This window comes from Chitinophaga tropicalis, from assembly GCF_009758205.1.
Classification (GTDB): domain Bacteria; phylum Bacteroidota; class Bacteroidia; order Chitinophagales; family Chitinophagaceae; genus Chitinophaga; species Chitinophaga tropicalis.
Genome location: NZ_WRXN01000005.1, coordinates 115,343 through 173,013, shown reverse-complemented (window position 1 = coordinate 173,013; position 57,671 = coordinate 115,343). Strand labels below are relative to the sequence as shown.

The 57,671-nt window shown below is 45.5% G+C and carries 46 protein-coding genes and 2 tRNA genes (1 of these 48 cut by a window edge); 20 read left to right on the top strand and 28 right to left on the bottom strand.

Annotation, left to right across the window (positions count from 1 at the left end; all coding sequences use genetic code 11):
• Positions 1 to 121: 121 nt before the first annotated feature.
• Together GO493_RS13275 and GO493_RS13270 are read left to right on the top strand one after the other, a co-directional pair.
• Positions 122 to 520: a toxin-antitoxin system YwqK family antitoxin gene (locus tag GO493_RS13275; protein ID WP_157306664.1), complete on the top strand. Its 399-nt coding sequence runs from the start codon at positions 122 to 124 to the stop codon at positions 518 to 520.
• Between the two features lie 56 nt (positions 521 to 576).
• A complete protein-coding gene (locus GO493_RS13270; RefSeq protein ID WP_232538834.1) occupies positions 577 to 3,090 on the top strand; it encodes a M14 metallopeptidase family protein in 2,514 nt (837 codons plus the stop codon).
• Positions 3,091 to 3,172: 82 nt separating this feature from the next.
• On the opposite strand, the gene GO493_RS13265 is transcribed toward GO493_RS13270, so the two are convergent.
• The 10 genes from GO493_RS13265 to GO493_RS13220 form a co-directional block, all read right to left on the bottom strand.
• Positions 3,173 to 3,769, bottom strand: a complete 597-nt coding sequence (locus tag GO493_RS13265) for a redoxin domain-containing protein (protein ID WP_157306663.1) — start codon at positions 3,767 to 3,769, stop codon at positions 3,173 to 3,175.
• A gap of 128 nt (positions 3,770 to 3,897) precedes the next feature.
• Positions 3,898 to 4,848, bottom strand: coding sequence for a YihY/virulence factor BrkB family protein (locus GO493_RS13260; RefSeq protein WP_157306662.1), 951 nt, complete (start codon positions 4,846 to 4,848; stop codon positions 3,898 to 3,900).
• A 15-nt stretch (positions 4,849 to 4,863) separates the two neighbouring features.
• A complete protein-coding gene (gene mltG, locus GO493_RS13255; RefSeq protein ID WP_157306661.1) occupies positions 4,864 to 5,922 on the bottom strand; it encodes an endolytic transglycosylase MltG in 1,059 nt (352 codons plus the stop codon).
• A 66-nt stretch (positions 5,923 to 5,988) separates the two neighbouring features.
• Entirely contained in the window at positions 5,989 to 6,333 is a 345-nt protein-coding gene (gene secG / locus GO493_RS13250; protein ID WP_157306660.1) for a preprotein translocase subunit SecG, read from the bottom strand.
• Between the two features lie 10 nt (positions 6,334 to 6,343).
• Positions 6,344 to 7,480 (bottom strand): hypothetical protein, encoded by a 1,137-nt coding sequence (locus GO493_RS13245; protein ID WP_157306659.1) that lies wholly within the window; start codon positions 7,478 to 7,480, stop codon positions 6,344 to 6,346.
• A gap of 49 nt (positions 7,481 to 7,529) precedes the next feature.
• A complete protein-coding gene (locus GO493_RS13240; protein ID WP_157306658.1) occupies positions 7,530 to 8,042 on the bottom strand; it encodes an LptE family protein in 513 nt (170 codons plus the stop codon).
• Between the two features lie 8 nt (positions 8,043 to 8,050).
• Positions 8,051 to 9,304 carry a sigma-54 interaction domain-containing protein gene (locus tag GO493_RS13235; RefSeq protein ID WP_157306657.1) on the bottom strand — a complete coding sequence of 418 codons (1,254 nt, stop codon included), beginning with the start codon at positions 9,302 to 9,304 and terminating at the stop codon, positions 8,051 to 8,053.
• A gap of 62 nt (positions 9,305 to 9,366) precedes the next feature.
• On the bottom strand, positions 9,367 to 10,788 hold the full coding sequence (gene miaB, locus GO493_RS13230; RefSeq protein ID WP_157306656.1) for a tRNA (N6-isopentenyl adenosine(37)-C2)-methylthiotransferase MiaB: 1,422 nt from the start codon (positions 10,786 to 10,788) through the stop codon (positions 9,367 to 9,369).
• 87 nt (positions 10,789 to 10,875) lie between these two features.
• Positions 10,876 to 11,502, bottom strand: coding sequence for a response regulator (locus GO493_RS13225; RefSeq protein ID WP_157306655.1), 627 nt, complete (start codon positions 11,500 to 11,502; stop codon positions 10,876 to 10,878).
• Positions 11,465 to 12,262: a sensor histidine kinase gene (locus tag GO493_RS13220; RefSeq protein ID WP_157306654.1), complete on the bottom strand. Its 798-nt coding sequence runs from the start codon at positions 12,260 to 12,262 to the stop codon at positions 11,465 to 11,467. Before GO493_RS13220 ends, GO493_RS13225 begins: the two co-directional genes overlap by 38 nt.
• 655 nt (positions 12,263 to 12,917) lie before the next feature.
• Here GO493_RS13220 and GO493_RS13215 point away from each other — a divergent pair.
• Entirely contained in the window at positions 12,918 to 13,409 is a 492-nt protein-coding gene (locus GO493_RS13215; RefSeq protein WP_157306653.1) for a lysozyme, read from the top strand.
• Positions 13,410 to 13,490: 81 nt separating this feature from the next.
• Here GO493_RS13215 and GO493_RS13210 read toward each other — a convergent pair whose 3' ends face one another.
• A complete protein-coding gene (locus tag GO493_RS13210) occupies positions 13,491 to 14,684 on the bottom strand; it encodes a glycosyltransferase family 87 protein (protein WP_157306652.1) in 1,194 nt (397 codons plus the stop codon).
• Between the two features lie 311 nt (positions 14,685 to 14,995).
• Between GO493_RS13210 and GO493_RS13205 the strand changes: the two genes are divergently transcribed.
• The 3 genes from GO493_RS13205 to GO493_RS13195 all read left to right on the top strand — a co-directional run bounded on the left by GO493_RS13205 (position 14,996) and on the right by GO493_RS13195 (position 22,612).
• Positions 14,996 to 16,009: an acyltransferase family protein gene (locus GO493_RS13205; RefSeq protein WP_157306651.1), complete on the top strand. Its 1,014-nt coding sequence runs from the start codon at positions 14,996 to 14,998 to the stop codon at positions 16,007 to 16,009.
• A gap of 563 nt (positions 16,010 to 16,572) precedes the next feature.
• Positions 16,573 to 19,653: a carbohydrate-binding protein gene (locus tag GO493_RS13200; protein WP_157306650.1), complete on the top strand. Its 3,081-nt coding sequence runs from the start codon at positions 16,573 to 16,575 to the stop codon at positions 19,651 to 19,653.
• A gap of 172 nt (positions 19,654 to 19,825) precedes the next feature.
• On the top strand, positions 19,826 to 22,612 hold the full coding sequence (locus tag GO493_RS13195; protein WP_157306649.1) for a pre-peptidase C-terminal domain-containing protein: 2,787 nt from the start codon (positions 19,826 to 19,828) through the stop codon (positions 22,610 to 22,612).
• 72 nt (positions 22,613 to 22,684) lie between these two features.
• On the opposite strand, the gene GO493_RS13190 is transcribed toward GO493_RS13195, so the two are convergent.
• The 6 genes from GO493_RS13190 to GO493_RS13165 are packed head-to-tail and all read right to left on the bottom strand — an operon-like array spanning position 22,685 to position 32,226.
• Complete coding sequence (locus tag GO493_RS13190; protein ID WP_157306648.1) at positions 22,685 to 23,800, bottom strand: hypothetical protein; 1,116 nt, start codon at positions 23,798 to 23,800, stop codon at positions 22,685 to 22,687.
• Positions 23,801 to 23,819: 19 nt separating this feature from the next.
• A complete protein-coding gene (locus tag GO493_RS13185; protein ID WP_157306647.1) occupies positions 23,820 to 27,713 on the bottom strand; it encodes a PAAR-like protein in 3,894 nt (1,297 codons plus the stop codon).
• 7 nt (positions 27,714 to 27,720) lie between these two features.
• Complete coding sequence (locus GO493_RS13180) at positions 27,721 to 28,482, bottom strand: hypothetical protein (protein ID WP_157306646.1); 762 nt, start codon at positions 28,480 to 28,482, stop codon at positions 27,721 to 27,723.
• A complete protein-coding gene (locus GO493_RS13175; RefSeq protein ID WP_157306645.1) occupies positions 28,482 to 28,973 on the bottom strand; it encodes a hypothetical protein in 492 nt (163 codons plus the stop codon). The genes GO493_RS13180 and GO493_RS13175 overlap by 1 nt, the downstream gene beginning before the upstream one ends.
• Positions 28,970 to 30,364, bottom strand: coding sequence for a DUF3289 family protein (locus GO493_RS13170; protein ID WP_157306644.1), 1,395 nt, complete (start codon positions 30,362 to 30,364; stop codon positions 28,970 to 28,972). Before GO493_RS13170 ends, GO493_RS13175 begins: the two co-directional genes overlap by 4 nt.
• A 14-nt stretch (positions 30,365 to 30,378) precedes the next feature.
• On the bottom strand, positions 30,379 to 32,226 hold the full coding sequence (locus GO493_RS13165) for a type VI secretion system Vgr family protein (RefSeq protein ID WP_157306643.1): 1,848 nt from the start codon (positions 32,224 to 32,226) through the stop codon (positions 30,379 to 30,381).
• Positions 32,227 to 32,421: 195 nt separating this feature from the next.
• Here GO493_RS13165 and GO493_RS13160 point away from each other — a divergent pair, with 195 nt between their 5' ends.
• The 5 genes from GO493_RS13160 to GO493_RS13140 all read left to right on the top strand — a co-directional run bounded on the left by GO493_RS13160 (position 32,422) and on the right by GO493_RS13140 (position 37,039).
• On the top strand, positions 32,422 to 33,987 hold the full coding sequence (locus GO493_RS13160; protein WP_198315703.1) for a WG repeat-containing protein: 1,566 nt from the start codon (positions 32,422 to 32,424) through the stop codon (positions 33,985 to 33,987).
• Positions 33,984 to 34,931 carry a WG repeat-containing protein gene (locus GO493_RS13155; RefSeq protein WP_157306641.1) on the top strand — a complete coding sequence of 316 codons (948 nt, stop codon included), beginning with the start codon at positions 33,984 to 33,986 and terminating at the stop codon, positions 34,929 to 34,931. Before GO493_RS13160 ends, GO493_RS13155 begins: the two co-directional genes overlap by 4 nt.
• 180 nt (positions 34,932 to 35,111) lie before the next feature.
• The gene (locus GO493_RS13150) at positions 35,112 to 35,492 is read left to right on the top strand and encodes a hypothetical protein (RefSeq protein WP_157306640.1); all 381 of its coding nucleotides are present in this window, start codon (positions 35,112 to 35,114) and stop codon (positions 35,490 to 35,492) included.
• 46 nt (positions 35,493 to 35,538) lie between these two features.
• The gene (locus tag GO493_RS13145) at positions 35,539 to 36,399 is read left to right on the top strand and encodes a helix-turn-helix domain-containing protein (RefSeq protein ID WP_157306639.1); all 861 of its coding nucleotides are present in this window, start codon (positions 35,539 to 35,541) and stop codon (positions 36,397 to 36,399) included.
• Positions 36,400 to 36,550: 151 nt separating this feature from the next.
• Positions 36,551 to 37,039 (top strand): hypothetical protein, encoded by a 489-nt coding sequence (locus tag GO493_RS13140; protein WP_157306638.1) that lies wholly within the window; start codon positions 36,551 to 36,553, stop codon positions 37,037 to 37,039.
• Between the two features lie 138 nt (positions 37,040 to 37,177).
• On the opposite strand, the gene GO493_RS13135 is transcribed toward GO493_RS13140, so the two are convergent.
• From GO493_RS13135 to GO493_RS13120, 4 genes are all read right to left on the bottom strand, one after another.
• Positions 37,178 to 37,250, bottom strand: a tRNA-Gly gene (locus GO493_RS13135).
• A 43-nt stretch (positions 37,251 to 37,293) separates the two neighbouring features.
• Positions 37,294 to 37,803, bottom strand: a complete 510-nt coding sequence (locus GO493_RS13130; protein WP_157306637.1) for a hypothetical protein — start codon at positions 37,801 to 37,803, stop codon at positions 37,294 to 37,296.
• Positions 37,804 to 37,837: 34 nt separating this feature from the next.
• Complete coding sequence (locus GO493_RS13125; protein ID WP_157306636.1) at positions 37,838 to 38,617, bottom strand: (Fe-S)-binding protein; 780 nt, start codon at positions 38,615 to 38,617, stop codon at positions 37,838 to 37,840.
• Between the two features lie 28 nt (positions 38,618 to 38,645).
• Complete coding sequence (locus tag GO493_RS13120) at positions 38,646 to 39,968, bottom strand: (Fe-S)-binding protein (RefSeq protein ID WP_157306635.1); 1,323 nt, start codon at positions 39,966 to 39,968, stop codon at positions 38,646 to 38,648.
• Between the two features lie 175 nt (positions 39,969 to 40,143).
• On the opposite strand from GO493_RS13120, the gene GO493_RS13115 reads away from it, so the two are divergent.
• Positions 40,144 to 40,641: a phosphoribosyltransferase family protein gene (locus GO493_RS13115; protein WP_157306634.1), complete on the top strand. Its 498-nt coding sequence runs from the start codon at positions 40,144 to 40,146 to the stop codon at positions 40,639 to 40,641.
• A gap of 53 nt (positions 40,642 to 40,694) precedes the next feature.
• On the opposite strand, the gene GO493_RS13110 is transcribed toward GO493_RS13115, so the two are convergent.
• A complete protein-coding gene (locus tag GO493_RS13110; protein ID WP_157306633.1) occupies positions 40,695 to 42,419 on the bottom strand; it encodes a phospho-sugar mutase in 1,725 nt (574 codons plus the stop codon).
• Between the two features lie 273 nt (positions 42,420 to 42,692).
• On the opposite strand from GO493_RS13110, the gene GO493_RS13105 reads away from it, so the two are divergent.
• On the top strand, positions 42,693 to 43,349 hold the full coding sequence (locus GO493_RS13105; RefSeq protein ID WP_157306632.1) for a protein-L-isoaspartate(D-aspartate) O-methyltransferase: 657 nt from the start codon (positions 42,693 to 42,695) through the stop codon (positions 43,347 to 43,349).
• Here the strand turns inward: GO493_RS13105 and GO493_RS13100 are convergent.
• Entirely contained in the window at positions 43,344 to 45,821 is a 2,478-nt protein-coding gene (locus tag GO493_RS13100; RefSeq protein ID WP_157306631.1) for a TonB-dependent receptor, read from the bottom strand. The genes GO493_RS13105 and GO493_RS13100 overlap by 6 nt on opposite strands.
• Before the next feature lie 75 nt (positions 45,822 to 45,896).
• Complete coding sequence (locus GO493_RS13095; RefSeq protein ID WP_157306630.1) at positions 45,897 to 46,433, bottom strand: hypothetical protein; 537 nt, start codon at positions 46,431 to 46,433, stop codon at positions 45,897 to 45,899.
• 94 nt (positions 46,434 to 46,527) lie between these two features.
• On the opposite strand from GO493_RS13095, the gene GO493_RS13090 reads away from it, so the two are divergent.
• Positions 46,528 to 46,601, top strand: a tRNA-His gene (locus GO493_RS13090).
• A 189-nt stretch (positions 46,602 to 46,790) separates the two neighbouring features.
• Here the strand turns inward: GO493_RS13090 and GO493_RS13085 are convergent.
• Positions 46,791 to 47,264 (bottom strand): group II truncated hemoglobin, encoded by a 474-nt coding sequence (locus GO493_RS13085; protein WP_157306629.1) that lies wholly within the window; start codon positions 47,262 to 47,264, stop codon positions 46,791 to 46,793.
• 70 nt (positions 47,265 to 47,334) lie between these two features.
• On the opposite strand from GO493_RS13085, the gene GO493_RS13080 reads away from it, so the two are divergent.
• Complete coding sequence (locus tag GO493_RS13080; protein WP_157306628.1) at positions 47,335 to 47,700, top strand: winged helix-turn-helix transcriptional regulator; 366 nt, start codon at positions 47,335 to 47,337, stop codon at positions 47,698 to 47,700.
• Positions 47,701 to 47,731: 31 nt separating this feature from the next.
• Here the strand turns inward: GO493_RS13080 and GO493_RS13075 are convergent, their stop codons facing one another.
• Positions 47,732 to 50,149 (bottom strand): ABC transporter permease, encoded by a 2,418-nt coding sequence (locus GO493_RS13075; protein WP_157306627.1) that lies wholly within the window; start codon positions 50,147 to 50,149, stop codon positions 47,732 to 47,734.
• A 225-nt stretch (positions 50,150 to 50,374) separates the two neighbouring features.
• Here GO493_RS13075 and GO493_RS13070 point away from each other — a divergent pair, with 225 nt between their 5' ends.
• Positions 50,375 to 51,259, top strand: coding sequence for a DUF4349 domain-containing protein (locus tag GO493_RS13070; protein WP_157306626.1), 885 nt, complete (start codon positions 50,375 to 50,377; stop codon positions 51,257 to 51,259).
• 44 nt (positions 51,260 to 51,303) lie between these two features.
• On the top strand, positions 51,304 to 51,987 hold the full coding sequence (locus tag GO493_RS13065; RefSeq protein ID WP_157306625.1) for a Dph6-related ATP pyrophosphatase: 684 nt from the start codon (positions 51,304 to 51,306) through the stop codon (positions 51,985 to 51,987).
• Positions 51,988 to 52,020: 33 nt separating this feature from the next.
• On the opposite strand, the gene GO493_RS13060 is transcribed toward GO493_RS13065, so the two are convergent.
• Positions 52,021 to 53,259: a M57 family metalloprotease gene (locus GO493_RS13060; protein WP_157306624.1), complete on the bottom strand. Its 1,239-nt coding sequence runs from the start codon at positions 53,257 to 53,259 to the stop codon at positions 52,021 to 52,023.
• Between the two features lie 237 nt (positions 53,260 to 53,496).
• On the opposite strand from GO493_RS13060, the gene GO493_RS13055 reads away from it, so the two are divergent.
• Positions 53,497 to 54,861, top strand: a complete 1,365-nt coding sequence (locus GO493_RS13055; RefSeq protein ID WP_157306623.1) for a family 43 glycosylhydrolase — start codon at positions 53,497 to 53,499, stop codon at positions 54,859 to 54,861.
• Between the two features lie 168 nt (positions 54,862 to 55,029).
• Here the strand turns inward: GO493_RS13055 and GO493_RS13050 are convergent, their stop codons facing one another.
• Entirely contained in the window at positions 55,030 to 56,019 is a 990-nt protein-coding gene (locus GO493_RS13050) for a fatty acid desaturase (protein WP_157306622.1), read from the bottom strand.
• Between the two features lie 375 nt (positions 56,020 to 56,394).
• Here GO493_RS13050 and GO493_RS13045 point away from each other — a divergent pair, with 375 nt between their 5' ends.
• Positions 56,395 to 56,859, top strand: coding sequence for an NUDIX domain-containing protein (locus GO493_RS13045; protein WP_157306621.1), 465 nt, complete (start codon positions 56,395 to 56,397; stop codon positions 56,857 to 56,859).
• A protein-coding gene (locus GO493_RS13040) for a glycoside hydrolase family 28 protein (RefSeq protein WP_232538833.1) crosses the window boundary here: on the top strand, positions 56,804 to 57,671 show its 5' portion. It continues 737 nt past the right edge of the window; 868 of the gene's 1,605 nt are visible here — the first part of the coding sequence; it begins with the start codon at positions 56,804 to 56,806; the stop codon falls past the right edge of the window. The genes GO493_RS13045 and GO493_RS13040 overlap by 56 nt, the downstream gene beginning before the upstream one ends.

Below are 57,671 nucleotides of genomic sequence, written 5' to 3'. Positions count from 1 at the left end.
ACTCATTTTTTGAGCAGTTTATTCAAGTTGATGCGCCGCTAAAGCGATTTAGATTTGATATTATTGAATTATTTACTATATTGGATAGAGCATTCAAGGGTAAACCCGGTGAACGTATTCTATGAGTAGATCAATCAGTCATTTTTCAGGGCTTTTCCTGTTCATTATCACAGGCATATGCGGCTGCATCCAGGATGAGCAGAGCAAGCTGCTATTGCGGCAGGTGATGAGGGAGGAGAACGGGCGTGTCCAGAAGCGGGTATACCGGCTGGCTGATAATCCATCTGTGGAACGCATAGAAGTCTATTATGACAACGGGAAACTGAAAGAAGTATATTATCGTAAAGATGGTCAGCTGGAAGGAGAACGTACCTTGTTCTTCGAGAATGGTATGGTATCAGAGACCGGCAGCTGGCATAATGATAACAGGGTAGGAGAGTTCAGGTACTACCGGGTTGACGGAAAGCTGGATTGCGTACAGCATTACGGCTTGTTAGGAAGCATGGAAGAGGCGCGTTAACTGATATCGTGCATGTCTCTGCGTTAATTATTATCTTAGAGGTATAATTCTCACAAATGATGCGCAAATTGTTGTGGCTGGCCGTTTGGATGATCCCTGTTTTACCTGGTTTTTCACAATCCCCGCCTACGCCCGATCAGTTTTTAGGATACGCCTTAGGAACACAATTCACTCCCTGGTACAAAGTACTGGAATACTTCAGGGCAGTAGCGGCTGTTACCCCTAATATGCAGCTGAAGCAATATGGAACTACTTACGAAGGCCGGCCGCTTATGCTGGCAACCATCACATCTCCGGAAAATTTCAATAAGTTAGAACAGGTCCGTCAGCATAACCTGCAACTGGCATCCGGCAACGGTAAAGCGGAAGCAGGAGATCCTGTTATTGTATGGCTAAGCTATAACGTACATGGTAACGAAGCCGTATCTACAGAGGCCGCCATGGCTACAGTATACCGGCTGGCAGACAAAAATAACAGCATTGAACAGCAATGGCTGAAAAATACAGTGGTCATCATCGATCCCTGCCTGAACCCTGATGGAAGAGAACGTTACGTAAACTTCTTCAACCAGGTACATACAAAAGTGACCGATCCGCTGTTGTTTGCAAGAGAACACAATGAGCCCTGGCCCGGTGGCAGAAGTAACCACTATTATTTTGACCTTAACAGGGACTGGGCCTGGCAGACACAGGTCGAATCCCTGCAGCGGATATCCCAGTACAACAACTGGATGCCACAGGTACACGTGGATTTCCATGAGCAATCTATCGACGCCCCCTATTACTTTGCCCCCGCAGCAGAGCCCTTCCATGATATCATAAAACCCTGGCAGCGCAATATGCAGGTGCTGATAGGAAAGAATAATGCAAGATATTTTGATAAAGAAGGCTGGCTCTACTTCACCAGGGAATTCTTTGACATGTTCTACCCCAGCTACGGAGACACCTATCCTACCTACAACGGCGCCATAGGTATGACCTATGAACAGGGCGGCAGCGGCCGCGCAGGCCTGGCAGCGCTGAAGCAGGACGGAGATACGCTGACGCTGGTGCAACGTATTGCACATCACCTTACTACCGGCCTTTCTACCATCGAAGTAGCTTCCCAGGAGGCAGATGACCTGCTTAATTCCTTTGCCGGTTATTTCCGGGATGCGGTCCGTACTCCTGACGGCCCTTATCGCGCGTATGTGATCAAAGGCGCCGGGAACACCGAAAAGCTAGCTACTCTAGGCAGTTTGCTTGGCCGTAATGGTATCAGGTATGGTTATGGCGCACAGGTGGCAAAAGCCGCAGGCTTCAATTATTTTACAGGTAAAACGGAAAACTTTACAATAGATAAGGAAGATATGGTGATCAGCGCCCTGCAACCCCGGTCTAATATGCTGAAAGTATTGTTTGAACCGGATTCCCGGCTAACAGATTCCATTACCTACGATATCACCGCCTGGTCATTACCTTATGCCTACGGCTTACAGACCTACGCATTGAAACAACCGCTGGAGCCGCTGAAAGATAGCGTGGGACTGGGCAACACCTACCTGGCGGCAGAAAGGCCCTATGCCTATCTTGCCCGGTGGAACAGCGCAAAGGATGTGAAATTCCTGGCAGCACTGCTGCAACAGAAGATTCGCGTACGGTATGCAGAAGGATCGTTCACGGCAGGAGGGAAGACATTTTCACCAGGAACCCTCATCATTACCCGTGCAGGAAACGAGAGCATAGGTGCACAGTTTGATAATAAGGTAATAGCGCTGGCTAATACTTTTAAAACCGGCCTGGATGCGGTGAGTACCGGTTTTGTAGAGAAAGGAGTGGACTTCGGCTCAGAAAAGGTGAAGTTTATCCGGTGCCCGCGTGTAGCAGTTGTAATGGGCGATGGTATCTCCTCCCTGGCTGCAGGCGAGGTATGGCATTTCTTTGAGCAACAGATCGGGTATCCGTTAACGGTAGTAGATGAAGAACAGCTGGGACGTATTAACTGGAAAATGCTGGACGTGCTTATATTGCCGGACGGCAATTACAAATACCTGAATGATAAGGAAAATGCTGGCCGGTTGAAAGACTGGATCTCCGGGGGAGGAAAGCTGATAGCTATGCAGGACGCACTGGCGCAGGTGGCATCGCTGGACTGGGGCATAAAGCTGAAGAAAACAGACGAAGAACGGGAAGAGAAGAAGGACGAGTATACATTACTAAAACCTTACGCCAACAGGGAAAGAGAAGGAGCTAAACAGCTGATACCGGGAGCTATCTATAAAGTACAGCTGGACAATACGCACCCTCTGGCTTTTGGGTTCCCGGAAGTCTATTATACATTGAAACAGGATAGCAAGATCTATGATTACCTCGATGAAGGCGGATGGAATGTAGGAGTGCTGAAAAAAGATAATTACCTGAGCGGGTTTGTTGGCACAGAAACCAGGAAACGCCTGAAAGATGGTGTGTTGTTTGGAGTGAAGGAAATAGGGCAGGGGCAGGTGATACTGATGGCAGACGATCCGTTGTTCAGGAGTTTCTGGGAGAATGGGAAATTGCTGTTTGGGAATGCGTTGTTTATGGTGCAGTGATAATATGGAAAATAACTTTCAAAAAAAGCGCTTTACTTTTAGTAAAGCGCTTTTTTTGGATGGGAGGCCTGTTTAAGACTGTCTAAAATCTCTTGATGTTACATCCCAGCGCTGTAGTAGCAGCTACCCGCGCGGCTTTCCCCGCCAGCATATCAGTAATAGCATTTTCAAGATGTTTAAGCTTTACAGCATCTGCATTTCCGGGACTGTCATCTATAGCGCCTTTGTATACAAGTTTTCCCTGTTGATTGAAAAGGTAGCATTCAGGCATATGATTAGCGTCAAAAGCTTCAGCCAGTTCTGCTTTTTTATCTGCCACATAATACCAGTTAAATTGCTGCTCATCTGCATATGATTTCATACCAGCCAGTATGCTTTTTTCATCAGCTCCCAGGTTGGTATTTACCAGCACTACGCCGATATTGCTGCTGAGCGCATGTTCACAGATGCTTTTGGTGCGCCCCTGGTTACGCTGTATATATGGACAGTTGTTGCCGGAGAACATAACCAGTAATCCATTGGTTTTCTTTGCTTTGTTAAGGGTAATATCCTGACCCGAACAATCGCGTAATACAAGATCTGCTTTCGGAACAGGTGCACCTATCTCCAGCGGGAAGGGCGGATGCATAGCAAGTAGCAGACCGCTTAAAAGTGACAGACAGTAATATAGCTTTTTCATAAATATAGGTTTCAGGTTAACGACAAGAACGCATGATTTCACTAATAGACCCGGGGCGAAGATACGAATATATGTTGTTTTTATGCAATTTAACAGCAGCTGGCCGTGCCGCTGCGAGAAGAAAGTTGCTACCTGGCAGGCAGGTTATGATTATCAGCCGTTTCTTTCAATATTCTGATACTGGCGTTCAATTCAAATCCTACCAGCAGGATAAAAGAATAAAAATAAACAGACAACATCAGGATCAGGATAGTACCAACAGAACCATAGATCTTGTTATAATTCGCGAAGTTATTGACGAAGAAAGAGAAGAGGATAGTTACTACTATCATCATGACAGTAGCAAAGATGGAACCCGCTGTAATAAACTTCCATTTCTTCACTGTAGCCGGTACAAAACGGTATATCACAGACAACATTGAAAAGAACAGCAGAACGATAAGCAGCCAGCGGGTTACAACAGCAATAGAGAGTATACGCTTATCCGTAATACCCATGTAATCGAATATAAAGCTTAACACCCTGCCCTGCGCAATAATGAGAATAACGGTCAGCAGTAGCAGGAATACCAGTATAGCAGTAAGTTTGAGCGCCATCAGCCTTTTCTGCCACCATTTCCTTCTACGAAACCCCGGTAGTTTCTTGTTGAAAGAACGTACCAGTCCCATTACCGCATTGGAGGAAGCAAAAAAGCCCATGAGAAAAGCAACGGAAAGCAGGCCATTGCGGTGCGTGTACAGGAAGTCATGGATCATGTCCCGTACAATGATGTAGGTATTGTAGTTAGGAGTTACATCTTCCGCTAATTCATACAGGGTGGCTTCTACATTTTTCATAGGGATATAGGGTACCAGTGTGAAGAGGAAGATGAAAAAGGGTGGAATAGCCAGCAGGAAGTTAAACGAGATAGCTGCCGCCCTTTCTCCAAGACTTTTATTACGCGTTTCCCTCAGAAAGAATTTAAGAACATCATACAGGGGCAATCCTTCAAAGCCTGGTAATACGAGCGTTTTGCTCCTGTTTACCAGTGCCCGGAATGGTTTGGATTCCAGTATAATCCTTTCTGGTTTAAACGGCATGTATTGATCAGTTGATTATATTCCTCTTGCGTTCAGTGCTGCCTGGTAAGCCCTGGCATTCTTCATGTGGTCAGCATAATTAGCTGCAAATGCATGATAGCCGGAAAAATCTGACTTCGCACAGAAATAAATATAGTCGGTCTCCGGGGTATTAAGCACAGCTTCCAGCGTTTTGATGGAAGGAGTGCAGATAGGTCCCGGCGGAAGACCGGAGTTCCTGTAGGTGTTATAAGGCGATTCAAAGAGCAGGTGAGCTTCCCTGATACGTCTGAGCCCGAAGTCCTGTAATGCGAATTTCACGGTAGGATCTGCCTGCAAACGCATGCCTTTACGGAACCTGTTCAGGTATACGCTGGAAATGAGCGGTTTCTCGTCATTTTTGTTGCTCTCCTCTTCCACAATAGAAGCAAGGATAGTGACCTGGTTGATGGAAAGGCCCAGCCGGCGGGCAGCTTCCTTGCGCTCTTCCGTCCAGAACTTCATCCTTTCTTTCTCCATTTTCCTGAAAGCATTCTCTGCCGTAGTGTTCCAGTAGAACTGGTAACTGTTAGGTACAAATGCACACATCACAGTGTTGGTATCCAGGCCAAACTGGCGGAGATATATCTGGTCGTTCATCAGAGCACGGAGGTTATTGGAATCTGCTTCAAGGTTACTGCAGATCTTGCGGACCATATCCTGTTTGGTCCTTATTTTGGTGATCACCAGGTTGACGGGCGTCTGCCGGCCGGAGCGAAGCAGTTTAATAATGTCAAAGTTGCTCATGCCCGGGTTGATCTTGTATTTGCCGGCCTGTACCCGTTTAGGGTATCCCAGCTCCCTCGCTACCCAGTCAAAGCTTTTGCGGTTACGGATGATCTCCTGTTCTTCCAGCCCGTTAAGTACATCGGCATAAGTGCTGCCCGTATGCACATAGAAGAACTTATTATCTGAAAAGGTTTTGGTATTGGGACCGAACACGCGGTAACACAGGTATACAAAGAGACCGGCAACCAGCGCGGCTGCAGTTACGAGGATACGTTTGAGCCAGATGTTTCTGAATGACTGTTTCTTAGCTTTGCTTCTTTTTGCCATAGGATGGTATCTAATAAAAAACCCCGCTTTTAACAGCGAGGTTCTGAAATAGCTTTCAAGACTGCATTATGGTTTAGGTGCAGGAGCTGGCGCAGGAGTTGTTGGTGCAGGCGCTGCCGGAGTTGTTGACGCCGGAGCCGTTGCATGTGTTTCCATGATCGCCTTTTTGGTTTCCTGAGGTACACCTTTGCTGATAAACATAGAAGAGGTCAGGCAAAGTACAGCAATGATCGCAGACAGGACCCAGGTACCTTTTTCAAGTACGTCTGTAGTCTGGCGGACACCCATCACCTGGTTACCAAACCCACCCAGCGTACCGGATAAACCACCACCTTTGGGGTTCTGTACCAGTACAAAAAAGCCTAACAATATGCAGGCCAGGATGATTAAAATGCCGAAAATCAATAACATAATATATCCGTTAATTTTTTTCTGTTAGTAACTGAAGTTCTTTGATCTTTTGCGCAAAATAAGCGCTTTTGTTGGGATTAAGCAAACTTAATTTTTGGTATATATGTATGGCTGTCTGATACTGGTGCTGACGCGCCCAGATCTCTGCCAGGGTCTCAGAAACGATGTCATCATTAAGGGTGATGGATTCCATTGCCATCTTCTCTACCGTTTCCGAAACTCCGGGGTCAATATCCTCATAGCTGCGGTGCAGCTGCTGATGATACCATTCCCTGCCCGCCTTTTCCGCGAAGCTGCGTTTCATATCCTTCAGCCAGGATGTGAAGCTCTTCATTTCTGCTTCTCCTCTTTCACTCATATGTTCTGCATTTTCAGGTTCCTTCAATCGCTTGTAAGCGAAATAGTCATCGGTATAGAGTGGTTGGAAGGTAAGCGTATTGTCGGCTTCCGGTATTTCAAGCGGGAAAATCTTAATAGGGTCTGCATCCTCCGTCTCAGCGGCAGACGCAGCAGTTTCCTGTTCAGTAACAGGTACAGTAGCAGCCACAACTTCCTGTGGCGCCGTTACTTGTTCAGTAACAGTTGCAGCCGTTGCTACAACTTCCTGTGACGCAGCCTGTTCAGTAACAACAGGAGCTGCTGAAATTTGTTCATCAGTAACAGGTACAGCTGCCACCGGTGTGGAAACAGCAGGAATTTCAACCGGCGCCGGCGTTGTTTCTGCGGGCTGGTGAAAGGTGTATGTAGTTTGTTGCGCTGCAGGCACTACGGTGATCGATGCCGGTGTTTCTTGTACCGGCGCTGCTACTGATGTGGTCTCTGTCACTTTCTCTTCTGCTGTTATTATAGTATTGGTCTCTTCTGCCGGAACAGGAACAGGGGCCGGTACGGCCACCGCTTCTGCCAGGCTTTTTTCGTCTGTTGTTACAAAGCGGAAGAAATAGTGCATATTAGTGCTATACTGCTGGGCCTTTTTTACCCCCGGCGCCAGCAGGTTGCGTTGCGTGCTGTACTGTTTACGGGCCAGCAGAAGGCGGGCAGCCGTAAAATAGGGATATGCAGATACCAGCCGGTCTATAGCGGATTCATCAACCTGCTTAATATCAGGTTGTTGGAAAATATGCTGGATGATCCTGTTTGCGGTCATATTCTGCTAAAGTATGAAAAAAAATTAAATACGAAACTTTTTGTAATACTTACCAGTTAGCAAACGCTTTGTTGAAAATATCGTCCACGATCTGGGGGAGAATATTGTTTTCCAGCAGGCCATTTTCTACAGCGCTGGGCAACTGTGACGCATTGAAATCGGCCGAGCGGGTAAATGCCTGTGTATAACCCTTTTTATCGCCTATCCTTTTTACAAAAGTGATATTAATAGTAACCGTAAGCCTGGATGTAGCAGCCTTGTCCACATTGGTAACAGCAGCATTACTGAAAGAGTATCCTGTGATATTACCTTTAAACTCATAATCAGCCCCGTCTTCATTTATCTGCACCAGCTTGGTCTGCGACTGTACTTTATTACGGAGCCTTTCCGTAAGGTTCTGGCTCAGGGTAGGGTTGTTGATGGGCGCCCTGTTCTCAATAAAACGCACATTCACCGTTTTTGCGCCCTGGTCTATACTGGCGCCGGTAGCCGAATACTTAACAGAGCAGCCTCCAAAAGCCAGCAGCAGTCCCAGCGCGGCAATCCCTTTGAGTAATTTCATAATAGCTTCTATTCGTTAATGTTGTATTCTTTCAGTTTCCTGTACAGGGTCCTTTCGGAAATACCCAGGTCCAGCGCGGCATCTTTCCTTTTACCTTTATGCTTTTTAAGGGCTTTTACGATCAGCTCCTTCTCCTTGTCGGCTATAGAAAGCGTTTCCTCTACTTCTTCATGGTGGTCTATCTTATGTGTATCCTGAAGGATGATAGGCTGCGGCGAAGAAATAGTGGTAGGGCCGGGAGCAGTGGCCACTTCCGGTTGCGGATGGAAGCTGTGCAGCACAGGTCCCTCCTGGAAGGAATTACTGTGGTGTGTGGCAAGGCTTGGATTCTGAAGAATATCAAAGAACATTTTTTTCAGTTCCGTCACATCCTTCTTCATGTCAAAGAAAAGCTTGTAAAGGATATCCCTCTCACTGGCAAAATCACCATTGGACTTAGCTTGCGGCGCTGCCAGCATAGGCAGGCGGGAAGGTTCCGGTACCTCCGGCAGAAAGCGCCTTAGTTCAACAGCCGTAACCAGTTTATCATTGGAAAGCACTGATATCTGTTCAGCCATGTTCTTCAGCTCACGCACATTACCTCTCCAAGGGTAATTGACCAGCATCTCACGTGCCTCATCGTCCAGCTGGATGGAAGTTGCTTTATAACGTTCGGCAAAATCCAGGCAGAATTTACGGAAAAGCAGGGGAATATCCTCTTTCCTGTCCCTCAGAGAGGGCACCCTGATAGGTACAGTATTAAGACGGTAGTAAAGGTCCTCACGGAACTTTCCCTGCTGGGTATGGTCCAGCAGATCACGGTTGGTAGCCGTGATAACACGCACATCCGTTTTCTGCACTTTGGAAGAACCAACACGTATAAACTCGCCTGTTTCCAGTACACGAAGCAGACGGGCCTGGGTACCAAGAGGCATTTCACCGATCTCGTCCAGGAAAATGGTGCCGCCATTGACGGTCTCAAAATAACCTTTACGGCTGTCTACAGCTCCTGTGAAAGAGCCTTTTTCATGTCCGAAGAGCTCCGAGTCGATAGTCCCTTCAGGAATAGCGCCGCAGTTAACGGCAATGAACGGGTTGTGTTTACGGGCACTGAGTGAATGGATGATATTGGAGAATACTTCTTTACCTACGCCGCTTTCACCCACGATCAGCACAGTAAGATCTGTATTAGACACCTGTGCCGCTACCTGCAAGGCATAATTCAATGCAGGCGAGTTTCCTATAATGCCAAACCTGTTTTTAATGGACTGTATGTTATCCATATCCTCAATTTACCCTTTTGCCGGCGGGGACAAAAGGTGTTGTGATCCAATTAATTTATCTTCTAAGCTTTCCCTGTCGCAGTGCCTAATAATGTTCCGGCGGTACAGTCGTCAACCTTTACCCATACATATTCTCCCTTACGGTGATCCTCTTTGGGGAAGATCAATACCTTGTTCTGGTCGGTCCTGCCAAAAAGATGTTCTTCAGAACGCTTGGAGGTACCTTCTACCAGTACTTTAAAGGTTTTTCCCACATCCCGCTGCATGCTTTGGAGTGAATGACCACGATGCAGTTCTACTACTTCTGCCAGCCTGCGCTTTTTCACCTCTTCAGGCACATCGTCCTGGTAGCGGCGGGCAGCCAGTGTGCCCGGGCGTTCAGAGTAGAAGAACATATAAGCCAGGTCATACCTGGCGTATTCCATAACGCTGAGCGTATCCTGGTGGTCTTCTTCCGTCTCTGTGCAGAAGCCGGTTATCACGTCTGTAGAAAGGGCGCAGTCCGGCAGTATTTCGCGGATACGGTCAACTTTCTTTATATACCATTCCCTGGTGTATGTACGGTTCATAAGCTGAAGTATACGGGTGCTGCCACTTTGAACAGGCAGGTGTATATACTTGCAGATATTCTCATACCTGGCCATGGTAAAGAGCACATCATCCGTGATATCTTTTGGATGGGAAGTACTGAAGCGTACTCTCAGGAGAGGGCTGATCTGCGCTACTTTTTCCAGCAACCGGGCAAAAGTGATCTCTTCAGCGGCATTGACCGGGTTCACCCAGTAGTAAGAGTCAACATTCTGGCCCAGCAGTGTTACTTCGCGATAGCCCCTGTTGAAAAGGTCTGTTGCTTCCTGTATAATTGACGCCACATCCCTGCTGCGCTCGCGGCCCCGGGTAAAGGGTACAACGCAGAAGGAACACATGTTATTGCAACCGCGCATGATGGATACAAAGGCTGTCACACCATTGCTGTCCAGTCGTACGGGATTAATGTCTCCATAAGTCTCTTCCCGGCTAAGCAGCACATTCACTGTCTTCTGGCCGGTTTCAGCTTCTTCTATAAGAGCAGGCAGGGTACGGTAAGCATCAGGGCCTACAACCATGTCCACCAGCTTTTCCTCTTCTATCAGTTTGGATTTCAGCCTTTCTGCCATACAGCCCAGCACCCCTACCAGGAGCTCCGGGTTACGCTGTTTTATTTTACGGAACTCTGTCAGGCGTTTGCGTACGGTCGCTTCCGCTTTTTCCCGGATAGAACAGGTATTCAGCAGCACAAGGCTGGCCTCTTCCACATTGCGGGTCGGTCCAAAACCTTCTTCTTTAAGGATCGAAGCTACAATCTCACTGTCGTTGAAGTTCATCTGGCAACCGTAGCTCTCTATGTAGAATTTTTTAGTATAAGTCCGGGTTTCCTCTGCCACGGGTGCGTATGCCTCACCCTGGCGACTTTCGTCATGCACTTTTGTAACCTGTTCCAACATCCTATGCAAGTAATTTTAGGAAAGCAAAACTAAGCAATAAAATTCGAAAATGACAGAATGGCATGGAAGGTTGTTGCTACCGGTATACTAGAGGCCGTTTTCAAGTAAAAAGCGGGTAAGAGCTACAGGAGATCTGAGCCGGAGTTTCTGCATAATATTCTTACGATGGGTTTCTATAGTATAAATACTAAGAAACAGGCTATCAGCTATCTGCTGATTGGTGTACTGGCGGTTAATCAATTGCAGTATCTCCGTCTCCCGGCGGGTAAGATTGTATGGCTTCAGAACAGAAGTATTGTTCCCGGCCGGTGTATGGCCAGCCGGAAAGCAGGATTGACCGGCAGCTACCAGCTCTATCGTCCTTATAAGCTCCGTTTTGCTGCAGTTCTTTGCCAGGTAACCATTTGCGCCGTTAACCCTCGCCTGGTCAATAAGGTGAATATCCCGGTAACTCGATAGCACCACGATCCGTATATCAGGGTAAAATTGCCTGATCTGACGTGTAGCTTCCAGTCCGTTGATAAAAGGCATATTAATATCCAGCATTACCACATCCGGCCGGACGCCAGGAAGCAGTTCCATCAGCATATGCCCGTCCCTGGCAGAGCCCACTATCCGGATATGTGGCTCTCCGCTGAGAAGCGAACAGATACCGTCTGTAAAGAGGACATGGTCGTCAGCCAGAACGATGCTGATCAGGGCAGGAATATTCATATTGCGGAGTTATTGGGACCTGTATAATAAAGGTAGTGCCGGTTTTTCCCGTATCTATATGCACCTTGCCTCCCAGGGCTGCAGTACGGGCGTATACATTCCGTAAACCAATGCCCTGGCAAAGGGTGGTGGACGGGAAGCCAACGCCATCATCCTCTACCAGTACTTCCAGGTAAGAAGGATAATAAAGCAACTGCACAGTAGCGGCAGAAGCATGGGCATGCCGGATAATGTTGTTGGTAAGCTCCATGATGATCCTGTACAGGACCAGCTCCTGCCGGGAATTGAAATATGGCTTATAGGTATTGGAACAGAAATGGAAAAGAACACCGGAAGAATCGAGCGAGTGAAAAAGGGATTCCAGTATATCCGTCAGGGGAGTATCGTCAAACAGGGGAGGAATAAGATTATGCGTAGCTCTCCTTACATTCTGGCTGGTCTGATCTATCAGTTGCAGCAGGGTAGAGGTCTTTTGCTCATATAACGTATCCGAATAATGCAGATGCTGCAGGTTAACGCGGATAGCGGCAAGATTACCACCTATTTCATCATGTATGTCTTCCGCTATACGCTTTCGCTCTGCTTCCTGTATATCCAGTTCCTGGCTATACATCAGGGCCTGTTGCCGGCGAAGCTGCAACATAAGGGCTGCATACTTTTTCCGGAAATTATTCAGACGTAAAAACAAAACAGCAATAAGTGCCATCAGACACCAGGTACAGATGAGGGGCGCAGCTTGCACGAACAGATTATTGCTCATAGTACAGAGAATAAGGGGTCAGACCAAAATGAACACAAGTAATTGGGGGTAGTAAATGATTGTCCCTGTTTATATTTATAATACAAGTCTACTAAAAAAGAGTTACAAAAAACTTAAAAAAAGAAAAATATTCTTCTTGTCTCTCAAAAAAGGAGTTTTGCCGAAGATGAACCCTGTTTTTCTGAAAATAGTTATCAATGATTGAAAATCAATTTCTTATTCTGATTGCTCAGCACAATGATTTTTACCGGAATTCCCTCCTTTTCAACCTGGTTCATGAATGCTTTCTGTGCAGATACTTCCCCTCAACTCCACCTTTCAAGTATGTTTCAAGTATGTTTCAAGCATGTTTCAAGCATGTCTTAAGCATGTTTAGTGTATGTATTGCGGTACCACTTTAGCGCCACGGTATAGTCCTGATATAGGTTTACACTTCTGTCAGATGATCCTGTTTGAAGTTTACAATTTGGTGTTAATAGAATGTTCTTCTGCTGGTATTAAGATTTTCATCCTCCTTTGTGAACCATGTTCATGAATGTTTTTTGAGCAATCTTTTCAACTTCTACTCAAAAATTTAAACTGATAAACCATAAAGTGAAAATTAATGTATATCGTTAATTTTTAATATCTTTAGTCCCAACAGCATTTTAACCTTATGGAACTTAGCGAAAAAGGTCAGAAACTGATCAAACATTTTGAACAATGCCGCCTCACTTCCTACCAGGACAGCAAAGGCGTCTGGACTATAGGATGGGGCAATACATACTATGAAAACGACAAACCGGTTAAAAAAGGCGAAACCATCACCCAGGCAAGAGCTGACGAACTCTTTAGCGCAATCACAAAAGGCTTCGTGGCAGACGTGAACAAACTGACCAAAGGCATTAAGCTGAAACAACAACAGTTTGACAGCCTGGTATCTTTTGCATACAACGCCGGAAGCGATATGAATAATAATGGTATCGCAGAAGGATTGGGAGATAGCACCCTGCTGAAAGTAGTGAAACAGAACCCTAAAGATCCCGTTGTTGTAGTCGAATTCCTGAAATGGAACGTATCCGGAGGTAAGGTCCTGGAGGGACTGACCAGGAGAAGAAAAGCGGAAGCCTATATGTATATGACCGGCGAATTGGAGTTCTTCGAATAACAATATCTGGCACACATAAAAAAAGTCGCATTCATCTCAGATGAATGCGACTTTTTTTATGTGTGCCAGCCGGTAAAAGATTTAAGCAAGTGATCGGTTAACCGTCCTGCCAGATGCCAGATCATAGATCAGTTTAAACCAGATGATAGAACAGAATACCGCTTTTACTGCATACGGCTCTACATACAGCCTTGCTATGCGGTAAGGAGTAATAACATCTGTAGAAGAAAAAGAAGTAAATACCAGCGCCAGTAACAGCAACACCAGGTTGGCAGTGGTTTGCTGCGGCTGAACAAAATACCAGATCGCAATACCTGTCATTGCTATTATATAGGTAGGAGATTCCCCTTTATGATTGAAGATCACTACCCAGATCAATACAGAAGCCAGTATATTCAGTCTGAAAACCGGTTTAGCCCAGTCAGCAAAACGCAGCAGCGGAAGGCAGAACAAGGCTGCCCCTATCAGCACAAAGAGCTGTTTATGCATATTCAGCTCAAACCACGTATACAACCATCCGTAGAAAGACACACCAGTAGAGTTGCCATGGTCCGCGGTAAGCAGGTTCCCCCAGCTTTTATAAAGAAATATCAGCTGGTCCGGAGAGATCACCACCAAGGGAAGCAAACCGGTTACTATAGTCCAGAAAACAGCAGCAACGGCTACCCGCCAGCGGGAAGGATAAAGCAGGCAGAGCGCAAATGCCACAATACCGAATATCTTGATATAGAATGTCAGCACTATCATCAGGGCAGCCCACCAGGGCTTGTCCGTTTCCAGGAAATGCCAGGCCAGGATCAGCATACCTGTAATAAGGATATTTGTCTGTGAACTGGTAAGAGAGATCAGGGTCTCTATCACCAGGAAAAAAAGTAATGTGTTCTGCCTCTTCTTTTCCAGTGGCAGGTGACGTATAGCCAGTACAAAAACGATCATATTCAGCAAACTGAACAGGATCAGCCCCGGGAGGTCCGGCATCCACGCAAAAAGTCCCATGAAAAGAGAAAAGGTCGGGCTGTATTTATAAAGATCATAATGCTCTGCCGGGAAAAGCTGGTAAATATCCTGGTTATGGATCAGGTGAAAAAATGAGTGTTTGAAAATTACGTAATTATTATACCTGGTATACTGTGTCATATCCTGCGAAGTGCACCAGGAAACGCCACCGATCACAGCTGCCATCAGTAAAAAGAATATGTAAATGTACCGGGTGGGTATAGACGTAATACCTGCAATTCGGGATAAGAATTTGGAAGGAGTACTTTGGTTCGTCATAGGTTATCAGGAAATAAGAAATTTCTGCAATGATATGAAAATCATATCTTTTTTTGAGAAAATTTGTGATATATCGTCTCAGTTTGGCCCTGCGGACCACCGCCTTTTCTGGTAAAAAGCTCACATTGATATACTGTTATCCCCGCCCTTAGAGCATTTTTTTTCAAAAATTACTTTTTTAAGTAGAAAGCGGAAGACTATTTTACCCCATATTTGATCTTTATGTTAAAAATTTTCAGGAAAGCCATATTGTTGTTAACCAATTGACAGCAAAAAGAGGCCGACCATATCTCTTAGAATTTTATATAACCATGGAGACTAAAAGGAAAGTAGAAAGCCTTAGCCTTTTAAGAGGCCTTGCTGTACTGCTCGTTTGTCTTTGTCATTTCGGACTTCCTTTCGCAGAAAATAATGCGCTTGCAGGAATGTTTGATAGCTTTCATGAATATGGCAAATACGGTGTACAGGTATTTTTCGTTATATCCGGTTTCGTTATTCCGCTGAGCATGGACAAAGCAGGATACCAGATCAGGTATTATGGCAAATTCCTGTTCAAGAGAGCTGCGCGCCTGCACCCGCCTTACCTGGCTGCACTGGTCATTACCCTGCTGGTAGTGGCATTGTCGAATAAGGTGAAGCATGAGCCTTTCCCGGAAAATCCGCTGACCATTTTCCAGAGCCTTTTTTACATCCATGCCCCCGATAATAATCCCGTGTTCTGGACATTGAAGATAGAAGCAGAGTATTACCTGTTCATAGGACTGTTCTTTATCATCCTGCAACGTTATACACGGGTTACCCTGGCATTAAGTCTGCCGCTGTTCATGTTACTGAGCCAGCTGCCCGTTGCAGGCTATATTGAGCTGTTCCAGCACATGATGTACTTTATGATAGGTATTATCGGTTACATCATCTATATGAAAGAAGGCTCCGGTTCCAGCCTGTTCGAAATGTTCTGTATAGCTGCCGCCGGTATATTTGCGTTCATCATGGATGGGCCGGCCCCTGCCATAGCCGGACTATTTACCGTATCATTTATACTGTTCTATAAAGGAAAAGGATTTAAACCACTTGATTTTATGGGAGAGATCTCCTATTCTGTATACCTCCTGCATTTCCCGATAGGCGTGAAATTCATTAACCTGCTGATCAGGCATGTGCCACCCAATACTGCGATCATACTTTTTACTGTAACACTTCTCCTGGTAACTGGAATAGGCGTCGTATTCTGGAAATACGTTGAAAAGCCGTTCGGCGATATGTCCAATAGAATTAAGTACGGTGAAAGCAAAAAAGTGTCGTCCGGCCTGACAATGGGTAGTTAAATCAGTTGTTTCGAATATAAATCCTCCCGGTCCTCTGAAGTGTTTACAGCATTTCAGAGGACTTTTTTTATTTCCGTTTATTTATTTCCATGGACCATCATAAGTAAAACTGATGCAGGCAATAAGGAAAGTGAACAGGATAAAGGATAGTGCCCACAACCAATGGGTCTGTATTAGTAGATTCTGGCGTTTCTGCGTCATAGCGGGTTGTAAAATGTTTCTGTTAGCAAGAATAATATTATTAAATGAGGATTTAGTTAATAGGATGTTAACAGGATTGAGAAAAAACACTGTCAGATATACCCGGCAGAAATGAGCCATTCCCCTGCGGAAACATACATTCTGTAGCTGCAGGTTAAACGGAATGAGAACAGTATGCCAGGCCGTTAATCCATCATCTCCAACCTTTTAGTTACTATCGGATATTCCATGCGGCCCCTTCGCCTTCTCCCGCATATCCCGTATGGAACTTATATCGTAAATTTCAATCCTCAACTTTAGCTGTAGCCATATTCTTTTAAGAGATCTCAGGATAACCGAATACCTAAAAACCATGTTTCATAATGAGAAGAATTCTAAAGTTTCACGTAGCCTTGCTGGCAGCGGGCTTAATCCTATGTAGTGCTGTAGGGTCCTATGCACAATTACCTCCCGGGTTTACACAAAAAAGATTAACGGGCGATGACATCAATGAAGCTACCGCCATGGTACATGCTCCCGATGGCAGGATCTTCATTGCAGAACGCTCCGGTAATGTAAAAGTGTACCAGAACGGTACAGTATCTACAGTACACTCCGTAGTTACCACCACAGCATCCGAACAGGGATTGCTGGGTATCACACTGCATCCGCAGTTTGCCTCTAACGGGAAGTGTTATATCTTTTACACCGATCCGCAAATGACAGTGCACTACCTGGACGTGATCGTCATCAATGCTGCCAGTCAGGTAACATCCAGCCAGAGGGTCATGCAGTTCGATCCTATCATCAACGGCTTTCATAATGGCGGTGCATTACTGTTTAAAGACGGACTGCTGTACGTAGCCATCGGTGAAAGTAATTCCTCCTCCGAATCACCCAAATCAGATACCTACAGAGGTAAGATATTACGGTTAACGGAAGATGGACAGCCTGCACCAGGCAACCCTTATTACAGTGAAGCCGGCGCATCCAGGCAGAAAAGAAGCATATGGGCCATGGGTATGAGAAACCCCTGGAAAATGAGCCTGGACCCTGTCTCGCAGAAGATCTTCGTGATAGATGTAGGCGGGAACTATGAAGAGATCAACGACGTAACCAATCCCGATCCGGCAAAGAATTATAATTACGGATGGGACCAGAACGGCCGCTCAGGGCCTGAACAGCCGGCTACCACTATACAGGCGGCGTTTTACTATCCCCATACCAACTGGGGATGCGCTATCACCTCAGGTATGTTCTTCAATCCCGCTGTTACCAGTTACCCGGCAGAATATAAGAACCGCTTTTTCTTTTCTGACTGGTGCGCCCAATGGTACAGGTCTGTAGACATCAGCAACCTGACTCCCTCTTCCTCCTACACAGAATTCTCTGGCAGCGCTTTTGGCAATGTACTGGGTACCAGTGTAGGCATTGACGGTAATATCTATTACATTAAATACTTCACCAGGGGCAGTCTGTGGAGAATAGAATACAGCAATAACGAAGCCCCCTCCATCGTAAATCAGCCGGTAAGTACAACTGTTGTAGCAGGAGATCCCGTTACTTTCTCTGTAAGCGCATCCGGCGCCACACCCTTCACCTTCCGCTGGCAGAAAGATGGTGTGGATATAGCCGGCGCTACATCAAACACCTATTCGATTGCACAGGCCATACCGGCCGATTCCGGCATCTATCGCTGCATTGTTACCAACGCCATAGGCTCTGTTACCAGCGCCGGCGCAACGTTGACAGTACAACCCTTTAATGCAAGACCAGTACCGCATATCCTTACGCCTTCCGGCTCCCTTACATGGAATGTACTCGATACCATACATTATTCCGGAGAGGCTACTGATGCAGAAGACGGAGTACTACCCGCATCCGCTTATCACTGGGAAGTCCGCTTCTTCCATAAAGACAATCCCACCAGCGAACACTGGCATCCCGGACCTGTAGTGCCGGCCGGAACAAAGACAGGCAGTTTTATTGCAGACAATGGTGGTGAATCATCTCCCAATATCTGGTTCAGGATCCTGCTGACAGTAACAGATTCCAAAGGACGTACCGGGGTTGATTCTGTTGACGTACAACCTAACAAAGTAGTATTGACAGCGGCGGCAAATGTCCCGGGGCTGAAACTGGTATTGGGTACAGAAGCAGTATCGCCATTCTCCAAAACCATGGTGGTAAACTCCCTCACTACATTACAGGCAATCACTCCCCAGCTGCTGAGAGATACTTCATTCGGATTTGTATCATGGGCACACGGGGGCAATGCCTTGCAACAGTTCAGAGTACCCGCTACAAATACCACCTATACTGCCACATATAAAGTAGATACATCCCTGCAACAGCCATTTACCGGAGTACCCATTACCTTACCCGGCAAAGTTGAAATAGAAGACTTTGACAAAGGCGGAGAAGGCATCGCATACCATGATACCGGCGCAGGCAACTCCGGCAATCAATACCGTGTTAATGAAAATGTAGACCTCGAAGGATGCTCCGAAGGAGGATTTAATATCGGTTACGTAGCCGCAGGCGAATGGCTGGAGTACACTGTAAATGTAACAACCCCGGGCGTTTATACTGTCGGAGTAAGGGTCGCTACGCCTTATGCCGATAAGAAATTCCATATAGAACTGGACGGACAGGATATCTCCGGTACACTGAATGTACCACTGACCGGCGGCTTCCAGGCATGGCAAACCATAAGCTTTACCACCCCTGTACTGACTGCCGGCGTGAAAGTACTACGCGTATCCCTGGACGCGACAGATTTCAATATCAACTACCTCACCTTCAGCAACGGCACCGAAGGCCCTGTAGGTAAAACGATCCCCGGGCTCATACAGGCAGAGGACTATGATGATATGAACGGTATCGGAAAAGAAGGCACAGCAGATACCGGCGGAGGAGAGAATATAGGATGGGTACAGGCGGGCGACTGGCTCGACTATCACGTAAATGTAAGTGCTGCCGGTACCTATACCGTATCATTCCGCGTGGCCAGCGCTCCCGGTGGCGGACCGCTTGAACTGAGATCAGGTAATAACATCCTGGCATCAGTGCCCGTGAATGCTACCGGAGGATGGCAGTCATGGACTACATTGACCACCGATGCAGACCTCCCGGCAGGCCCGCAGGTATTGCGCATTTATGCCGCCGGCGCAGATTTTAACCTGAACTGGTTTGATGTACGTACCGCCGGTGCTGCATCGAAATTAATGCAGAATACGAATGCAGCAGTTATCATTTATCCAAACCCTGTAACAGATGTATTGACAATTAAGAACGCGAAGAATGACGGCGTATACAGGATCACAAATATCTCCAATGCACGGACCATCACAAGAAAATCCGTCAACGGAGTTATTAACGTAAGCAATCTCACCCCCGGAATTTATATAATAGAGTTTTATAACAAAGGGAAGATTGAACAGAGAAAATTCATCAAGATGTAAAGAGAAAAGGGAGACCTGCACAAGGTCTCCCTTTCTTATAAAATGGACATGATATACGGCAGCAGTACTGCCGGTTAATTTAGCAGGGCATACCAACTGAGGCACCGTGTTTTAATAACCCTAATGTTTCCCATCCATCCCAGGATATCTTTTAAACCCTAAAACCCTAATTATGAGAAAACCGTTATTCTTACTGTTATGGCTGCTGTTAGCATGCCATATATCCAACGCCCAGGTGAGCAGAGGCGGAAAACCCTATAGTTATTCAGCAGATCTGACAGAGAAGATCACTACTCAGACCATTCCTTCATTATCGCAGGAAAATTTAAGAAAAGAAGATGAACAGCGTGAAAAACAGGGCTTGCCATTACGCGTAGGTATTATATTCCCTACAAAGTATTCCCTGGACAATACAGGCACCTGGAGCACCTTATCCAATGGCGACCGCATATGGCGCTTAAAGATCGATGCACAGGGAGCCCTGGCTACCTCCCTGTATTACCAGGATTTCCATTTGCCTGAAGGCGCTACATTGTTTGTGTATAATGAAGATCATACACAGCTGATAGGTAGCTATACAAGTGCCAATAACCAGGAAGGCGGTTTGTTCGCCACCGAAATACTCAAAGGCAACGCTTGTATTGTTGAGTATTATGAACCCGGTTCCGCAAGAGGTAAAGGCCATTTTACCATCAGCGGCGTAAACAACATTTACAGTGACAAAATCCCTGAAGGCAGGAAAGACCAGCAGAAAGACTTTGGAGATGCCGGTAGCTGTAATGTGAATGTGAACTGCCCTGAAGGAGCTAACTGGCAGAACCAGAAACGGGCCGTGGCCAGGATCTTACTGAGACTGGGCAGTTCCGCTTACCTCTGTACCGGCGCCCTGGTAAATAATGCGCGCAGCGACTGTAAGCCTTATTTCCTGACTGCCAATCACTGCGGGTCTGATGCTTCTTCCTCAGATTTCAGTCAGTGGATCTTCTATTTCAACTACGAAGCGCCCTCCTGTGCTAATCCTGCCAATGAGCCGGTAAGCAACACCATCACCGGTTGTGTACAGCGTGCAAGATCTGGCGATACCGGGGAAGCTGATGGATCAGACTTCCAGCTGCTGCAGTTCACTTCCTCTATCCCCGCTTCTTACAATGTGTATTATGCAGGCTGGAATGCCAATGACGTGGCCAGTCCCAGCGGTGTGACCATCCACCATCCTGCCGGCGATATCAAGAAGATCTCCACTTACACTTCTCCGCTTACAAACGACAACTTCAATACAACCGGCCCTCCCTATACTCACTGGAAAGCCGTATGGGTACAGACACAAACCAACTGGAGCGTGACTGAAGGCGGGTCTTCCGGTTCTCCCTTATTTAACAGTAACGGACAGATAGTAGGACAACTTTCCGGCGGCCCTTCCAGCTGCACCGCATCTGCTGCCAACAAGAATGATGAATACGGCAAGATGTCTTACAACTGGACCTCCAATGGTACCGACATCCTGCATCAGCTGAAGCCCTGGCTGGACCCGGACAATACTGGTATTCTGTCCCTGGCGGGTACCAACTACCCCTGTGGCGGCGATACCACCACCCCCTCCTGTACAGACCTTTATGAGCCTAATAATACATTGGGCACAGCCTATACTATCACAACAGATACAGATATCAGAGGTACTATCACTACCACCTCTGACTCTGATTATTTCAGGATAGTACTGGGAGATACTACCTTACTGGCCATTACCCTGGATAACCTGGGCGCCAATTTCAATTTCCGCCTGTTGTCTTCCACAGGTGCTCAGCTGGCCGCTTCAGCAAATACCGGTACCACGCCGGATTCTGTTCTTACCACAGTAGCGCCGGGTACATACTATGTACAGGTGTATGGTAACAACGGTGCTGTATATGACAGTACCTGTTACAGGCTTTTTGCACATGCAACCATCGTAGGTGGATGCAGCGATCAGCTGGAAAGTAACAATACGCTGGCCACTGCGGCAACTATCGCTGCAGGGGCTACACTACCCGCATTGATCGCATCTGCCAGCGATGTAGACTATTATCGCATCACTACTACAGGTACCAATACTATCACTGTAAGCCTCTCTAATCTGCCGGCCGACTATGATGTACGGTTATTGTCTTCTACTGGCAGCCAGCTGGGAGCTTCATCAAATGGTGGCACCAATGCAGAGACTATCACCTACAGTGGTGCAGCTGCTGGTACCTATTACGTGTACATATTTGGTTACAACGGTGCCTTCAATGCTTCCAAATGTTACCACCTGCTGGTTACAACAACACCTTCCGTAGCATGTACAAACTCTTTCGAGCCTAATGCTACACAGGCTACTGCCGCTGCTATCAGCGTAAATACAGAGATTAATTCACAGATCGCCTCTTCTACAGATGTAGACTGGTTTAAGTTCTCAAACACCAGTGCACAGCCACATATTGAGGTATTACTCAGCAACCTCCCGGGCGACTATGACGTATACCTGTATGATTCTGCCGGTACACAGCGTGGCAGCTCTACAAATGGCAGCACTACCAGTGAAAGGATTGTGTATAACAATGCAGCTGTAGGTACTTACTACATACGCGTAATTGGCTATAATGGTGCATCCAGCACCACTGTTTGCTACAAGCTGACTGCCAACATCAGCAGTACGCCGAAAATAGCTGAGGTGAGCAAGAGCAGAAAAACTGTTGACGGCGAGCTGAATGTATATCCTGTTCCATCTACAGGCAAGGTATATACAGAATTCAGCAGCATGGCTAACAGGCAGCAATACATCACGCTGACAGATATGACCGGTAAAGTAGTTTATAGAAAGTTGTACAGGATTGTGGTAGGACATAACCGTTTTGAAATAGTACTGCCGTCTTCATTGCAGAACGGTATTTATATCCTTTCTGATGGTAATACTTCAAGAAAAGTAGTATTACAGCGATAATATTTATAACGGATGGATGAGAAAAAAAGCGGTTCAGTAATGGACCGCTTTTTTGTAAGTATCAAAACAGATTTATTGCCTCGCGCTTATCTCTTTCTGTAGATAAGGTAGCGAGAAGTAATTATTCTTAACAATAAATTCCTGCAACCCCGGATCATAGCCATCCAGGTTCTCTATAAGAGAAGCTACCGACCATTTAGCCGGATTTGCAGCTGCATATTTCTCATTTAACGGCATCCATGTATTGATAATATAAGCAGCTATTTTCCGCTTCTGCTCCTTATTGTAATAAGTATTAGGATTATTGTGCAGTTTATGGCTGGCATCATTGGTATATAAAGATGTCGCATAATCATAGATAGCCAGTACCATCCTGTTCTCATTGGCATCTGAATGATCGGAGATCCATTGCAGCAATCCCTCACGTATCTGCAGTTCCCCTTTACAATCCTTTACAAAGATATATTCGCATACCCTTGCTATTTCATCATTATCCCACCGTGAAATACCATTCATAGCTACATCATTCAGCTTCTGATCTGCTGTATAACCGAAATGCAGTACCAGGCTTTTGATAAAAAGAGTGTCCTCCGCCAGTAAATAAGCCAGATCTGCTTTATTATCATTCAGCAGGTAACGGTTCCTTGCCACCTGTACAGGCGAAAGTTTAAATTTATAATGTGTGCTGTCAGTGAAAGTAACAAAATCCCCCAGGAAAGGTACGGAGAAGATAAAGTTATGTTCTTTTGATATCATGACATTATCTTCCGTATAATCATATTCCTCCCCGTTCTCCTTTGCCAGCAATGTAACAAATTTATCATGGTGTTTAGCTCCGCAATAATCAGGTTGTAACGCATGCTTACCAAAGATGTTCTGTATCTTCTGACGGAATACATCATCGGCAGGCTTTACAAACCTGTTTTCCTTCAACGCTTCCGCCAGCAGGGGTATAGCAATAGTTACATCGGCTTCTGTATAGCTTGTCCTGTTAGTTTCATCTTCAAGGTGCTTCTGCAGCTCCATGTATTTCTTTATGGCCGCAACATTCATATCATGTAATTTTTCTTCTGGCTTTATGGTATCTGCTGAACTATCATTGACTGTACTGTCTGCACCGTTGTTAGTCCCTGACGACTGGCAGCCAATACAGTAAAAGATGCTGATGATGATTAACAGTTGTTTCATATTGTTATTGATCATTTATCTATCTTAATCCAATGTGGAAATGGTTCTGATGTACAGAAAAGGCAACATTTTTTGTACCCTTTATACCTGATTTGTAGGCATAGTTGGTATTAAAACCCCACTTCCCGGCAATACTAAGAATATTTTCCAGCGCTTCCACGAATTTTTCTTCATTCGGATAATTCAGCATCGCCTTCGACCATAATACTTCTCCCACCTCATCTGTACTACCCGGGTACCGGATATCAATATCATCTCCGTTCCTGTGCCCCTGATGTCCCAGGTCACGTTGATTGCTGGCCGACATATCATTGAAGTATAACTTCCCGGTATAATTGTTCTTAGGCAATGAATAGAAAAACCCTAATGCAGCTGCCGCCACCTTAGGATCCGAATAGTTATCATCACCACCATCCCGGCCTCCGAAACGCCCCCAGTTAGGACCACTATCAGGGAATGGCAACAGCTTCTTGTTATTTACGTTTTTCAGTATGGTTGCAGTCAGCTTACCGCCAATATAGATGTCAAACTGAAATTGTTTAGAGGCTTCATTCTTCCGGATCAGCTCATATTTGAACGCATCCACATCAATTTTGTACAGGTTGTTGTTCTCTTCAGGCACCAGCCCATAAACACAATCCTTCACCTTAAACAATACTGAGGTAGTGTTATCAAAGGCCTTCTTCTTTTCAGAATAAGCATCTGTACCATCATCGTGAAACACATTCTTACCAACTTTCGTACTGATAGGCTTTACTTCCTGCTTACCATTAGCCAGCTCCTGCAACCCTTTCCATTTCCAGAACGCCATAGACGATAATACAGCAACTTTTACATCTGAGGTGACCAGGTCCGGATTTGTGATAATATCTGCATTTTCCTTCTTCGTATAAGTATTGGCATACTCATAGGCGGTACGGCCTGTCAGCTGTATCAACCCCTTTCCGCGGAAATCCCAGCCGTCATTAGCGCCCGTATTCCCCAGCTCCTTACCTTTTGCCGCGTCAGGACCATAAGCATAGTTGGCAATGTTCTTCTCATTCTCTGCTGTTACACCCGGGCTGACCGGCTTTCTTGCAGCCCGGCCCCAGAGTTGTGCCTTCTCCTTGCCTTCTGTTGTCCTGAAAGGAGGGAAGTGATTATCCAGGTCTTCCCAGTAATAATTAAAGCTCTCCCCACTTTTCAAATGCAGCTTAGGCCCTGATTCTACCGACACCTGCGCAAAGAAATGAGCTTTATTCCAGCAGGTATTCATGCCTATATCCCGCATATATTTATTATAAGTATCAGCTACTGTTTTCAATGTAGCGTCATCTGCTTCTTTAAATACCTGTTTCAGCATAGCAGGTGTGATGTCCTCATTACAACGGGGACATCCCTTTTTATTCTCCGCCTTTTCCAGTGCTTCTCCCAGTACCACAGGAGCTATATCTTTTGCCTGTTTATTGAGACTATCTGCAGCTGCATTTGATAGTTTAATATGCTGGTAGAAGCTTACTTTTTTAGGGTCAAAGGCATTGGCGTCCGCTATCTCTTTGGGAAATTTAAATGTATCTCCATCCTTAGCTTTTATTATAGCGAAGAAACTGCGAAGGGGATCATCTATCTTCTTGTCACCGCTTTTCAATTTATTGGTATCAAGTTCCGTTTCCCATACTTCCTTATCATCCGGCTTGCCATGTATTTCCAGCATCATCTTATCTTCCTGCTTATTACCATTATGCCATATCTGTAATGTCAGGTCTTCACCGGCAAGATTACGGGTCTGCACACGTATCTTTATCTTCTCTCCATACTTATATACCTTATATGTCGGGTAATTGGTGCTGTCAAAGAAATTAACGTTCACTATCTCTTTGGCCTTGCTGATATATACATATTTCCCCAGCTCACTGCCCCGCTGATTGCTTTGTTTTTGCGGAAAGAGGAAGGTCTTGCCATCTGCCTCTACTGTCTTCATATTGGCAAACTGTATCCCTTTCGGATTTGCCTGAATAGCAAACAGCACATCATATTCATTGCCTTCAAAATACAGTTTGTTCAGCTGAGGCTTCAGATCGTTTGTATTCAGATCTGCTTTCAGCTCTCCGTTGTTGTCAAATTTGCAGTCAGGTATTTCCTTTATATAGTTAAAATTGGAACGGTCTGCTTCCAGTATATGTACACTAACCGTTTCTCCCGCAGCCGCCGCACAGGTCATCACTACTTTAAGTGTTTCATTCCAGCCTGCACGCAGCTTATAGACGCCATCTTTATCCCCGAAATACCAGCTGGTAATTTCAGCTACATCTGCATCTGCCTGCAGACTTTTAGTTTTTCCGTTGAGGGATGCCGTCACTATGAATTTCCCTTTCTGCGGAGCATAGATGCCCTGAGCCTTATTAGTACGGCTGCCGGCGGGCGACCAGGTAAGAGACCCATCCAGTGCCTGCTGATAGGGCATCAGCGTTTCTGCCTCCAGCGTATAACGTTTGCCCACTACCCATTTGGTACTACCATTCTCTACTTTTATCCGGGTGACCTCATTCTTCTTTACTGAAAAACGGCAATCGTCCTTCTGATGCCGGGAGGAAGGAGCGCCTTTCTTCGCATCCCACGCATCGGCCTTCATTACATAGGCTTCTACTACATAATTCCCCTCATTGATAAAATGATCTCCGCTGAGGCTGATAGATTGACCAGTGCCCACATCCCTTCCATTCAGCTGCCATTTGATACCCGTCGTTTCAAATTCCTGCAGCTGTGTAAAGTACGTCATCTCACTTACCTGGAAGCTCATAGCAGTACCAGGCCGGATCACTTCTGCCGAAGGATTGCTTTTGATAGCTACAACACCATTCCCTTCAGATATAAGGTCTTTTGTGATGATCTGCCCATCCATGCTGATGGTCACTTTATAGGTAGCCGCTCCGTTAACAGGAGTGAAGGTAAGTGTATCTTCCCCCTGTGCCCCGGAAGCCAGTATACTGCCATTCATATCTGTCACCTGCATAGTCACCAGCTGTTTTTCCGCCGGCAATGCAGGCTCTATTTCATACTTCGCTGCTATGTTTACAGGCACACCTCTTCTGACACGGTATTCATTTCCCTGGATACGCCCCATACCAGTGCCAATCCCAATATCGCTTTTAAGCTTGTTTACAGCTGCCGTCACATCTATGGCACAACGGATGTCTGTTCCTTCTGTACCATAGGCCATCACACGGTAATTGCCTGCGGCATCAAAGTTCATTTTCAGCTCAGGGCCTGCTTCTTCGAATGACATAGCCTCTGCCTCAAAGTTGTGCCCTTTGTACACTTTCCAGCTTACCTTGTCCTTATCTGCTTTGGCAGGATTGTAATAATCCTTTACAGAGAATGCCATTGGCTCATCAACCCGGACAATGAGCACAGGAGCGGTTTTACCGCTGCTCACTTCCATGGCAGGAACACGTGCCTCTGTTTTCCCTGTGATGGATTTTACCTTTGGCGTCTCTTTGTTATTGGCCGGTTTGGGAGCCATAGGGTTAAGAACCGCCAGCGTTGCCACTTCCACATTGTCGAAATGTGTACTGGTCACAGCAGCCGTTTGCCCGTGGAAAGTGATGGATATACAGGGCGAGCCTGATACAGAGCAGATCGCTTTACTTTCTTCTGTCAGTATCTTACCTCCATTGGTAAGGGTTACCTTTTCATAAAAGCCCTGCCATTGTGTAATGGAAGGACTGCACGAGCTCCTGGTTATAGAACAGCTGCCAAAGGTCTTTGCCTCCAGCGGTTGCCCTATATCTTTATTACTGGCAATAGGTTTGGCGCTGCCATCCCCATCATTGATATAGTCGCGGTCATTAGCGGATATCTTCAGCTTATCCGGGGAGCCTCCGAAATTACATTTACATGCCGCTCCCTGTACAACAAAATGTTTATCTGCCATACTACAATTAATTTATATTATGATCATCACTGTTGATGCAGGTCGCTGTCAGCATAACCTGTAAAGGCCCTGCCTTCCATTGTGCATTCAGGGTCTGAAGGGGGCCATGGGTTTTGTAAAAAGTGTATTTCATTTCCATTATGCCATCTCCGTTTTCCTGCCTTCCGGATTGTTGCAGGTTATTCATCATCCTGTTACCGGTCAGTGTTACATCATAGGTAACAGGTGTCTCAAACGGAAACAGGTAGTAGGATACTTTGAATCCATTACGGTTGCCTGCAAGGAGTGTATTGCAATATGCTGTCAGAAACAGATCCTGTTTGATGGCTGGTAACAGGGTACTTTCCTGTTCAATGGTATTGCCGGTAGCTTCTATATAGCTATCTGCATCGGCCCCTGTGAAGTATTGCTTCAACAGTTCTTTTTTCTCCTTCCACCGTTGCAATATCTCCTGGTGATTGAATACGCTGGATATAGTACTATCCTGCCCTATCTGTACCTGCAGCGGATAAAGCACATTGCCGCATTGCGCTGCCAGATCGGAAGCGACATGGTCAGTCGTATCTTCATCATTGACCATTACATCAGATCTTGTGATCTGGAAATACTGGGTCGTGTTATCTCCAACGGTCATCCTGCAGATCTCCATATTGAACTTTAACAACGCGTTGGTATTTCCCTTGTAGGTTAACATAACAGAATAGATGCGAGGGGCGTGTACCTCTTTCTTCTCTGCCCTGCCTGCAAATATTTTTCTGACAGAAAACATTAGTTCTTGCAATTGTTCTTTAAGGTATCTCTTCTGAATACATCACCCGTCTTCACCTCCACTGACCAGGTCCCATGCAGCGTATCGTCCTTGCAGGTTTCATAGCGGTATTCTCCCCGGTAATCCTCTATCTCCTGCGAGATGTTTGTATGTACATCCATGAAGTCCTCCTTCCCGTTCACATAACCCTTCGTGTTATCAGAATAGTTAAAGAACCGGATAAGATACCGGGTGTAATGTCCTTCCACTGCAGTTGTGTTCACCATGCTGTCGCAATAGTGTACTATCAGCTGCCTGAGACTATCTATATTGGCCGGCGGATTTTCAAGGAGCGCATACTGGTACCATACAGGCTTCAACTGCATATCTATGTCTGCAATGCCTTTATGGTCAAGCTTTTCCAGGTAGATGACCTTTGTAGCTGTATCCCTGTCTGTACAACTGCACCATAGCATGGCACAGCATAAGATGATAATACTGATGATCTTCATTTTCTTTTATTTTTCCTTTCCTGTGCTCCTTCGGTAATATTGCCGGTAAATTCTTTTTCAAACCGGACCTTGGTCAGAAAAGGCTTATAACCTCTCATGTGCTGTAACAGGAACCAGGCCCTGAAACCTGCTCCATAGGAATAGAACTTCTGCATATCCGGCAGGTCAAGACCGAAATGGTCCCACAACTGCACCTCATATTTTGCTTTATAATTATTGCCGGTTATCTTAAACGCTGTCAGCGTTACTTTATAACACCACACATCATTAATGGCTATAGTAAGGCCTTTTACGATGTTATAGTCCCGGCCATAAGGGAAGGACGGATGACCATAGGGATGGTTCCTGGTATAGCCAGCCTCACTGCCATAATAGATTTTCTTATCCTCCATTGTGGTAAGTTCGCCACCAGCCTTTTTGATGCGGTCTGCCATTTCATCTTCAATACCTGTACAGAAACGGACTGTAGACGGATTTTCCTGCACAGCAGCAGTAAGTTTGGCATTCTCATAGGTCCCCCCTTCATTCCGCTCAAACTTATCTATCATGCTATGAATGTTATCATTCAGGTCTCCTCTGGCCATCAGGTTTACCATTGTCCTGAACTGTTCAAACAGACTGCTGTTTGTGGAAGTAGCGTTGGAGAAACGCATGAGCGCACCTGTTTCCAGCGTCTGCTTTTCGCTATAAATTCCCTTGCTGCCATTGCCGGCATTGGCAAATTTGCCATCCCTGCCAATGTCAAAACCGGGGTCAAGGTAATTGGTCTTATAGCTGGCCAGTTCTCCTGCACTGTACACCGGTTTGCGGGGCTGCCCATTACCATAAGCCATATCATTGGCAATATCGGAGCCGTCTTCATTTAGTCCGGGTACGCGGTAGGCATCTACTATAAGTGGCAGGTATATTACTTTGGATGTAGCTTTAACATTAGGATCAGGCTTGCGGAAATAAGCATATACGCTGACTTCCTTATCCACCTTATTTCCCTGTACAGTTACCTGCTTATAGGCAATGCCTTTTTCCGCATGTGTGGTACCTGTTTTAAATGGCTCAATAGTTTTGCCGCCATCGAAGGAATAAGCCCAGCGTACCAGCATCAGCTGATTATCCGGCACCTGTTCACTGAAAGCAGTTGCTTCAAATTCATAGGTATTCTGGTTCACCACGCTATTGGGACCGGTTACCTTTAATACTTTTACAGGAGTGGCTGTATTCAGGTTAACAGGATCATTCTTATGGAAGGTAACGCCCTCCTGTTTACCCGCCATTCTTACACGTTTACCGGATTGCAGGGACGTCTCGCCCGCACTGTTCCAGCGGATATTCTCACCGTTTTCAGTATATTTTTTACTGATGACAATAAAACTGCCAACATTGTTTTCGCTCATAGAACACAATTAGATCAGAACAGTTTGGATTTCTCAGCGCTCTTGATAGCGACGGATTTACCGGAGTTAATGGTCATCTCTTCTTTAGAGCTGTCTACCTTCATTTCTTCAGCCGTCTTTTCAATTTTCTTTGCCTGAACGTCCATGTTTTCCATGGCTATCTTGGTGATGTTGGTAGCGCTCAGCCGGTAGTCATTAACTGAATATTGGCTCATGCTATCACCTGCATTGTGCAGTATGTTCATACCGGCGGAATGGGTCATGTTCATACCTGCTGCATTGGTGATATGAGCGCCGGCGTTTACATCAATACTTTCGAGAGCCTGCAGGGTAATGTTCCTGGCGTTGATACTGATATGTTCAGGAGCAGAGATGGAGATGTTCTGTCCGTTGGTATCCATTACTATGGTATTACCTCCTTTGTCAGCGATGGTGATAAATTCCTGTCCGCTGGAATCATCCAGTTTAATGGTATGTCCGCTGCGGGTGCTGATCACCTTTATGTTATTCATGGTATCGCCGAAGTTGGTCCTGGCACTGCCATTGTACGCGGCGCCAGTGGCGAAAGGCGCTTCCGGGTTGCCGCCTTCAAAATCCACCCACACTTCTTCTCCTACTTCCGGTATGAAATAAAACCCTTTATTGCCGCCACCATGTGGCTGCATCAGGCGGATCCAGGGAGAGGTACCATTCTGCCAGCTAAATCTTACGCGTATACGTCCCAGTCCTTTGGGATCAAAATTTTCTACTACTGTTGCGCTTTGCGCTTCGCAGAAAGGGATATTGTCCAGGTTAAGGGGAGGTACCGCTGTGGCAACCGGTGTTCCCTCAAAAAGGTTATAATATTCACCGGTACCATCACAGTGATGTTCCAGTGCTGTGATCATATATTCTCCGTGATCTTCTACAGAGAAGATATTTTCCTGTATGCTGATGGTATCACCCAGCCGCAGGCTGGTGCTTTTACTGCGTCCGCTGACCATTACCATTTGCGCCATCTGCGCCTGTTTCTGGCGTTTGGCAAGGATGGCCAGTTCTTCTTTGGCATTGCCGCTGAAGGCGTAAGGCACCTTATATTGGGAAGGTTTATTATATAGTTTATCGCTCTGGGACTGGGCATGCTGGGTAAGACCATCTATTCCCCCGGCAGATATATTAGCAGTACTGTTTTCCATAAAGGAGAACTGCCGGTATTCCATTCCCTTTAAAGCTACTTTATTGGGCCGGGTACGCAGGGAAAAGTTGAAGTCGACCAGATTCACCTGGTGATATAAAACAGTTTTTTGCGGAGTATATTTCCCGAATATTATCTGCTGACCGTTATAAAAGAACCATTCCCCATAGCGCTGGGCCATACGCTGCAGGAAGCTGTAACCGGTTTCCCTGTATTGAACTATATATTTCAGTTTACCACTGAATACAGGATTTATTTCCAGGCTTCCCGGATGTACACTGCTGTTTTTAAGTACCGTATTAGCAATAGCAGCAAGGTCCTGCTGTTCATAGGACTGTATATGCGGATTGCCATCCAGCAGTATCGTCGGACTGGAAGCTACCACTGTACAATAACCATTGATGCCATTACTGGCTTTGCCAAAAGTAACAGAGGTAACAATACCATTGAAAAAGAGAGGTTTAAGATCATGACTGCCTTCTATTGCCTGAACGGACATACGTAATTCCTTGCCTAAAAAGGACTTCCCGGAAGAGACAGGATTCTTGTCTATTTTCAGCAGCCAATCATAGCCGATACTGAGTTTAAGCTCATGATGTCCATCCATAGATTGTCTGAGACTCAGGTCATGGAATTGCTTGAATTCTTCATCCCCAATTGATACGGCTGTTTGAGTGTATAAGGCCATTTTTCTAATTGATATGGTATGCGGTTAACTAAATAGGTTCTGATTACAAACAGGTTGGAAAGATATAAAATAATCTTGAATTTGATGTTGGAACTTTAATAATGGCTAAAATTAGGGATAGTCTTAACAGGAGCTCCCTGCTTTCTTATGATACATTGTAATGTTTTTATATATTGTAAACAGAATATCTATGAAATGAAGAAACGGTTATTAGGGGGACTGCTATTTTTAACCCTGCATACCCATGCCCAGACGAAATTAGAGAGATGGTACCCTGGCTTTACCGGCTTACGGGCAACAAAGCCGGTATTCTTTGATAAAACCGGGCAGGTAAAACTATCTTTCGATTCATCTTTTACCCTGCTGGAAGGAGCGCTGGGAGAAAATGTCTTTTATGGTGAATACATGGTGCTGGAAAAGAAACAGGCCAAAGAGACTGATACCTTGTATTACATCACTGACCGTAAAGGTAACCTGAAAGGTGTGCCACCCGGCATACGTTTCCTGGAAATAACTGCCAACAGGATCATTGCGCAGAAAGATCGCAAATTTGGTTTGATCAGGATGGACCTTAGCTGTCTTACGCCATTCAAATACAGCTTCATACGCCCCTTCTCTGAAGGGTTGGCAGTAGCAGAAGCAGATGCATTTTTTACGCTCCTGGATACTGCCGGCCATGAGACTATTCCATTCGACCATCGCATGTCCAGCATGGGAAATGATTCCCGGTACGATGTAAAGGCATACCAGAACAATGTCTCTGAAGGATATTCTAACTACTCAGAAAATGGCTTGCTGGGCATTATGGATAAGAATGGCAAAACCATTACACCTGCCCGGTTCGATTATCTCTATCAGTTTTGCAATGGCAGGGCTTACGCCAGCAGAAAAGATTCTTCCGGGTATGTAAATACAAGAGGTGAATTCGTGATAGGACCGGCGCCTAAAGATAAATACTATGGCAATTTCTCCGGCGGGTTGGTACGCATGAAGAACAACGACGGTACCTATTGCTATATAGATACTACCGGTAAAGTAGTGTTGCCCGGAAAGCTTCTCGGAGCGGGGGATTTCAACCATGGCTATGCGGTAGTGACAATAGAAGGAAGGCCTGCCGGCAAAAAACAGATCATTGATACCAAAGGAAAAGTGATATATGAAGGTGAGTTTGAGAACGCCTGGTTTATGGAAGATGTAGTGGTAATTACTTACGAAAGCCGTTTTGCCGGTTTTGATGTGACCAGTAACAACTATAGCTACCTGGATTATAACTTCCATACAGTCTGGCAGCCACCTTGCAGCGCGAAGATCATCAACCGTCTCCCGGTACTGAACGCCTGCGATTATAAGGAGGTAAAAGTAGCTTACCTGGGATCCTATGAACGCAGGTTCACGCTGAGTGAGTTAATGCCTTTTCTGAAAAAAGCGAATCCTGAGGAGCTGCATCTGCAGGTGACAGATAAGAATTTCAAACTGCCATCTTCCATCACTAAAATGAAGAACCTGAAGGAACTGCAGGTAAGTTTTTGTGAACTATCTGAAATTCCTGAAGACATTGGTAACCTGACCAGCCTGGAAGAGCTTGATTTTGATTATACAAGCATCAGGCATATCCCTAAAAGCATGTACAAACTGAAAAATCTTAAAAAGATCAGTTTGAAAAGCACCCAGCTTCCACTCGATGAGATCATCACATTGAAGAAGGAAATGCCTGGTGTGAAAGTAGTATTCAAAGATAATCAACCAATCCTGATACAATGAGAAAAGTATTACTGCTTGCCTGCATAATATGCTTGGCACTGGCTGCAACAGCCCAGAAAAAAAAGAAGATACTGGTCCCTTACCTGAAAGGTGATCTTTGGGGATACAGCGATACTACGGGTAAGATCATTATCAAACCGCAGTTCCAGGAAGCGGGATTCTTCAAAGAAGATAACAATATGTATTACGCCCAGGGAAAGATCAATGATAAAGATGTATTGATCACGGAGGACGGAAAGTTCATTGAGGACGAATTTACAGACGGTGGAATTTCAATGATGAGTATGTTTGAAGAAGGAAGCAGGATCTTTTTTACAGAAGAAAAGTCCGATCCGAATATAAAAGGGTATGTGTACGATAAACAGAAAAATTCAATAGTTTTATCTGATAAATACGGTACCTGCTACAGCTTCTTCAATGACCGGAAAGGAATGTTTGTGCAGGAAAAGAGCTCACAACTGATCGGGGCCATTGATCCTGCCGGAAACGTATTGATCCCGTTTCAATATGAACATTCAATTGAAACGTATGGTCCCAGGAATGAATATATCAGGACAAAGAAGGGCGGCCTCTTTGGTATCATTGATCTGAAGGGGCAGGACGTTTTACCTTTCAAATATTCTTCCCTGGACCCCATCAGTCACGATGGTACCCATTTGTTAGGCAATACCGGTGGTGGTTACCAGGTGATTGATATACATGGGACCATGTTATTTCCTGATCTTGTGTTCAACGCAAAATATGCCAATGGCATGATCTGCTGCCGGCGGGCGGGATATTATGGTTACCTGGATACTAACGGGAACATTGCTATTCCCTTCAAATACCGTGTAGCAGCTGAATTTGGAGAATCACCCGCTGAAGGTGACTTTGCTTATGTAACTAATAAAGAAGGCGTTAGTTTTTTTATCAGTAAAAGTGGGCGTGAGTTTTATAGTAAGTAATTTCGTAGTAAGAAAATGTTGGAAAATACCAATAACCAGTTTGAAGAGCTGGACAAAGAGGAGTTGATTGACATCATAAAACATAGTGATGATACGGCAGACAAAGAGGCTGCATGAAAACAGCTGCTGAAGCAGGGCCCGGGCAACGAGGACCTGCGGTATGTCATCGCGTATACCGATATGAAAGATACTGCTGCAGAACAGCTGCTAAAGCAGGACCTGAGCAACGACGATCTGTCTGAGCTGATTATGCATAGAGCAAAAGCGGCTGAAGCAGTATCTTTATTAAGGGAGCGTTTTGGTGCTCAGTCGGTAGACGAGAAGGAAATATCAACAATCGTGCTTTCTCAGCCTGGTCGTTTGGAAATGAGCGATTGGCACTGCGGTACTTCTCACTTCCTCGCAGGATGGGCTACTGTATTGTCACCAATCGCCCGGGAGATTGAAGGTAAAGAAGATACAAGGGGTGCTGGCTGTGCAGTTATCCCTTCTCTTGCTCCTTTATTGTTTTCAGACAATGACATTGTTCTTGCGAAATTGAGGGAGCTGGCTAACGGGTAAAACATTGTCAATATCGATACGCTATAGAATAAACAAAATATCTTAAATGGTTACTGACTATAAAAAAATTGATTTGTTTGGGAAAACTCTCATTCAAAAAGTGGATATTAAGCCGCCTTTTGAATTTGCTTTCCCTGTGGCGGAACAAGCTTGTTTATTATATATGTTGAAAGGTGAGACAAAATTTCAATTTGATAATGAGCCTATCAATATTACTACCAATCACGCCTTATTGCTAAACTGCCTGAACTCGGGGAAACAGATAGCCGATTCAAATAACAGCGATGGCGAAATTGTAATCGTCACTTTCCATCCGGACATACTAAAGAAAATATACGAGAGAGAGCTTCCGTCAATATTTCAGAAAAGGGACAAAGCCTCCAACCAGTCAAGCGGAAAAATCAACAATGACTTTTTGATTCAAAAATATATAGAAGGCCTGCTGTTTTATTTTGAAAACCCATCATTGGTAAATGATGAGATTTTAGTTTTAAAACTGAAGGAGATCATTCTTTTGTTATCACAGACACAGGATGCAGAAATCATACAGGTTATACTGTCCCAGCTTTTTTCACCGGCAACTTATACGTTCAAACAAGTCATAGAAGCTAACTTGTTTTCCCAGGCCAATATTGATGAATTAGCGCAAAAAACTAATTTAAGCGTTTCTTCATTTAAAAGGGAATTTAAAAAAATATATAATGATTCTCCTGCCAGTTATATTAAAAACAAAAGGTTGGAAAGAGCAGCAGAACTGCTTTTAGTTTCCGATGCACGTATCACAGATGTAGCTTTTGATTGTGGATTTAATGACCTGGCTAATTTTACGAAAAGTTTTCACGATAAATATCACACGCCACCTTCAGAATTCCGTTTAAAGCTAAATAAGAGGGATAGGAAAGGATAGAAGGATTATAGCGTTTTAACCCCAACGCTATAAGGGCGCTTTATATCTGTTTGTTGAACCAAATTCCCTAAAAATTGAACTTATTCACAAAACGCATCTCTACTCTATACTGCAACTTTGCAATATTAATTAAACATTCAAAGTCAGGATCATGGGATTATCAATCTTAGGGATTTTTCATACCGTTATAGGTATTATTGCGATTGTTGCTGCAGTTATAGCTTTTGCCAAAGGCGGCAAAATAGATCTGGGCAAACTTCCGGGAAAGATCTATTTTTATTTTACACTGGTCACTTCATTAACCGCATTAGGATTATCGAGCGTTAAGGGAGTTAATCCGGGACATATTCTTGCATTATTAGTTGTGATATTGATATTAGTGGCATATCTTCTTTATGCTAAGAAGCCGGGAAATAATCGTGCTCGTTATATAGAGACTTTCTTCCTTTCTTTCAGCTTTTTCTTATCGATGATTCCAACTGTAAATGAAACTTTTAACCGTATTCCTTTAGGTCATCCTCTGGCGCATGGACCTAAAGATCCTTTGATTGCAAAAACACTTCTTTTGCTTTTAATCATGCTTATAGTTGGTTCGGTTTTACAATTTAGGAAGATATATAAAACTAATAAGGCGATATAGACCTACGAGTGGAGGTATTCTTTTGATATCGATACACAAATGGAAAGTAAGTGGGACATCGGGTTATTATTTGGAACTTGCTCAAAACTAAAAATCCTCCTAAATGCCGTTAGTCAACATTTTGGAGGATTTCATCTGAGCGGGAAACGGGACTCGAACCCGCGGCCTTTAGTTTGGGAAACTAATGCTCTACCAACTGAGCTATTCCCGCTAATAATTTCCTATACGATAAATGTAAGAAAAAATATTATCCGTTACTGAGCTATTGGCAACTTCTTAGCCAGCCAGCTATCCTTCACAGGTATCAGCCAGTTCTTTTCCAGCTCCTGTTTAGTCAGCACTGTATTATTCAGGTAAATAGTATTCTCATCTATAAACCCTTTTTCAAAAGCATACGTAAGCTGTGCCAGTGGAAGGGGCTGTAATTTATCCTTCACAATAAAACCCAGTAACAGGCGATCAAAAAGATTAACCTCATACTGGCGTTCAATGCTCTTAATAACACGCACAGAACTATCCGTACTGCAACCGCTGACAGCAGTATCTGATTCATCCGCCATAAGAACGATCACCTGGTTAAAGAGCAGCTGCCCCCATCCTTTAACAGGAGCACCATGCGCCTGCCATTGAGAAGTAAACTGATGCAACTGCTCATTGATCTCCAGTTTCTCCTGTTCACTGAAAGGACGGTTACTCTGATATATCCACACCCTGGAGGCAGGGTGAAAGTTAGCTGGTAAAATTGAAAGTGTTTCCTGTATCATAGTGTAAAATTACCAAATTTCACGGTCATATGAATTAATCCAGTTGCCTGGCTATCAGTTCAGCAATATCCAGCACCTGCACGCTATCTTCCTTACCCTGTTCTTTAACGCCGTCAGAAAGCATGGTCATACAGAACGGACAGTTGGAGGCGATCACAGCAGCACCTGTTTCCACCGCTTCTTTTCCCCGCTCAAAGTTAACCCTGGTACTACCTTTTTCTTCTTCCTTGAACATCTGTGCACCACCGGCTCCGCAGCATAAGCCATTGCTGCGGCAGCGCTTCATCTCTACCAGCTCAGCATCCAGCGCTTCCAGCACTTTACGGGGGGCCTCATAGATATTATTGGCCCTGCCCAGGTAGCAGGAGTCATGATAGGTGATCTTTTTGCCTTTAAAACCGCCGTCTTCCTTCATCCTTACCTTGCCTTCATCAATGAGCTGCTGAAGATAAGTAGCGTGGTGTATAACCTCGTAATTGCCTCCCAGCTCAGGATATTCATTGCTAAGGGTATTGAAGCAGTGAGGACAGGTAGTTACGATCTTTTTCACTTCATAACCGTTCAGGACGGCGATGTTGTTCTGCGCCATCATCTGGAAAATGAATTCATTGCCGGCTCTGCGGGCAGGATCGCCGGTGCAGCTCTCTTCCTTACCCAGGATAGCGAAGCGTACACCTACTTTATCAAGAATGGTAGCAAATGCTTTGGTGATCTTCTGTGCGCGTTGATCAAAACTGCCTGCACAGCCTACCCAGAAAAGTATCTCCGGGGTTTCACCGCTGGCAGCGTATTCGGCCATTGTTTTTACTTGCATGTTTTAATATCAGTTTAGCTTAACGCAATCAGGCATTCATTTCTACGGCCCATTTGTCTCTGTCGTCCGGGCTGAACTTCCACGGTGCCATATTGTTCTCTATATTGCTGAACATCATGTTCCATTCCTGCGGAGCGCTGGATTCTTCCATCACCAGGTGACGGCGCAGCTGCAGGATGATATGCAGTGGATTGATGCTTACCGGGCATTCCTGTACACAGGCATTGCAGGACGTACAGGCACGCAGTTCTTCTTCGGAAATATAATCGCGCAGCAGGGCTTTACCATCTTCAGCAAACGTACCGGTTTTAGCTACCTGGGCGCCTATTTCCTCCGCACGGTCGCGTGTATCCATCATGATCTTACGCGGAGAAAGCTTTTTACCGGTGATATTAGCCGGGCAGGCAGCGGTACAACGGCCACATTCGGTACAGCTGTAAGCATCCAGGAGATTTTTCCAGGTAAGGTCAGGAACATCTTTAGCCCCGAACTTAGGGATCCCATCCGCCGGCGGCTCGTCCGCCGCCAGTTCCGGTTGCAGCATCAGCTGCACTTCTTTCTGTACGGCAGGCATGTTCTCCATTTTACCTTTAGGCCGCAGATCGGCATAATAGGCATTGGGGAAAGCCAGTATGATATGCAGGTGCTTGGAATAAGGCAGGTAGTTAAGAAAGGCCAGGACGCCCAGTATATGCATCCACCAGCAGCCACGCTCAATAGCTACCAGCGCAGTGTCTGAGAGTCCGCTGAAAAGCGGCACAAACTGCCCGCTTATCCAGAAAGGACCTGTTGCTATATAATGCTCATGACCATGCTGCTGAAGGGCCTGATCGGCAGTGTTCATGGTCAGGAAAAGCAGCATGAGCACAATTTCAGTAATAAGGATATAATTGGCGTCCGATCTTGGCCAGCCATCCAGCTCATGCTGCGCAAGGCGTTTTACCTTTACGATGTTCCTGCGGATCAGAAAAGTGGCACAGCCAACGATCACCAGCACTGCCAGTACTTCAAAACAGCCTATCAGTACAGGGTAAAGACCGTTTAACAGGGGGGCAAAGAGCCTGTGTGTACCAAAGATACCGTCCAGGATGATCTCCAGGATCTCTATGTTAATGATAATGAACCCCGCATATACGAAAAAGTGGAGTACGGCAACAAGGGGATTGCGAAACATTTTTTTCTGTCCGAAAGCAAGCAGTAACAGGTTACGCCAGCGCTCCGCCGGCCGGTCGTTCAGTTGTACATCCCGGCCAAGCAGGATGTTTTTCCTGATCTGCGCGGCTTTACGGGCAAAAAGGTAGATAGCAACGCCCAGGGCAACTACAAATAAGAGCTCCTGAATAATATTCATACATCAGATTTGACTTCCTAATATAAGGCAATGTAATGAAAATAGTGCAGAGAGGACTCTCTGGTATTTTCCCTATTTTTACTACCTGTAAATAACTATAGTGTTTCAGTTTGGCCGCAGGGCCAAACCACCTCTGATCAAAAGTTCAGACTGATACACTACCTAAATGACCAATATGGAAACAAAGAACGTTATCCTGACCCAGGATGTGATAGAGAAGAAGATCAAACGTATCGCCTACGAGATCTATGAGCATAACAGTGACGAACAGGACATCATACTGGCAGGCATATGGGACAGGGGAATGATACTGGCAGAGAAGATAGCAGCTATTTTAAAGCAGATCTCTCCATTAAAGATTACGTTGCTGCAGCTGAAGCTGGATAAACAACGTCCCTCAGGCGTAGAGCTGTCGGCAGAAATGGATTTTACCGGTAAAGTAATAGTGCTGGTAGACGACGTGGCTAATTCCGGCCGTACCATGTTATACGCCCTGAAGCCTTTTTTACAGTTCCTCCCGAAGAAGATACAAACAGCGGTGCTGGTTGACCGCAAACATAAATCCTTCCCTCTGTCGGTCGATTTTGTTGGATATTCCCTGTCTACTACCTTACAGGATATGGTGATGGTAGACGTAGTGAATGAAGAGATCACATCAGCTTATCTCGAATAGCAAAAAAAATCCCGGTACGCTGGTACCGGGACTATAAATTCTCACATAGTTCCTTATTTCAGTTTCATATCCTGGATGATCTGCTGTATACGCTGGTCCAGGGCTTTGGTAGCTGCATCAAATCCAGCGGCGCTTTCCAGTGGCTGGTTCACGCTGAAGTAGAATTTGATCTTAGGCTCAGTGCCGGAAGGACGGGCGGAGATCTTGCTGCCATCTTCCAGTACAAACTGCAGTACATTGGATTTAGGCAGGTCTATCGGTTGTACCTTGCCTGTCTTCAGATCTGTCACCTGTTTCAGTTCATAGTCGTATAAGGTAACTACTTTAGAGCCGTTGATGGTAGCAGGCGGATTTGCCCTGTAACCACGCATCATCTCAGCTATTTCGTCTGCACCTTTCATACCTTTTTTGGTGATGGAGATAAGGTTTTCCTTATAATAACCATATTTCACATAGATATCGATCAGCTGCTCGTACAGAGATCGGCCCTGGCTGAGGGCATACGCCGCCATTTCGCAGATCAGAGCTACAGAAGCAATAGCATCTTTATCACGTACTTTATCGCCTATCATATAACCGTAAGACTCTTCTCCGCCACAGATGAACTTCTCGGAGCCTTCTTTCTTGCGGATCAGGTCTGCTATCCATTTAAAACCGGTCAGTACATTATAGCAATTCACGTTATTACGGGCAGCAAATACGTCTATCAGGTCTGAAGTTACCACAGTCTTACATACATAATCTGTAGCTCCTGCCAGGCCTTTCTGGCGGCGGCCTTCTATAATATAGTTAAAGAGCAGTACAGCGGTCTGGTTACCGTTCAGGAGTATCCATTCTCCTTTCAGGTCTTTTACTGCGATGCCTACACGGTCAGAGTCGGGGTCTGTTCCAAGAAGGATAGCAGCGTCCAGTTCTTTGGCTTTTTTCAGGCCGATGCTCATTGCCTCAGACTCTTCCGGGTTAGGGTACACTACTGTGGGGAAGTTACCGTCCGGGGTAGACTGCTCTTCCACAACATGTACGTTGGTGAAGCCATAGCGTTTCAGTATCTCAGGGACCAGGGTGATGCCGGTACCGTGGATAGGGGTGTAAACGATCTTCATATCATGCTGGGCAGCAATCACATCCGGCTGGATGCTCAGTTCTTTAAGCACCTGCAGGTAAGCTTCATCCACCTCTTTACCGATAGAGATGATGTTGGCTTCACCGCCGGACCATTTCACTTCGTCAACACCGGCTATTTTCTCCACTTCCTGGATCACGTTCTTGTCGTGCGGAGGCACCAGCTGGGCGCCGTCATTCCAGTAAGCCTTATAACCGTTATATTCTTTAGGATTATGAGAGGCAGTCAATACGATACCGCCCTGGCAGCCCAGGTGACGGATAGTGAACGACAGCTCCGGCGTAGGACGGAGGCTTTCGAAAAGATATACTTTAATACCATTGGCAGCCAGTACATTAGCAGCCACTTCAGCGAAATAACGGCTATTGTTGCGGCTGTCATGGGCAATGGCCAGCTTGATCTCGCCCTGAAACGCCTGCTTCAGGTAGTTAGCGAAGCCCTGGGTAGCCATTCCCACGGTGTATTTATTCATACGGTTTGTACCAACGCCCATAATGCCGCGAAGGCCACCGGTACCAAATTCCAGGTTGCGGTAGAATGCGTCCGCCAGTTCATCGGGGTTCTCCTGCTGCAATTTTTTGACCGCAGCGATGGTGTCTGCGTCAAACTGGCCATCAAGCCACTGTGATACCTTACTTTCAATGTTTTTCTCCATAGAACTATTTGGGTTTGTCTTCTAGTTTATCAGAAACAAGGTTGTAAAATAAAGCTAAAAATCTGGAATAAATAAAAAGCTCATCATTTGATACTATATCCAGTAGGATTTTTTAGCTCTAAAAAAGGTGATCCATCAAAAAAGAAATTTAAAGAAGAGCATCACCCGATACTATATCCAGTGGAATTTTCAACCTGAATTCTTCCTGATGTTGATAAATAGAAGTATTCCACACCTTATTGAAAATTGGGGGTATTGGTTAATTTTGCGCTTATGAGGAGGTACGAAGATTCTTATAAACAAAAGGGATTACGCAAGCAACTGGTAGACAGTATCCGGCAAAAAGGCATTACGGACGAAAATGTATTAACGGCTATCAACAACATTCCACGGCACTACTTCCTGGATACAGCTTTTGAAGGTATAGCGTACGAAGACAGGGCATTTCCCATAGGAGAGGGGCAGACCATTTCCCAGCCCTACACCGTGGCCTATCAGTCGCAGTTATTGGAGTTAAAACCTTTTGAAAAGGTACTTGAAATAGGTACCGGCAGTGCTTACCAGGCATGTGTACTGGCAGAGCTGAAAGTCAATGTATTTACCATCGAGCGTCAGAAGAAACTTTTTGACCTGGTAAAGCAATTCCCCTTTAAATCCAGGTACCCCACCATCCGCTTCTTTTACGGAGACGGTTACGAAGGGCTCCCCACCTACGCGCCCTTTGATAAGATCCTGGTTACAGCCGCAGCTCCCCAGATCCCCGAAAAGCTGTTACAGCAGCTGAAAGTCGGAGGAAAAATGGTGATCCCCGTCGGCGGACAGGAAGTACAGCGCATGCTGCGCATCACCAAGCTGGGCGAGACCGAATACGACCAGGAAATGTTCGATAATTTCTCTTTTGTGCCCATGCTGGCCGGCAAAAGGTCATAGACGGGCATCCGCAGGTTTCTTATCCCCGTCCTTATTATCAGGCTCTTCTTCAGGCTCATCGTGTTTTTTCTTCCTTTTGAACAGATCAGGGTCCATTTTCCCGAAACGGTAACGTATGTTCAACCGGATGAAACGGGTAGTCCTTTTACGGGTATAATCCTGTATAAAGGCATCCGTTTCATAATGAGAGCTGAAATCCTGGGTGTTCAGGATATCGGAGATATTCAGAGAGATTGCTAAAGCATTGTTTTTCAGCATTTCCTTACGAACGCCCAGGTCTACGCCATTCATTGCCTTGAATGTCCCCTGGGGCTGTACCCGCGGAGAACGGTAATGCCCGTTCAGCTGCACATTGAAACGGGCCGGCAGACGCAGATTGGAATTGACATTAAGACCGTAAGACACATACTCATTACTTATACTGGCCCCCATCAGCTTGCTGTATTCCATGTTCAGGTTGGCACTCACATTCCAGCTCTTCAGGATATGCATATTATAAGTGAAATTGGCTCCCCAGTCCTTATCAGTAGCCAGGTTCATAGGCCTGGTCGTCGTAACGCCCGTAGTGGTGTCCAGGAGGCTTATACGGTCTATATCATCATTGGCCTGGGAATAGTATACCCCCGTGTTCAGATAATCCCTGGAGCCCGGGAAATACCGCGAATAATTCACCTCAAACTTATGCGTCAGGGATGGCTGCAGCTCCGGGTTACCGGCACGTATATTCTGCGGGTCCGAATTATTGATATAGGGTAGAAGCTGATCAAATCCCGGCCTGTCTATACGGGTAGAATAGTTGAAGATCAGGCTCTGGTTCTCATTATGAGGCAGGTTGTATTTCAGAAACACACTGGGAAACACATTAAAGAAACGGTTGTTTACCGAAGTGTCCTTGGTGAATGAAAATCCCTGGAGATGAGCCTGTTCTGCCCTGACACCTACCTGGTAACCAAGATTGCCTATCGCATTGGCGAAATTGACATATCCCCCGTAAATATCCTCCTTATAGAAATAGGTATTGGAAAGCAGATTGCTGGTCTCAAATTCCTGGCTGTTGCGGTTAAAGACCTGCGCATTATAATCGTTGTTATTATCACGGAGGGTCACTTTAGCCCCCGTTTCGAATTTTCCCTTTTTGCCCACAGGCGTGGTATAGTCTGTCTGTATGTTCCAGAACTTATTCTGAGAAATGCCCCTGTTGCGTTGCTTGTCAATATAATCCCGGGTACTATCAGGAAAATGGTTCGCTGTATTATAATTACTGTTGTTATTGCCCCTGTTGTTACTATAGCTGATATACGCCGTCAATTCTTCATTCTGCCTGTCTGTGGTATGGCGGAAATTCAGGCTGGTGTTGTTGTTGGGATTGCGATAGCTGCTGCTGTTGTTACGTGTCCCTTCCCTGATGGGCAGCTGATGCTGGTCCAGGTAGTTCAGCAGTATGTTATCACTGCTGTTACCCGAGCTGAGCGCCAGTCCTTCGGAAACGGTAAAAGTATTATAATCATCAAGATAGTAATCTAATCCTATACGCCCGCCGTTTGACCGGTTGCTATTCCTGTTCCTGCTATCCTGGGTAAAGAACCAGGTATCGCTGGTGTCGGCAATGAGGTTTTGCCGGCGACTGTATCCATAACCTGTCTGGCTGTCATACCGGCCGTTGTAGTTTGCGAAGAAATTAAACTTACGGAGTCGCAGACTGGCATTGGCCGTACCGTTTAGTTGTCCGCGGGTGGCAACGCCCGCATTGAACATCACATTATACCCTATGGCCTTATCTTTTTTGAGAACGATGTTGATAATGCCTCCACCGCCATTGGCTTCAAACTTGGCGGATGGGTTGTTGATCACCTCCACTCTGTCTATCGTTTCTGCAGGTATCATCTGCAGTGCCGTTTTAGCATCGCCAAACGGAGATGGCTTACCATCAACGTAGATGGTTACACTCTTTCCGCGGAGAGTGATATTATCATCTATATCTACATCTACACTGGGAATATTTTTCAGCACATCAGTGCCGGTGCCCCCGTCGGCCGTGATCATACTGCCGGCGTCAAATACCTGTCGGTCTATCTGCATGGAGAAAGCCGGTTTTTCTGATTTTATCTCAACAGTGGCCAGCACCTTGCCTGCGGGCTGAAGCCGTACGGTACCGGCAAACTGCAATGCTTTCCCCGGAACAACCTTTACAGGTTTCAGCAGTTTATCATAGCCCATGAAGGTAATACGGAGAACATAAGTGCCGGGAAGGATGGAAGGGAAGGAGAAATCTCCCTCAGGCCCGGTATACATACCTTTGACGATGGAAGAATCTTCCTGGTTGAGCAATACTACCGAAGCATATTCCACCGGTTTGCCGGTGCCGGCGTCCAGGGCTTTGCCTACCAGTTTTGCCTGGGCGTTGCCAGTTTGGGCGATAGAGACAAAGCTTACGCTAAGGAGCGCTGCTATCAGTAACAGACGTTGCCGCATGATGGGATATTATTGTTGAGACCATAACAAAAATATCCAACTCATATGTAAAGCATTCTCATTTGTGATGAGTGGTTATGCTGCATGTTGTAGGGCAAGGAAGAATTGCAGCAGCCCTGTCAGCAGTCCCAGACCGGCCGCAGCAAGCTCCATGAGCCGCAATTGCCCGCCATAGGTACTATATATATGTTTTTTTAATGTGGGGATGGAAATAGCCGCTATTTTCTGACTGATAATAGGAGAGAGGTCCAGGTCATCAAGATATTGGCTGATCAGCTCAGGAAAGATCTTATCCAATTCTGCAACAAGGACTTTCTTTACCTGTTGAATAGTGCTGTCGCCTATAAACATCTTGAAAACCGGCATGGCTTCAGGAAGCTTTTCTCTCAAAAAAATATCCATCTGTGCCTCCACCAGAGGGATCATACTTTTGATCTTCTCCTCCGAAGTTAATTGTGTGCTTAAGTCAAATTGTTCTGCCGCCAGCTTACCGATCTGGTTTGCAAGCTGCTGCTGCTTTCCGGCGAGGGTACGGAAAAGCATGCTAATGGTTATTTTGTTGGTAAGCCAACCTAAAAGGGCTGCCAGGAAAGGAATGAGATACAATGACATAATCTTATATTAAAAAAAGTAAGCAAAGAAATGTGAAAAAATTTGGAAATTGAAAATGTATTTTGTTATCTTTGCATCCCAATCAAAACAAACGGTGGTTGTAGCTCAGTTGGTTAGAGCATCAGATTGTGGTTCTGAGGGTCGAGGGTTCGAAACCCTTCAATCACCCAAAATACAAAAGGCGATTCGAAAGAATCGCCTTTTTTGTGCCCTGAAGTAAGGAATGGCGGATCAGGTTTAGTGCCTGTAAAGAGGGTGTTACCTACAAGGATAGTACTACTATCGATATAGTAACAGTGGAGTAAAGGTGGACTTGATGTGGAGATAATGTCCAGGTGTTTTGTCGATAATTTATACCTACTCCTCCGGCAAATACGGCCGGCCAGGCACCCCCCAGCCCCATTTAGGCATCGGCTCATCAGGATTAAAAGGTACTTCTTCCAGGTTAGAGTTAAGCACTGCAATCCTCGTTCCCCATTCCAGATAAGCAACAAAGGCAGATCTGAATTCAGGATCATCAGGCAGTCCTATTTCATCAGAAGTTTCGATAAGTAGTTTAACCCATTGTTGACGATGCGCTTCCGTCAGGTGTTTACCAATATGCTTTTGTATCATCCGGAAATGGCTACCTTCGTGCGTACTGTAAAACGCAGGCCCTCCAAAAACTTCAGCTATAAAATGCGCAACATGCAGCTGATGCTCTTTGGACATATGTTTAAAGACAGGTTCAAGTAACGGGTCCTGCAAAACTTTAGCATAAAAAAGATCAGTTAACTTTTCAAACGCCGGCATGCCACCAGCCCATTCGTACAACGTAGGTATATTACTCATATTATAACTTTCAGGCGAATTTGATATAATTTACCTGCACACGCAAGAACTTACCTAAAAGTAAGGCCACATGATCAGATTAAACAATAAAACTTATACCTGTCCGGTTGATGTAACGCTCAGCTTTATAGGAGGGAAATGGAAGATACTTATCTTATCTCACCTGAACATTTTCAAAGACAGAGGATTCAGTGAGATCAGGGACAACTTACCCGGTGTGTCTGAGAAGATGTTGGTACAGCAGCTGAAAGAGCTGGAAAGAGATCAGCTGATAGAGAAGAAAGTACTTTCATTGAAACCCCTCAGAGTGCAATATAACCTGACTGAAAAAGGAAGGTCCTTCACACCATTATTTGAATTTCTGAGCGGGTATGGTGTCAGTTATCTGAAAGAGAATGGTATTGATTATATTAAAGACCAGCATTTGTATAAATAAAAGGCGGCCATAAAACAGGCCGCCTTTTTCTTTATTCTGTTTTCAATGCTTTTATAGGGTTCATAAACGCCGCTTTCATTGCCAGGAAACTGACCGTTATCATAGCGGTGATCACTGCCAGTATACCTGCCAGCCCTATCATCCACCATTGTATCTCTATCCTGTAGGCATAACTCTGCAGCCATTGCTGCATAGCCCACCATACCGCAGGTGTGGCAATAACAATAGCTATCAGCACCAGCCTGATAAAATCTGACGACAACAAGCTGATAATGCTGCTAACGGAAGCACCTAATACTTTGCGGATACCGATCTCTTTTACCCTTTGCTCCGTTGCATAGGTAGCCAGTCCAAACAGGCCCAGGCAGGCAATAAAGATAGTGAGAGCAGCAAAGGCTGCAAACAATTCACCGAAGTGCTCATCCTGTTTATATTGCAGATTGAAGGCCTGGTCCAGGAACGTATAAAGAAACGGACGATGAGGCGCCAAACTGCTCCAGGTCTTCTCAAGTTCTTTTATTGTCTGAGGCAGATTATCAGTCTTTATACGAAGTGATATCTTGTTCAATACATATGAAGGAGCCATCCTGATAACAAGAGGTTCTACTTTCTTATGCAGCGACTGATAATTGAAATCCTTTACAATACCTATTACCTGGCCCTTACGGCCCCATTGCTCAAAACGTTTTCCGATGATATCTTCCGGGTTGGCATAGCCGTATAACTTTGCAGCGGCTTCGTTCAACAGAAGTGATTGCTCAACATCTGATGGGAAGTCGCGGGAGTAAGCCCTGCCTGCCGCCATTTTCATTTCATAGGCAGGTATGAAATCATAATCTATTTCATACAACGCCGGGGTCTCTACTTTCATATCGCCGTTACGCAATTCAACAAGTGTGCTGGCATTAGGAAAGAAATCGCCTGGAACAGCTCTTGAAGCGGTAATGGATTGCACAGCAGGATTCCTTGCTAATGCTGCTTTAACAGCATCTATCGACTGGTTTACCTTATTATCGCCAGCGTAGTTTATGACCAGCATCTGGTCCTGCCGGAATCCCAGTGTATGTGACCTCAGATGCTTCAGTTGTGAATATACGATAGCCGTACCGGCAATCAGGGCAACAGATAAACTGAACTGTATTACCACCAGGGCCTTCCTGAGTATAACGCCGCTGCCGGACGATCTGAATTGCCCTTTTAAGACCTCCACAGGCCTGAAACGGGCCAGTACCCATGCCGGATAACTACCTGCCAGTAATCCGAGAATAAGCGGCATACAGAGAATAGCAGGAGCAAGCTTCAGGGATAACAGTAACCGCCAGTTAAGCGGCTTCCCTGATATCTCAGATACAGCAGGTAAAGCCACAAGTACCAGGACAATAGCCAGCACCACCGCTATGAGTGAAAGCAGTATAGATTCTGTCAGGAACTGGTAAACCAATCCCTTCTGATAAGCCCCCACTGCTTTCCTGACACCTACTTCCCTGGCCCTTTCCATAGAACGGGCGGTAGAGAGGTTGATGAAATTGATACAGGCAATCAGCAGTATGAAAACCGCTATCAGCGAAAAAATATAAACATTCGAAAGACTACCCGTAACCCCTGGCTGTCTCCCCGCCTGGGAATGAAGATAAGCAGCTGCAAGCGGCTCAAAGGCAAGGGTGTATGTTTCATTATCATCTTTAGGGACATGCCGCGCTACAAAACCGGGGATCTTTGCTTCCATGGCTTTCATATCAGTATGTTCCGGCACTATGAAATATGTATAGAAGTCAATATATCCCCATTCACTGAATATCCCTGGTTTCATCTGCCTGAAAGTGTTCATAGAGACCAGACCGTTGAATGTGAAATGTGAATTGGCAGGTACATCTTCCATAACACCGGTTACATTTAAAGCAAACTGACCTTCTGCCCTGAGAGTTTGTCCGACAGGGTTTTCATTACCAAAGTATTTCTGTGCAGTACTTTTTGTCAATACTATACTGTAAGGCGCTTCTAAAGCTTTTTTAGGATTGCCTGCCAGCATCCGCCAGCTGAAGATGTCAAAGGTCGCTGAATCTGCAAACAACAGCCCATCCTGCTGAAAACGACGATCATTGTGCTCAAGGAGGTAAGTGAAGGGACTTGTAAACTGAGTCACTTTTTTAACTTCCGGAAAGTCTGCAGACAAGGCAGCACCTACCGGTGCATTTCCCCACACCTGGTATTCCTGTGGAGAAGGGGGAGCTTTAACATCAACATCCTTTATATTCCGGTAAGCATGCAGGACCCTATAGATATTATTTATGTTGGTGTTGTAACGGTCATACGATAATTCATCCTGCACATACATGGTGATCAGTACGCAACAGGCAACGCCAACCGCCAGACCGGTAATGCTGATGGCAGAGTATACTTTCTTCCTCAACAGATTGCGCCAGGCAATTTTAAGGTAGTTCTTTAGCATAATCAGGAGTATTAATATAATGGCATGGCAACCACAAAAAGACGGCCATTTACGCAGAAAGGCCGTAGTGGCTGATCCTTCTTCTCTCAGAGGAGAGATAGTTGTTCAAATACGCACAATGTTTTGCCCGGAAACGGACGGGCCATATATGTCATTACCGTTATTTTAACATTTCACATAGGTTACCTTTTACAGGTAAAGTGTATAAAATAGAAACAACACCTTATGCGTAAACTCCTATACTGCCTGGCAATGCCGGGCCTGATGCTTATTGCCTGTGGGCAGGCAGGAACGGCAGAAAACGAAGCTGCATCCGCCAATGCTTCTTATGAGCATGCAGCAGATTCCACACAATTCTCCAACGATATTGCCGCTATTAATTCTCCTTCAAGAAAGAGAGTACGTACAGCTGCTATTACCTGTCGCGTTGATAATGTAATTACAGCTGTAACCACACTGGAACATGCAGTGAACAGTGTGCATGGCATCATATCTGAAAGCGTTATCACAAACGAAGAAGGCCGTACGGAAGAACTGCCCTACTCCCGCGATTCATTAAAGAGAGTAAAACTTTACACACCATCTGCCTCACTTACTTTACGTGTACCTGTAGCCGGGCTTGATTCCGTTGTAAACATACTGACCAAGATGGCAGTTTTTATTGAGAACCGTACATTAAAGGAAGAAGATAAAACGCTCAGGTATCTCTCCAATGCTTTAAAGAACAAGGCGCAGGAAGCCTCTGCTACAGCTGTTCCTGCAAAGAAAGGAACACCGCTTGATGTAGTTGAATATAAGGATGCAAGGACTGAGACAGAGATAGACCGTAAGGTAGCTAATCTTGAAATACTTGATGAAGTGAACTATGCTACCTTTACGGTACAACTGTTTCAACCGCAACAGGCAGATATACAGGTAGTGGTCAACCCTGACCGTATCACCAGGCCAGGATTTGGAACAGAAGTAGGGGATAGCCTGTATAACGGAGTTGATTTCTTCCGGAACTTTATACTGGTGCTCCTGCATTTATGGCCATTCCTGCTGATTGCCGCCGCTGTCTGGATGGGATACAGGAAATGGGTACGTAAGAAAATGGCTGTCGTAAAGTAGCTTTTGTCCTATTTTCGTGATAGCAACTATTGCGGAATATACATATGGAAAAAGCAGCTTTATTCTGGAGCGGGGGGAAGGACTCGGCTTATGCGCTTTATAAAGTACAACAGGGACGAAAGTACGAAATCATTACGCTGGTCACTACTTTGAGCACAAAGTATGAACGTATATCCATGCACGGCGTAAGAGCTGCTTTGCTTGATAAGCAAGCCGCAGCAACGGGCATTCCCCTGTTGAAAATGTGGGCGCCGGATATTCCTACCAACGAAGCATATGAAGAAGTGCTGCTGGAAACATATGCGCAACTGAAAGAAACCGGCATCACTACCGTGATCTTTGGCGATATCTTCCTGGCAGACCTCCGTAAATACAGGGAGGCCCTGGTTAGTAAAGCAGGATTAAAAGCTGATTTCCCGCTATGGGGGCAATCTACGTTCGTATTACCCAGCATGTTCCTGTCTGCAGGATTCAGGACAGTAACCTGTTGCATCAGCACAGAACATTTAACAAAAGAATACCTGGGCAGAGAGCTGGATACAACATTCTTCCAACAGTTGCCAGGCAATGTAGATCCCTGTGGAGAAAACGGCGAATTCCACACTTTCTGTTTTGACGGACCTGTTTTTAAAGAAGCTATTCCCTTTACAAAGGGAGAGGAAAGATATGTACCACTAATGATAAATACAGAGAAAGAAGCAGGGTTCTGGTATATTGACCTGTTATAAAAAAAGCCGGACATCTCCGGCTTTTTTCAGTTATCAGTGGATCTGGTAAGTAAAAGTTTCCCAGGCTCCAATCTCAACGCGGTTGGCAATAAGCTTATCAGCACCGGCATTCTCAGCACATACATAGCTGTTGCTTATATAAGACTGCAGGCTGATGGTCCCATCGGAATTATTGATCCAGCGGAATTTTTCCCAGTCGTTAATGGCAGTACGGTTAGCGATCATCGGCGCTGTGCCGCCTCCTTCAGTACATACATAACCATTGTTAACAATAGCCTGTAATGCAATAAGACCGTTACCGGCATCCAGCACACGGAACTGCTCCCATTCTCCGACAGCATCGCGGTTAGCGATCATTGGGGATACGCCGGCATCCTCTGCACATACATATTTATTGTTGATGGTAGCTTTTAAGGAGATAGTGCTTCCTATAGGAGCGGTCTGGCCAGGATAAGTACCCGGATAAGTCGTTACCAGTGCAATCCTGTCATACAGGGTAAATGGCCTGTCTGTATTGCTGGAACACGCGAGCATCCAGGAATCAGCAGAAGGATCTGTAGGAGTGGACGGGATAGGATTTGCACCTACGCCGGCGTCTCCTTCATTACCACCTGAACCGCAGCTGAACGCCCTGTTCATGTAATCTGTATGACGGAAGCCAATGGCATGGCCTACCTCATGCGCTATTACAGTAGCTGCGTCAGGACGCTGGGAGCTATTGTTGAAATAGTAAGTGTTCAGGTAAATAGGACTGGCAGGATTACCTCCTGAAGGAAAGCCAGCACTGTATCCCAGTACATTGCTCACTTCATAGAAGGAAAAAATACTGATGTGCGCACCTGCAGAACTGGTAACACGCTGGAATGTCAGTGACAGATGCTGACTGTTATACCTGGCTATCGCTACATCAAAGGCGTTCTGCATATAGCTGCCAAAACCGGCATCCATATACACATTGAGTGTTCTCGGGCCTCCTGTTACCAGGTTGTTGGTACGGTAATGCTCTACCTTAGGCTTGTCGCCTTCTTTGAGTGCTTCCAGTTTGCCGATCTGTTCCAGGGTCAGATAAATGTCGTTCTCTACCAGGTAGCCGTCTTTGTACTTCATCAGGCCTTCACTGGTGTCAAAACCTGCACTTTGTAGTTTTGCAACCACATCTTCTCTGGTCATCTCTGTAGCTGGGGTACCAGGTTCTTTGGGCTTTTCTTCTTTTTGACAGGAAAACAGCACGCTTAACATGCACAGGGCAAGATAGGGGAGTAGTCTTTTCATAGCGCTTAATAATTAGGGTTAAAGGTGATTAATTACCATCGGAAGGATTTTCAGCCGCAATAATAGAAAAAGCATCTGCTATCCTGCTGCAGTCTCTTAATTTCAGTAATTTCCCGGCCTAGGCCCGCAGGGCCAGGCCAGCCCTCGGTCAAAAAGTTCAAACTGATACACTACCTTAATTTTCAATACTTTTTTGTATGTTGGGAATAATTGTCATTTTGAAGTTTAATAATCGTCATGCGCAAATTCCTCTTATTATCTCTGATCGCATGTGCTGCCAAAGCATCTGCGCAAACCTTTAACCCGGTCATTCCCGATATGATCGCGGACCCCAGTATAGTGAACCTGAACGGCACCTATTATTGCTATGCTACAACCGACGGATATGGAGGCGGACTTTCCCTGTCCGGACCAGCGGTAGTATGGAAGTCGAAGAATCTCGTGGACTGGAGCTTTGAAGGGAAATGCTTTCCCGCCACTAACGGACAGCTTTACTGGGCGCCCAGCAAAGCCGTGCCCTCCGGAGGAAAATATTACCTGTATCCTACGCTGAATACACATATCTATGTTGCCGTAGCCAATAAGCCGGAAGGTCCTTTCAGGCTGGTGAACGGGGCAGATACCCTGAAAGGCCCAACAGCGCCGAAACCACTTGTATATGTGGATGGGCCTAAAGGAACAAAAGGCATAGATGCGGAAGTACTTGTTGATGACGATGGACAGGCATACATGTTCTGGGCACAAAGGGGAGCAGCTAAGCTGAATAAAGATATGGTGTCGCTGGATACAGCAGTACATGTGATCCAGACAAAGCGCAAAGGCTATTCTGAAGGTCCCATTGCTTTTAAAAGGAAAGGCATCTATTATTACCTCTACACGCTGGAAGGGCATGAAAATTACAAATATGCCTATGGCTACAGCAAGACATCGCCCCTGGGACCATACACCTATCCTGAGAACGATATTATCCTTGCCACAGATACTGCAGCACATATTTATGGTCCCGGCCATGGTTGTGTATTCAATGAACCGGGGACTGACAATTATTACTTTGCCTATCTTGAATTTGGAATAGGAAGCACAAACAGACAGGTATGGATAGATAAGCTGGAATTTAACCCGGATGGTACTATCAGACCGGTAAAGCTTACACATAGAGGAGTAGGAAAAGCAGGGAAGGGACTCAACCTGGCAGCAGGCGCAAAAGCAACAGCCTCCAGTGCAATGACAGATCTTGTAGTAAAGCCTATTGCACTGCCTTCACTACGCAGAACAGAGACCTATGCTCCGGCTAATGCGACTGACAATTCCAATGGTACCCGCTGGATGGCCATAGCTGCCGATACTGCAGCGGTGTTCACATTAGACCTTGGTGGCATTAAAGCAATTAACCGCACCGAAGCCTATTTCGTCAGGCCAACAGCCGGACATGCCTATCTGCTGGAATATTCAGCTGATAGCAAAACATGGCACAAATACGGCGGACATACAGATGCCAGGATACAATCCCCACATATTGACCGTCTTGCCGTAAAAGCAAGATACCTGCGGTTATCCTTCCTTCAGGGTACACCAGGGTTATGGGAATTCAAAGTCTATTAAAAAGATTTCAGCAGGTCACAGACCGACACGCCGTTTCTCAAGCAAAAAGGATTAGGCCTCCAACGAACGCCTTCTCTCAAACAGAAGAGTTTGGCTTCCGGCCCCCTCTCTCAACAAAAAAGGTTGTGCTGAAGGCACAACCTTTTTTGTTTTATTATTAAAATCATTTTACGCAGTTGCAACGGGTTCTTCATTATCCTTTGCAATCTTCACTTTCTCTTTTCTTAGTACACGTGAATAAAGAGATAACTTCGGATTGAAAATGAAATTAAAGATCAATTTGCTCCATGACTGGTGAGACAGCAGTGAATCATAATACGAAGGCGCTTTACTTTTAATCAGCGGCAGCTTGTTCCACGGAATAGAAGGAAAGTCATGATGCTCGTTATGATATCCCACGTTAAAAGCTACTTTATTCAGCGGACCATAATAGCTGTAAGTCTCCTGCACAGGATCCAGTGTCAGGTAGTGCTCCTGTATCCAGCGGGCGCCCAGCGGGTGTAAGCCTACAGAGAAGAAGAAGCTTGCCAGCATATAAACGAAAGCCTTAGGACCTATAAAAACGATCACAGCTACGTTGAAAGCTATCTGTATGATCCAGTTAATGGCTACCCAGCGGTCAAACAGGGCGATATTCAGCCTTGCTGTACGGGTTACCTGGAAAACCGGGAAGAACAGAAACCAGAGCATTTTATTGAACGGGTTGTTGCTTATCAGTTTTGCCTCCCAGAAATCCGGCAGGTCAGCATCCAGGTCATGCTCACCCTGGTGGGCATGATGTTTCAGGTGATAGCGCTGAAAAGATACAGAGCTTGCGAAGATATGCGGCAGATTGGCCAGGATCCCTGCCAGCAAATTGGGAACTTTCCTTTTGAAGAGCAATCCGTGACTGGTTTCATGGATCATTACCCAGAGTGCATGACTGATAAAGGCTCCTGCTATATAGGCAACCGGAAATACCAGCCACCAGGACATATCCTGCAGCCACCAGGAAATGCCTACCTGTGCACCCACCAGGCCAATGATCATAAAAATAGTGTAGGGATTTTTCCCTATCAGTTGTTTTACCTCCGGATGCTGCTTCAGTATCTGTCTAACTCTTACATGATGCGGGTTCGGTTCATTGCTCCATGTAAAATCAGTGGGCTTGTTACTCATTCTCTATCTACAATTAACTTTAAATGATTAAAGGAAAACTTTTATACGGTAAGTTGCGGTACGGACCTTTAGGAACCCGCTATACATCCAAAATTCTGAGTTTCATGATGCTTCTTCTCTATCTTATTAACAGTGCTGATAACTCCATTCCTCCCTGCACAGACCTCAACGTAAGATCCGGCGTTTAGGTACAAGGCAATAAAAAGGAGGGCCTTTCTATCGTTTTATCGCATAAGAAGTTGACTTTATACGACTAAACTAAGTAAAGTTTTGCATATATACATCATGATTTATGTCAGGGACCAGGATAACCGCCCTTTTAGCCCGTGATAAGAGGGTAAGATATTTGTATGAAAATTGTTAAAATTTAAGGTTATGCCGAAAGAAAGTGCAGGCATCCTCTTGTACAGGAAGCGTTTATCCCGGCTGGAAGTCCTCCTGGTGCATCCCGGAGGACCCTTCTGGGCCAGGAAAGATGCAGGGAGCTGGTCAGTCCCTAAAGGAGAATACCCGGCAGATGAAGAGCCCAGGCTTGCAGCCGTCCGGGAATTCAGAGAAGAAACAGGATATACCCCCTCCGGTAAATTCATTCAGCTGACCTCTATCCGGCAAAAGGGACATAAAACAGTACATTGCTGGGCGGTGGAAGGCCATTTTCAACCGGAAGAGCTTGTCAGTAATACCTTTGAGATAGAATGGCCCCCGCGGAGCGGGAAGAGTAAGGAATTCCCTGAAGTGGATAAAGCCGCCTGGTTTTCAATCCCTGAGGCAAAGGAGAAGATCAATGAACGGCAGGTCAGTTTCCTGGAAGAACTGGAACGGGTTGTTGACCAGCGGTAGAAAAACTAGCTTTGCACTAACATTGTCAGATAAGGATGGATTTTCATCCGCTTTTACTTATCATTACAAACTATACATGTTTGCTATGATCCGGACCTTATTACTCATCTTATTATCTGCTACCAGTGCCATCGCCCAACCTCTTATCCCTACTGTAAAAGATGTCGGCGCCACACAGATGCCTGAAAAAATAGCACCGGTAAAAGCCCCCTTTCCCATGCCTTCTTTCAGAAAACCCCAGTTCCCCTCATTGGCGATAGATATACGTGACAAAGGCGCAGCCACTGCTCTGACAGCTACAACTGCCATTCAATCTGCCATAGATGAAGTAAACAGGAAAGGAGGCGGTACGGTTGTCATACCTGCCGGAAAATGGAAAACAGGACGCATAAGCCTGAAATCCAATGTAAACCTGCACCTGGAAGAAGGAGCAGAACTATGGTTCAGCGGAGAGATAGAGGATTACCGTCCGGCTGTCTTTACCAGGAATGAAGGAGTTGAGGTCATGTCACTCGGGGCATGTATCTATGCCGACGGACAGGAGAATATCGCAGTGACAGGAAAAGGAAAGCTTGTAGGCCCACCGGCAGGTTGCCCTGTAAGGGAAAGATTCATGAAGGCAGACGTAATAGAAAATGTCATCCCTCATAATATCCCTGTTGCCGAACGGGTGTATGAAGGATATAACGGAGAAGCTATCTTCCTGCCTATGTTTATTTCTCCCATTAACTGCAAAAACATACTGATCGAAGGCATCACCCTGGAAAACTCCCCGTTCTGGAACATTGTACCTGTGTATTGTGACGGCGTTA

Excerpts from the sequence above, each read along its gene's own strand:
- GO493_RS13275 (WP_157306664.1), top strand. The coding sequence starts at position 122 with ATGAGTAGATCAATCAGTCATTTTTCAGGGCTTTTCCTGTTCATTATC.
- GO493_RS13270 (WP_232538834.1), top strand. The coding sequence starts at position 577 with ATGATGCGCAAATTGTTGTGGCTGGCCGTTTGGATGATCCCTGTTTTA.
- GO493_RS13265 (WP_157306663.1), bottom strand. The coding sequence starts at position 3,769 with ATGAAAAAGCTATATTACTGTCTGTCACTTTTAAGCGGTCTGCTACTT.
- GO493_RS13260 (WP_157306662.1), bottom strand. The coding sequence starts at position 4,848 with ATGCCGTTTAAACCAGAAAGGATTATACTGGAATCCAAACCATTCCGG.
- mltG (WP_157306661.1), bottom strand. The coding sequence starts at position 5,922 with ATGGCAAAAAGAAGCAAAGCTAAGAAACAGTCATTCAGAAACATCTGG.
- secG (WP_157306660.1), bottom strand. The coding sequence starts at position 6,333 with ATGTTATTGATTTTCGGCATTTTAATCATCCTGGCCTGCATATTGTTA.
- GO493_RS13245 (WP_157306659.1), bottom strand. The coding sequence starts at position 7,480 with ATGACCGCAAACAGGATCATCCAGCATATTTTCCAACAACCTGATATT.
- GO493_RS13240 (WP_157306658.1), bottom strand. The coding sequence starts at position 8,042 with ATGAAATTACTCAAAGGGATTGCCGCGCTGGGACTGCTGCTGGCTTTT.
- GO493_RS13235 (WP_157306657.1), bottom strand. The coding sequence starts at position 9,304 with ATGGATAACATACAGTCCATTAAAAACAGGTTTGGCATTATAGGAAAC.
- miaB (WP_157306656.1), bottom strand. The coding sequence starts at position 10,788 with ATGTTGGAACAGGTTACAAAAGTGCATGACGAAAGTCGCCAGGGTGAG.
- GO493_RS13225 (WP_157306655.1), bottom strand. The coding sequence starts at position 11,502 with ATGAATATTCCTGCCCTGATCAGCATCGTTCTGGCTGACGACCATGTC.
- GO493_RS13220 (WP_157306654.1), bottom strand. The coding sequence starts at position 12,262 with ATGAGCAATAATCTGTTCGTGCAAGCTGCGCCCCTCATCTGTACCTGG.
- GO493_RS13215 (WP_157306653.1), top strand. The coding sequence starts at position 12,918 with ATGGAACTTAGCGAAAAAGGTCAGAAACTGATCAAACATTTTGAACAA.
- GO493_RS13210 (WP_157306652.1), bottom strand. The coding sequence starts at position 14,684 with ATGACGAACCAAAGTACTCCTTCCAAATTCTTATCCCGAATTGCAGGT.
- GO493_RS13205 (WP_157306651.1), top strand. The coding sequence starts at position 14,996 with ATGGAGACTAAAAGGAAAGTAGAAAGCCTTAGCCTTTTAAGAGGCCTT.
- GO493_RS13200 (WP_157306650.1), top strand. The coding sequence starts at position 16,573 with ATGAGAAGAATTCTAAAGTTTCACGTAGCCTTGCTGGCAGCGGGCTTA.
- GO493_RS13195 (WP_157306649.1), top strand. The coding sequence starts at position 19,826 with ATGAGAAAACCGTTATTCTTACTGTTATGGCTGCTGTTAGCATGCCAT.
- GO493_RS13190 (WP_157306648.1), bottom strand. The coding sequence starts at position 23,800 with ATGAAACAACTGTTAATCATCATCAGCATCTTTTACTGTATTGGCTGC.
- GO493_RS13185 (WP_157306647.1), bottom strand. The coding sequence starts at position 27,713 with ATGGCAGATAAACATTTTGTTGTACAGGGAGCGGCATGTAAATGTAAT.
- GO493_RS13180 (WP_157306646.1), bottom strand. The coding sequence starts at position 28,482 with ATGTTTTCTGTCAGAAAAATATTTGCAGGCAGGGCAGAGAAGAAAGAG.
- GO493_RS13175 (WP_157306645.1), bottom strand. The coding sequence starts at position 28,973 with ATGAAGATCATCAGTATTATCATCTTATGCTGTGCCATGCTATGGTGC.
- GO493_RS13170 (WP_157306644.1), bottom strand. The coding sequence starts at position 30,364 with ATGAGCGAAAACAATGTTGGCAGTTTTATTGTCATCAGTAAAAAATAT.
- GO493_RS13165 (WP_157306643.1), bottom strand. The coding sequence starts at position 32,226 with ATGGCCTTATACACTCAAACAGCCGTATCAATTGGGGATGAAGAATTC.
- GO493_RS13160 (WP_198315703.1), top strand. The coding sequence starts at position 32,422 with ATGAAGAAACGGTTATTAGGGGGACTGCTATTTTTAACCCTGCATACC.
- GO493_RS13155 (WP_157306641.1), top strand. The coding sequence starts at position 33,984 with ATGAGAAAAGTATTACTGCTTGCCTGCATAATATGCTTGGCACTGGCT.
- GO493_RS13150 (WP_157306640.1), top strand. The coding sequence starts at position 35,112 with ATGAAAGATACTGCTGCAGAACAGCTGCTAAAGCAGGACCTGAGCAAC.
- GO493_RS13145 (WP_157306639.1), top strand. The coding sequence starts at position 35,539 with ATGGTTACTGACTATAAAAAAATTGATTTGTTTGGGAAAACTCTCATT.
- GO493_RS13140 (WP_157306638.1), top strand. The coding sequence starts at position 36,551 with ATGGGATTATCAATCTTAGGGATTTTTCATACCGTTATAGGTATTATT.
- GO493_RS13130 (WP_157306637.1), bottom strand. The coding sequence starts at position 37,803 with ATGATACAGGAAACACTTTCAATTTTACCAGCTAACTTTCACCCTGCC.
- GO493_RS13125 (WP_157306636.1), bottom strand. The coding sequence starts at position 38,617 with ATGCAAGTAAAAACAATGGCCGAATACGCTGCCAGCGGTGAAACCCCG.
- GO493_RS13120 (WP_157306635.1), bottom strand. The coding sequence starts at position 39,968 with ATGAATATTATTCAGGAGCTCTTATTTGTAGTTGCCCTGGGCGTTGCT.
- GO493_RS13115 (WP_157306634.1), top strand. The coding sequence starts at position 40,144 with ATGGAAACAAAGAACGTTATCCTGACCCAGGATGTGATAGAGAAGAAG.
- GO493_RS13110 (WP_157306633.1), bottom strand. The coding sequence starts at position 42,419 with ATGGAGAAAAACATTGAAAGTAAGGTATCACAGTGGCTTGATGGCCAG.
- GO493_RS13105 (WP_157306632.1), top strand. The coding sequence starts at position 42,693 with ATGAGGAGGTACGAAGATTCTTATAAACAAAAGGGATTACGCAAGCAA.
- GO493_RS13100 (WP_157306631.1), bottom strand. The coding sequence starts at position 45,821 with ATGCGGCAACGTCTGTTACTGATAGCAGCGCTCCTTAGCGTAAGCTTT.
- GO493_RS13095 (WP_157306630.1), bottom strand. The coding sequence starts at position 46,433 with ATGTCATTGTATCTCATTCCTTTCCTGGCAGCCCTTTTAGGTTGGCTT.
- GO493_RS13085 (WP_157306629.1), bottom strand. The coding sequence starts at position 47,264 with ATGAGTAATATACCTACGTTGTACGAATGGGCTGGTGGCATGCCGGCG.
- GO493_RS13080 (WP_157306628.1), top strand. The coding sequence starts at position 47,335 with ATGATCAGATTAAACAATAAAACTTATACCTGTCCGGTTGATGTAACG.
- GO493_RS13075 (WP_157306627.1), bottom strand. The coding sequence starts at position 50,149 with ATGCTAAAGAACTACCTTAAAATTGCCTGGCGCAATCTGTTGAGGAAG.
- GO493_RS13070 (WP_157306626.1), top strand. The coding sequence starts at position 50,375 with ATGCGTAAACTCCTATACTGCCTGGCAATGCCGGGCCTGATGCTTATT.
- GO493_RS13065 (WP_157306625.1), top strand. The coding sequence starts at position 51,304 with ATGGAAAAAGCAGCTTTATTCTGGAGCGGGGGGAAGGACTCGGCTTAT.
- GO493_RS13060 (WP_157306624.1), bottom strand. The coding sequence starts at position 53,259 with ATGAAAAGACTACTCCCCTATCTTGCCCTGTGCATGTTAAGCGTGCTG.
- GO493_RS13055 (WP_157306623.1), top strand. The coding sequence starts at position 53,497 with ATGCGCAAATTCCTCTTATTATCTCTGATCGCATGTGCTGCCAAAGCA.
- GO493_RS13050 (WP_157306622.1), bottom strand. The coding sequence starts at position 56,019 with ATGAGTAACAAGCCCACTGATTTTACATGGAGCAATGAACCGAACCCG.
- GO493_RS13045 (WP_157306621.1), top strand. The coding sequence starts at position 56,395 with ATGCCGAAAGAAAGTGCAGGCATCCTCTTGTACAGGAAGCGTTTATCC.